General features: G+C 63.2%; 51 protein-coding genes (1 of these 51 running past the window's edge). 12 read left to right on the forward strand and 39 right to left on the reverse strand.

What is annotated here, in order from left to right:
- Positions 1 to 58 precede the first annotated feature (58 nt).
- From ACKLLE_RS05040 to xthA, 3 genes are all read right to left on the reverse strand, one after another.
- The gene (locus tag ACKLLE_RS05040) at positions 59 to 1,054 is read right to left on the reverse strand and encodes a TerC family protein (RefSeq protein WP_064303236.1); all 996 of its coding nucleotides are present in this window, start codon (positions 1,052 to 1,054) and stop codon (positions 59 to 61) included.
- 151 nt (positions 1,055 to 1,205) lie between these two features.
- Positions 1,206 to 2,495 carry a substrate-binding domain-containing protein gene (locus ACKLLE_RS05045; RefSeq protein ID WP_064303237.1) on the reverse strand — a complete coding sequence of 430 codons (1,290 nt, stop codon included), beginning with the start codon at positions 2,493 to 2,495 and terminating at the stop codon, positions 1,206 to 1,208.
- A gap of 244 nt (positions 2,496 to 2,739) precedes the next feature.
- Positions 2,740 to 3,552, reverse strand: coding sequence for an exodeoxyribonuclease III (xthA, locus tag ACKLLE_RS05050; protein ID WP_064303238.1), 813 nt, complete (start codon positions 3,550 to 3,552; stop codon positions 2,740 to 2,742).
- A gap of 213 nt (positions 3,553 to 3,765) precedes the next feature.
- Between xthA and ACKLLE_RS05055 the strand changes: the two genes are divergently transcribed.
- The 3 genes from ACKLLE_RS05055 to ACKLLE_RS05065 are packed head-to-tail and all read left to right on the forward strand — an operon-like array spanning position 3,766 to position 9,888.
- Positions 3,766 to 4,416 carry a GNAT family N-acetyltransferase gene (locus tag ACKLLE_RS05055; RefSeq protein ID WP_279897274.1) on the forward strand — a complete coding sequence of 217 codons (651 nt, stop codon included), beginning with the start codon at positions 3,766 to 3,768 and terminating at the stop codon, positions 4,414 to 4,416.
- A gap of 55 nt (positions 4,417 to 4,471) precedes the next feature.
- On the forward strand, positions 4,472 to 6,211 hold the full coding sequence (locus tag ACKLLE_RS05060; protein WP_064303240.1) for an autotransporter assembly complex protein TamA: 1,740 nt from the start codon (positions 4,472 to 4,474) through the stop codon (positions 6,209 to 6,211).
- Positions 6,208 to 9,888 carry a translocation/assembly module TamB domain-containing protein gene (locus ACKLLE_RS05065; protein ID WP_420057067.1) on the forward strand — a complete coding sequence of 1,227 codons (3,681 nt, stop codon included), beginning with the start codon at positions 6,208 to 6,210 and terminating at the stop codon, positions 9,886 to 9,888. The genes ACKLLE_RS05060 and ACKLLE_RS05065 overlap by 4 nt, the downstream gene beginning before the upstream one ends.
- Position 9,889: 1 nt before the next feature.
- On the opposite strand, the gene ACKLLE_RS05070 is transcribed toward ACKLLE_RS05065, so the two are convergent.
- The 4 genes from ACKLLE_RS05070 to ACKLLE_RS05085 form a co-directional block, all read right to left on the reverse strand.
- Complete coding sequence (locus tag ACKLLE_RS05070) at positions 9,890 to 10,453, reverse strand: DUF2589 domain-containing protein (RefSeq protein WP_420057068.1); 564 nt, start codon at positions 10,451 to 10,453, stop codon at positions 9,890 to 9,892.
- Between the two features lie 76 nt (positions 10,454 to 10,529).
- On the reverse strand, positions 10,530 to 11,174 hold the full coding sequence (locus tag ACKLLE_RS05075; protein WP_420057069.1) for a DUF2589 domain-containing protein: 645 nt from the start codon (positions 11,172 to 11,174) through the stop codon (positions 10,530 to 10,532).
- Positions 11,175 to 11,250: 76 nt separating this feature from the next.
- A complete protein-coding gene (locus tag ACKLLE_RS05080; protein WP_064303244.1) occupies positions 11,251 to 11,631 on the reverse strand; it encodes a Mor transcription activator family protein in 381 nt (126 codons plus the stop codon).
- A 298-nt stretch (positions 11,632 to 11,929) separates the two neighbouring features.
- Entirely contained in the window at positions 11,930 to 12,388 is a 459-nt protein-coding gene (locus ACKLLE_RS05085) for a hypothetical protein (protein ID WP_420057070.1), read from the reverse strand.
- 160 nt (positions 12,389 to 12,548) lie between these two features.
- Here ACKLLE_RS05085 and ACKLLE_RS05090 point away from each other — a divergent pair, with 160 nt between their 5' ends.
- Complete coding sequence (locus tag ACKLLE_RS05090) at positions 12,549 to 12,737, forward strand: hypothetical protein (protein ID WP_009401013.1); 189 nt, start codon at positions 12,549 to 12,551, stop codon at positions 12,735 to 12,737.
- A gap of 41 nt (positions 12,738 to 12,778) precedes the next feature.
- Here the strand turns inward: ACKLLE_RS05090 and ACKLLE_RS05095 are convergent, their stop codons facing one another.
- A complete protein-coding gene (locus tag ACKLLE_RS05095; protein WP_279897279.1) occupies positions 12,779 to 13,171 on the reverse strand; it encodes a fe2+ zn2+ uptake regulation protein in 393 nt (130 codons plus the stop codon).
- Between the two features lie 177 nt (positions 13,172 to 13,348).
- Between ACKLLE_RS05095 and pvdQ the strand changes: the two genes are divergently transcribed.
- Entirely contained in the window at positions 13,349 to 15,694 is a 2,346-nt protein-coding gene (pvdQ, locus tag ACKLLE_RS05100; RefSeq protein ID WP_420057071.1) for a bifunctional acylase PvdQ, read from the forward strand.
- Here pvdQ and trhP read toward each other — a convergent pair.
- Positions 15,684 to 17,000: a prephenate-dependent tRNA uridine(34) hydroxylase TrhP gene (trhP, locus tag ACKLLE_RS05105; RefSeq protein WP_279897280.1), complete on the reverse strand. Its 1,317-nt coding sequence runs from the start codon at positions 16,998 to 17,000 to the stop codon at positions 15,684 to 15,686. The genes pvdQ and trhP overlap by 11 nt on opposite strands.
- A gap of 233 nt (positions 17,001 to 17,233) precedes the next feature.
- On the opposite strand from trhP, the gene ACKLLE_RS05110 reads away from it, so the two are divergent.
- Positions 17,234 to 18,298, forward strand: coding sequence for an AI-2E family transporter (locus ACKLLE_RS05110; protein ID WP_420057072.1), 1,065 nt, complete (start codon positions 17,234 to 17,236; stop codon positions 18,296 to 18,298).
- Positions 18,299 to 18,325: 27 nt separating this feature from the next.
- Here the strand turns inward: ACKLLE_RS05110 and ACKLLE_RS05115 are convergent, their stop codons facing one another.
- Complete coding sequence (locus ACKLLE_RS05115; protein ID WP_420057073.1) at positions 18,326 to 18,688, reverse strand: DUF5064 family protein; 363 nt, start codon at positions 18,686 to 18,688, stop codon at positions 18,326 to 18,328.
- A 115-nt stretch (positions 18,689 to 18,803) separates the two neighbouring features.
- Positions 18,804 to 20,894 carry a TonB-dependent receptor family protein gene (locus tag ACKLLE_RS05120; protein ID WP_420057074.1) on the reverse strand — a complete coding sequence of 697 codons (2,091 nt, stop codon included), beginning with the start codon at positions 20,892 to 20,894 and terminating at the stop codon, positions 18,804 to 18,806.
- 227 nt (positions 20,895 to 21,121) lie between these two features.
- Between ACKLLE_RS05120 and ACKLLE_RS05125 the strand changes: the two genes are divergently transcribed.
- Together ACKLLE_RS05125 and ACKLLE_RS05130 are read left to right on the forward strand one after the other, a co-directional pair.
- Entirely contained in the window at positions 21,122 to 21,382 is a 261-nt protein-coding gene (locus ACKLLE_RS05125; protein ID WP_064303250.1) for a helix-turn-helix domain-containing protein, read from the forward strand.
- 12 nt (positions 21,383 to 21,394) lie between these two features.
- Positions 21,395 to 21,745: a putative holin gene (locus ACKLLE_RS05130; protein ID WP_064303251.1), complete on the forward strand. Its 351-nt coding sequence runs from the start codon at positions 21,395 to 21,397 to the stop codon at positions 21,743 to 21,745.
- On the opposite strand, the gene ACKLLE_RS05135 is transcribed toward ACKLLE_RS05130, so the two are convergent.
- Positions 21,740 to 22,159: a helix-turn-helix domain-containing protein gene (locus tag ACKLLE_RS05135; protein WP_420057312.1), complete on the reverse strand. Its 420-nt coding sequence runs from the start codon at positions 22,157 to 22,159 to the stop codon at positions 21,740 to 21,742. The two genes, ACKLLE_RS05130 and ACKLLE_RS05135, sit on opposite strands and share 6 nt — an antisense overlap.
- Positions 22,160 to 22,410: 251 nt before the next feature.
- Here ACKLLE_RS05135 and ACKLLE_RS05140 point away from each other — a divergent pair, with 251 nt between their 5' ends.
- The gene (locus ACKLLE_RS05140) at positions 22,411 to 22,671 is read left to right on the forward strand and encodes an Ogr/Delta-like zinc finger protein (protein ID WP_081263188.1); all 261 of its coding nucleotides are present in this window, start codon (positions 22,411 to 22,413) and stop codon (positions 22,669 to 22,671) included.
- Between the two features lie 76 nt (positions 22,672 to 22,747).
- Here the strand turns inward: ACKLLE_RS05140 and nuoN are convergent, their stop codons facing one another.
- From nuoN to ACKLLE_RS05255, 23 genes are all read right to left on the reverse strand, one after another.
- Entirely contained in the window at positions 22,748 to 24,217 is a 1,470-nt protein-coding gene (gene nuoN, locus ACKLLE_RS05145; RefSeq protein ID WP_420057075.1) for an NADH-quinone oxidoreductase subunit NuoN, read from the reverse strand.
- 7 nt (positions 24,218 to 24,224) lie between these two features.
- Positions 24,225 to 25,757 carry an NADH-quinone oxidoreductase subunit M gene (gene nuoM, locus ACKLLE_RS05150; RefSeq protein ID WP_009400999.1) on the reverse strand — a complete coding sequence of 511 codons (1,533 nt, stop codon included), beginning with the start codon at positions 25,755 to 25,757 and terminating at the stop codon, positions 24,225 to 24,227.
- A gap of 39 nt (positions 25,758 to 25,796) precedes the next feature.
- Positions 25,797 to 27,650 carry an NADH-quinone oxidoreductase subunit L gene (gene nuoL / locus ACKLLE_RS05155; protein WP_009400997.1) on the reverse strand — a complete coding sequence of 618 codons (1,854 nt, stop codon included), beginning with the start codon at positions 27,648 to 27,650 and terminating at the stop codon, positions 25,797 to 25,799.
- Entirely contained in the window at positions 27,647 to 27,955 is a 309-nt protein-coding gene (gene nuoK, locus ACKLLE_RS05160) for an NADH-quinone oxidoreductase subunit NuoK (RefSeq protein ID WP_009400996.1), read from the reverse strand. The genes nuoL and nuoK overlap by 4 nt, the downstream gene beginning before the upstream one ends.
- 4 nt (positions 27,956 to 27,959) lie before the next feature.
- Positions 27,960 to 28,460, reverse strand: a complete 501-nt coding sequence (gene nuoJ / locus ACKLLE_RS05165; RefSeq protein ID WP_064303255.1) for an NADH-quinone oxidoreductase subunit J — start codon at positions 28,458 to 28,460, stop codon at positions 27,960 to 27,962.
- A 9-nt stretch (positions 28,461 to 28,469) separates the two neighbouring features.
- Positions 28,470 to 29,018, reverse strand: a complete 549-nt coding sequence (gene nuoI, locus ACKLLE_RS05170; RefSeq protein WP_009400993.1) for an NADH-quinone oxidoreductase subunit NuoI — start codon at positions 29,016 to 29,018, stop codon at positions 28,470 to 28,472.
- A gap of 11 nt (positions 29,019 to 29,029) precedes the next feature.
- Positions 29,030 to 30,037: an NADH-quinone oxidoreductase subunit NuoH gene (gene nuoH / locus ACKLLE_RS05175; RefSeq protein ID WP_009400992.1), complete on the reverse strand. Its 1,008-nt coding sequence runs from the start codon at positions 30,035 to 30,037 to the stop codon at positions 29,030 to 29,032.
- Positions 30,034 to 32,748 (reverse strand): NADH-quinone oxidoreductase subunit NuoG, encoded by a 2,715-nt coding sequence (nuoG, locus tag ACKLLE_RS05180; protein ID WP_420057076.1) that lies wholly within the window; start codon positions 32,746 to 32,748, stop codon positions 30,034 to 30,036. The genes nuoH and nuoG overlap by 4 nt, the downstream gene beginning before the upstream one ends.
- A gap of 133 nt (positions 32,749 to 32,881) precedes the next feature.
- Positions 32,882 to 34,246 carry an NADH-quinone oxidoreductase subunit NuoF gene (gene nuoF / locus ACKLLE_RS05185; RefSeq protein ID WP_009400990.1) on the reverse strand — a complete coding sequence of 455 codons (1,365 nt, stop codon included), beginning with the start codon at positions 34,244 to 34,246 and terminating at the stop codon, positions 32,882 to 32,884.
- Positions 34,243 to 34,740 carry an NADH-quinone oxidoreductase subunit NuoE gene (gene nuoE / locus ACKLLE_RS05190; protein ID WP_009400989.1) on the reverse strand — a complete coding sequence of 166 codons (498 nt, stop codon included), beginning with the start codon at positions 34,738 to 34,740 and terminating at the stop codon, positions 34,243 to 34,245. The genes nuoF and nuoE overlap by 4 nt, the downstream gene beginning before the upstream one ends.
- Before the next feature lie 2 nt (positions 34,741 to 34,742).
- Positions 34,743 to 36,524, reverse strand: a complete 1,782-nt coding sequence (gene nuoC / locus ACKLLE_RS05195; protein WP_009400988.1) for an NADH-quinone oxidoreductase subunit C/D — start codon at positions 36,522 to 36,524, stop codon at positions 34,743 to 34,745.
- Positions 36,525 to 36,601: 77 nt separating this feature from the next.
- Positions 36,602 to 37,279 carry an NADH-quinone oxidoreductase subunit B gene (locus ACKLLE_RS05200; RefSeq protein ID WP_064303257.1) on the reverse strand — a complete coding sequence of 226 codons (678 nt, stop codon included), beginning with the start codon at positions 37,277 to 37,279 and terminating at the stop codon, positions 36,602 to 36,604.
- A 10-nt stretch (positions 37,280 to 37,289) separates the two neighbouring features.
- Positions 37,290 to 37,703, reverse strand: coding sequence for an NADH-quinone oxidoreductase subunit A (locus tag ACKLLE_RS05205; protein WP_009400986.1), 414 nt, complete (start codon positions 37,701 to 37,703; stop codon positions 37,290 to 37,292).
- A 355-nt stretch (positions 37,704 to 38,058) separates the two neighbouring features.
- Complete coding sequence (locus ACKLLE_RS05210; protein ID WP_064303258.1) at positions 38,059 to 38,721, reverse strand: lysoplasmalogenase; 663 nt, start codon at positions 38,719 to 38,721, stop codon at positions 38,059 to 38,061.
- Between the two features lie 137 nt (positions 38,722 to 38,858).
- Positions 38,859 to 40,184 carry an isocitrate lyase gene (gene aceA / locus ACKLLE_RS05215; protein WP_064303259.1) on the reverse strand — a complete coding sequence of 442 codons (1,326 nt, stop codon included), beginning with the start codon at positions 40,182 to 40,184 and terminating at the stop codon, positions 38,859 to 38,861.
- Positions 40,185 to 40,709: 525 nt separating this feature from the next.
- Positions 40,710 to 41,474, reverse strand: a complete 765-nt coding sequence (locus ACKLLE_RS05220; protein WP_420057077.1) for a secretin N-terminal domain-containing protein — start codon at positions 41,472 to 41,474, stop codon at positions 40,710 to 40,712.
- A gap of 130 nt (positions 41,475 to 41,604) precedes the next feature.
- Positions 41,605 to 42,036, reverse strand: coding sequence for a GNAT family N-acetyltransferase (locus tag ACKLLE_RS05225; protein WP_279897289.1), 432 nt, complete (start codon positions 42,034 to 42,036; stop codon positions 41,605 to 41,607).
- Entirely contained in the window at positions 42,029 to 43,198 is a 1,170-nt protein-coding gene (locus ACKLLE_RS05230) for a ribosomal protein uL16 3-hydroxylase (protein ID WP_009400978.1), read from the reverse strand. Before ACKLLE_RS05230 ends, ACKLLE_RS05225 begins: the two co-directional genes overlap by 8 nt.
- A gap of 82 nt (positions 43,199 to 43,280) precedes the next feature.
- The gene (purB, locus tag ACKLLE_RS05235) at positions 43,281 to 44,651 is read right to left on the reverse strand and encodes an adenylosuccinate lyase (protein ID WP_009400977.1); all 1,371 of its coding nucleotides are present in this window, start codon (positions 44,649 to 44,651) and stop codon (positions 43,281 to 43,283) included.
- An 89-nt stretch (positions 44,652 to 44,740) separates the two neighbouring features.
- Positions 44,741 to 45,361, reverse strand: a complete 621-nt coding sequence (gene hflD, locus ACKLLE_RS05240) for a high frequency lysogenization protein HflD (RefSeq protein WP_064303262.1) — start codon at positions 45,359 to 45,361, stop codon at positions 44,741 to 44,743.
- Entirely contained in the window at positions 45,358 to 46,482 is a 1,125-nt protein-coding gene (gene mnmA, locus ACKLLE_RS05245; protein WP_420057078.1) for a tRNA 2-thiouridine(34) synthase MnmA, read from the reverse strand. The genes hflD and mnmA overlap by 4 nt, the downstream gene beginning before the upstream one ends.
- A 71-nt stretch (positions 46,483 to 46,553) precedes the next feature.
- Complete coding sequence (locus ACKLLE_RS05250; RefSeq protein WP_064303264.1) at positions 46,554 to 46,994, reverse strand: NUDIX hydrolase; 441 nt, start codon at positions 46,992 to 46,994, stop codon at positions 46,554 to 46,556.
- Between the two features lie 176 nt (positions 46,995 to 47,170).
- Complete coding sequence (locus ACKLLE_RS05255; RefSeq protein ID WP_420057079.1) at positions 47,171 to 49,396, reverse strand: NADP-dependent isocitrate dehydrogenase; 2,226 nt, start codon at positions 49,394 to 49,396, stop codon at positions 47,171 to 47,173.
- A gap of 418 nt (positions 49,397 to 49,814) precedes the next feature.
- Here ACKLLE_RS05255 and icd point away from each other — a divergent pair, with 418 nt between their 5' ends.
- Positions 49,815 to 51,071, forward strand: coding sequence for an NADP-dependent isocitrate dehydrogenase (gene icd / locus ACKLLE_RS05260; RefSeq protein ID WP_009400972.1), 1,257 nt, complete (start codon positions 49,815 to 49,817; stop codon positions 51,069 to 51,071).
- 58 nt (positions 51,072 to 51,129) lie between these two features.
- Here the strand turns inward: icd and cspD are convergent, their stop codons facing one another.
- On the reverse strand, positions 51,130 to 51,381 hold the full coding sequence (gene cspD, locus ACKLLE_RS05265) for a cold shock domain-containing protein CspD (protein WP_420057080.1): 252 nt from the start codon (positions 51,379 to 51,381) through the stop codon (positions 51,130 to 51,132).
- Positions 51,382 to 51,610: 229 nt separating this feature from the next.
- On the opposite strand from cspD, the gene clpS reads away from it, so the two are divergent.
- On the forward strand, positions 51,611 to 51,973 hold the full coding sequence (gene clpS / locus ACKLLE_RS05270) for an ATP-dependent Clp protease adapter ClpS (protein ID WP_009400967.1): 363 nt from the start codon (positions 51,611 to 51,613) through the stop codon (positions 51,971 to 51,973).
- 30 nt (positions 51,974 to 52,003) lie between these two features.
- Positions 52,004 to 54,274: an ATP-dependent Clp protease ATP-binding subunit ClpA gene (gene clpA / locus ACKLLE_RS05275; RefSeq protein WP_009400966.1), complete on the forward strand. Its 2,271-nt coding sequence runs from the start codon at positions 52,004 to 52,006 to the stop codon at positions 54,272 to 54,274.
- A 169-nt stretch (positions 54,275 to 54,443) separates the two neighbouring features.
- Here the strand turns inward: clpA and infA are convergent, their stop codons facing one another.
- The 3 genes from infA to aat form a co-directional block, all read right to left on the reverse strand.
- Entirely contained in the window at positions 54,444 to 54,662 is a 219-nt protein-coding gene (infA, locus tag ACKLLE_RS05280; RefSeq protein WP_002553999.1) for a translation initiation factor IF-1, read from the reverse strand.
- 102 nt (positions 54,663 to 54,764) lie between these two features.
- Positions 54,765 to 55,472: an arginyltransferase gene (locus tag ACKLLE_RS05285; RefSeq protein ID WP_420057081.1), complete on the reverse strand. Its 708-nt coding sequence runs from the start codon at positions 55,470 to 55,472 to the stop codon at positions 54,765 to 54,767.
- Positions 55,473 to 55,525: 53 nt separating this feature from the next.
- Positions 55,526 to 56,171 carry the 3' portion of a leucyl/phenylalanyl-tRNA--protein transferase gene (gene aat / locus ACKLLE_RS05290; RefSeq protein WP_064303267.1) on the reverse strand. 50 nt of this gene lie beyond the right edge of the window, so only the last 646 of its 696 coding nucleotides appear in the window; the start codon falls outside the window, past its right edge; its stop codon occupies positions 55,526 to 55,528.

Genomic DNA, 56,171 nt, shown 5'->3' on the forward strand with positions numbered 1-56,171 from the left:
GGGGGGGGCCCCCCCCCCCCGCGGGGGGGGCCCCCCCCGCTCCCACAGAATACGGTGATCAGCCTTCTTTTTGGGGTGATTTCTCATCCCGGGTCTTGAACAGCGACAACACCACCCCTCCCGCCAGCAAGCCGAAGGTCACCCCCAGCGACACCAGCGCCGGGATCTTGCCGATGAAGCCGTGCAGGAAGATCTTCCCGCCGATGAAGATCAGCACCAGCGCCAGCGCGTACTTCAGGTAGACGAACCGGTGCATCAGCGCCGCCAGGGCAAAGTACAGCGCCCGCAGGCCCAGAATGGCGAAGATGTTCGAGGTGTAGACGATGAACGGGTCCTGGGTGATGGAGAAGATCGCCGGCACGCTGTCCACGGCGAACACCAGGTCGGCCAGTTCGATCAGCACCAGGGCCAGGAACAGCGGCGTGGCGTAGAGAATCGCCTTCGACCCGCCCGGCGGCGTCAGGCGCACGAAGAAGTGCGCGTCATGCAGGCGGTCGGTAACCCGCACATGTTTCTTGATGAACCTGATCATCGGATTATTGGCCAGGTCCGGATGCGAATCCTCGCGGCTGAACAGCATCTTCACCCCGGTGATCAGCAGGAAGGCACCGAACACGTAGAGAATCCAGTCGAACTCCTTCACCAGGGCGCTGCCGACGCCGATCATGATCGCCCGCAACACCACCACCCCGAGAATCCCCCAGAACAGCACGCGGTGCTGGTAGCGTCGGGGAATGCCGAAGTAGCCGAAGATCATCGCCATGACGAAGACGTTGTCCATCGACAGCGACTGTTCCACCAGCAAGCCGGTGTAGAACTCCAAAGCGCTCTGGGCGCCGAGTTCGTACCAGATCCAGCCACCGAACATCAGCCCGACACTGAAGTAACCGGCGTAGAGCAGCAGGCTCTCGCGCATCTCGATTTCGCGCTGGTCGCGGTGCAGCACCCCGAGGTCGAGGACCAGCAGGGCGACGACGATAACGACGAAGGCCAGCCAAAGCAGGCCGCTGGTGCCGAGGAATTCGGCATTGATGAAATCATGCAGAGCTGTCATGAGCCCCTCCCTATGTCGTGGAAGTGACTCCGACATGGCGGTCGAATGACCGTCAGAGGGGCCCGGTGTCACACCTTTCAGACTAGCCGGGGATTGGCACGGGCCAGGGCGAGAGCGTTACAAGGTCTTACAAGAGCTGGCGAAGTTTCCTTCAGTAGACCCAGGCTTCGACACGGCGATTGCGGATCCGGCCCTGGGTGTCGGTATTGGCCGCCACCGGCAGCTCGGCGCCGAGGCCGATGACATCGCGCAGGGTCACGCCGGCCCTGACCAGTTCGCGGCGCACCGCCATTGCGCGCAGACGCGACAGCAGGTCGGCGCGACGGGCGTCATCCTTGGCATCGCCGAAGCCCACCAGCACCACCTTGTTGTCCAGCTTGCGGTTCTGCTTGAGGTACTCGGCCAGCCGCTGGATGTCGCGCAGGGCCTTGTTGTCGAGCGTCGCGCTGCCTTCCTGGAAGCGGAAGTTGACCGACAGCCGCCTGGCTTCGCTGGACAGGCGGCGGTAGCTCGGCGGCATGTCCGCCTGGGGCTGTTCGTCGATAGTGCGCACGCGCTGGTCGATAAAACCGTTGCTGGCGACGATGGCCTGGCCCTGCGGGCTTTGGCTGAACGCCAGCAGGGCACGGGCGAGGGGATTGTGCTGTGCCGGCGGCAGGTAGAAGTACAGGCGACGCGTCAGCGGGTAATCCTCGCTGGCGATCTGTTCCGGGCTCGGCAGCATCGCCCGCGAGGCACCGTCGGCGACCGCCAGGACCCGCGCGCCGTGCACCGTGCTCAGGCTGCTGAAACCGATGGCATGGCGGTCGTTGCGCACGGCTTCGCTGAGTTCTTCGCCGGATTCGAAGCGCCGGGTATTAACGGCCAGGACCTGCTGGTGCGGATCGAGTACCAGGCTCTTGAAGGTTTCCCAGGTGCCGGAGCGGTCGTCACGGGCATACAGGCGGATCGGTCCGCCGCCGACGCCGAGTGCTTCCCAGGTGGTGATCTGCCCGGAAAAGATCTTCGCCAGTTGCTCGATGGTCAGTTGCGGCAGAGGGTTGTCAGGGTGGACCAGCACCGCGACGCCGTCGAGGCCGATGACCTGCTCGGCTTCGGCACTGGTCAGGTTGCCCAGGGCCTGGAGTTCGGCCTGCTCGCTGTCCTTGATCGGGCGCGAGGCAGCCGCCAGGTCGGCGCTGCCGGCCTTGAGTGCGGCGAAACCGGTGCTGGTGCCGTGGGCGGCGATGTCCACTTGGATATCGCCGGCGCTGATGCGCACTTCATTGGCCCGGGCGCCGGGCTCCGTGCGGATATCGCTGATGCCCTGGCTCTCCAGGAGTCCGCGCACCAGTGCCGGGGCCAGGGCTGCGCCGATGGTGTTGGAACCCTGGATGCGCAGGGTATCGGCAACTGCCAGGGGTGCGAGCAGGGCGAGGAGCAGGGCGCAGGCGCGGATCATTGCCGGAAGGCACTCTCGAAGGGACGAAGGTGGCGGCAGATTAAGACAGGAAGATGAAATAAAAATGACGGCTGTGGCGTGGGACCTTGTGGAGTCGGCCCGGCCTTTCAGGCTGCGCTGTCACGCTAGAGAATACTTCTAAAGTAAGACTCGGACTCTGTGGGAGCGGGTTCACCCGCGATAGCGTCGGTGAATTCACTACCGTAATCGCGGGTAAACCCGCTCCCACATTCGAACCGTGTTGTCAGCTCAATTCAAGCCAGATCGGCGCATGGTCGGACGGCTTTTCCATCCCGCGCAGTTCATAGTCCACACCCGCCGCCTTGACCCGCGGCAACAGCGCATCGGAGGTGAGGATCAGATCGATGCGCAGCCCGCGTTTCGGTTCATCCTCGAAGCCCCGGCTGCGATAGTCGAACCAGCTGAACTGATCGACCACTTCCGGATGCAGGTGGCGGAAGCTGTCGGTCAGGCCCCAGCCCTTGAGCCTGGCCATCCACTCGCGCTCTTCCGGCAGGAAGCTGCATTTGCCGGTCTTCAACCAGCGCTTGGCGTTGTCCGGGCCGATGCCGATGTCGCAATCCTCCGGGGAGATATTCACGTCGCCCATCACGATCAGCGGCTGGTCGTTCCTGAACTCGCTTTCCAGCAGGTTCTGCAGGTCGGCATAGAAACGCTGCTTGGCCGGGAACTTGGTGGGGTGGTCGCGGCTTTCGCCCTGGGGGAAGTAACCGTTCATGATGGTCACCGGGTTGCCCTGGTCATCGGCGAAGGTGCCCCAGATGAAGCGGCGCTGGGCATCTTCTTCATCGGTGGAGAAACCCTTGACCAGGCTCAGCGGCGCCTGGCGCGAGAGCAGGGCGACGCCGTAATGGCCTTTCTGGCCGTGGTAATGCACGTGGTAACCGAGGGCCTGCACCTCGGCGAGCGGGAACTGATCGTCGGAGACCTTGGTTTCCTGCAGGCCGATCACATCCGGCTGGTGCTTGTCGATCAACGCCGCCAACTGATGGGGCCGGGCGCGCAGGCCGTTGATGTTGAACGAGACGATCTTCATGGAAGGGCAATCCTGGGGAAAAGGCAGGATGCTAGCTGAGTCGGGCGGCAGGGGCCAGCCTCGAGGGCACTGGAAGAGCATCGTTATCACACCCGACTCCGTCCCTGAGCACCTTGTGATTCCCTCCTATACTCCAACCCCATCAGGAAGGAACGTTGGCGCAGCCCACCCCTCAAAGAGCAATGCCCAACTGCCATCAGGAGATCCGCGACCATGCCCCAATCGACCCCCGCGCCGGCCGAAGTGCGTCTGCTCGACGGCGGTTACAGCCGTGAAGCGCGTTCTCTGCTCTACCACGCCTACCGCCACGAACCCACCTACGCCTACCTGTTCGAAGCCGAGCGCCCGGGTTTCGAGCAACGCGTGCGCGCCCTGGTTCGTGAGCGGGTGCGCCAGCATTTCCTGCAGGACCTGCCTGCCCTCGGCCTGCTGGTGGAAGACCGCCTGATCGGTATCGCCCTGATCTCCCCGCCGGTACGCCGCCTCGGCGTGACCGAGAGCTGGGCCTGGCGTCTGCGCATGATGCTGTCGGCCGGTGTGCGCTGTACCCGCCGCTACCTCGAATACCGCGCGGCCTTGCTGGCCTGCCTGCCCGGCGACGCCGTGCATATCCTGCCGCTGCTGGGTATCCATCCGCAGTTCCAGGGCCGGCACTATGGCGAACAATTGCTGGCTGCGGTGCACGATTGGTGCGCCGCAGACGAGAGTTCCCGCGGCGTGGTGCTCGACACCGGCAACGAGCACTACCTGGATTTCTACCGCCGCCAGGGCTACCTGGAAATCGGTGAAGTGGCCGTCGGGCCGATCCGCGAGCATGTGTTTTTCCATCCCGCTCCGCAGAGGATCGCCCTGGCTCCGGCCTGATCCGGACGGCTTTCGACATGCAAGCCGTCAGCCGGCTCTGGTAGCATCCGTGCCCATGACGTATTCAGGACGCTTTTCCCTGGGTTTGATCCTGTGCCTGGCCAGCAGCCTTGCCGCCGCACAGAGCGAACTGGTCGTTCGCATCAAGCCCGCCAACACCGCACTCAAGGCCAATGTCGAGGGTTATATCGGAAGCCTCGGCGAGCGTGACGAAGAGGCGCTGCTGCGCTTCAGTCGTGGCGCCGAGGAGCAGGCGCGCAAGGCCGCCCAGGCCCTGGGTTACTACCAGGCCCGGATCGACAGCGAGGTGCTGCCGCCTCGCGACGAGGACAAGGGGCCACGCCTGCGCCTGACCATCGAACCCGGCGAACCCATTCACCTGCGTAACGTCAAGGTGCGCATCGACGGCCCGGCCAGCCAGCTCAAGGCCTTTCGCATCCCCGACAGCAAGGCGCTGCGCAGCGGCGCGGTGCTCAATCATGGCAGCTACGAGGACGCCAAGCGCCTGATCCAGAACCAGGCCTCGCGCTATGGCTTCTTCAAGGGCCACTTCACCAGCAATCGCCTGGCGGTGGACCCTGCCGCCGGGGTCGCCGATATCGAACTGGTCTACGATAGCGGCCCGCGCTATAGCCTGGGCAAGGTGACGTTCGACGGCGATTCGCCCTTCGATGAAGACCTTCTGCAACGCATGGTGCCGTTCAAGGAAGGCACGCCCTACGACTCCGAGTTGATCGCCGAACTGAACAACGCCCTGCAATCCAGTGGTTACTTCGAAGGCGTGCGGGTCGATGCCGCACCCACGGCGGCGCAAGGCCAGAGTATCCCGGTGGCCGTCGACGTGCAGGCGCGCAAGCCGCGAACCATGGGCCTCGGCCTTGGCTATTCGACCGACGTCGGGCCGCGGGTGAAGGCCAACTGGACTCGCCACTGGGTCAACCCGCAAGGCCACAGCTACGGGATCGAAAGCGAGGTTTCGGCTCCTCGGCAGAATATCGGCCTGTGGTACGACGTGCCCCTCGACCCGCCGCTGACCGACAAGCTGCGCTATGCCGGCGGCTATCAATATGAAGAGATCGCCGGCACCGATACCTTGAGTAAATTGCTCACCGTCGGCCCGGAATGGCACAGCAAGCTGCCCAGCGGCTGGCAGCGCGTGCTGTCGCTGAAATGGCAGCGCGAGGAATATCGCCTGGGTGACGATTCCGGGCTGAGTACGCTGCTGATGCCCGGCGTCAGCTACAGCTACCTGCGCAGCGACAACCGTATCGATCCGCACAACGGCTACCGCCTGCAATTCGATGCGCGGGTGGCCAAGGAAGGGCTGATGTCCGACACCAACCTGCTCAACGGCACGGTGCTGGTCAAGGGCCTGACCACCCTTGCGGACAAGCACCGTTTCCTCGGTCGTGCCCAGTTCGGTGGCAGCGCCACCAACGGTTACAAATCCGTACCGCCATCCCTGCGCTTCTTCGCCGGTGGCGACCAGAGCGTGCGCGGCTACGATTACCAGACCCTGTCGCCGACCAACAGCGACGGCGATCGCATCGGCGGTCGCTACATGGTCGCGGCCAGTGCCGAATACCAGTACCAGATCGCCGATAAGTGGCGGGTGGCGACCTTCGTCGACCAGGGCAACTCCTTCAACAATCTCGAACTCCCCAGCCTCAAGACCGGCGTCGGCTTCGGCGTGCGCTGGATTTCCCCGGTGGGGCCGCTGCGTCTGGACCTGGCCAAGGCGCTGGACGACGACGGCGGGATTCGACTGCACTTCTCGATGGGACCAGAGCTGTGAAACGGGTAGCGAAATGGAGTGCGATCAGCCTGTTCGCAGTGTTGGTTCTGATAACCCTGGCCTTGGGCCTGGTGCTGGGTACGCAAGCGGGCAGCCGTTGGGCCCTGGGCCTGGTGCCCGGCTTGCAGGTGGACGGTTTCCAGGGGCGTCTGGCCGGTTTGTGGCAGGCGGAAAAGCTGGTCTGGCAGTCCGGTGAGGACCGCGTCGAACTGACCGCGCCGCTGCTTGAATGGACGCCCGGCTGCCTGCTGCGCCGGACTCTGTGCGTGGACAAGCTGCACGCCGCGCAGATCGAGCTGGCCTTCGCGCCCACCGAAACCGATCCGGACAGCGGTCCGCTGAAACTGCCGGACCTCGATCTGCCGCTGGCCATCGAGCTGGGCGAAGTCCAGGTCGGTGTGTTGCGCCTTGACGGCGCCGAGCAACTCAGTGGCCTGACCCTCGCCGCCCACTGGACCCGCGAAGGCCTGAAGATCGACAGCCTCGACCTCAAGCGCGACGACCTGCACCTGACCCTGCAAGGCCTGCTGCAACCCAGCGGCGACTGGCCATTGCAGGCCGAGGGCCAGTTGCAGTTGCCGGCGGTAGATGGCCAGGCCTGGCAACTGGCGTTGCAGGTCAAAGGCGATCTGCAGAAGAGCCTCGACCTGCAGGCCGACAGCAGTGGCTACCTGCAAGGCCGCCTGAGCGGCCAATTGCAACCCTTGGCGGAAAACCTGCCGGCCCAGGTCCATCTCAGCGCCAGGGACTTCAAGGCTGCCGCCAGCCTGCCGGACACCTTGCTGTTCCAGCAACTGGAACTGACTGCCCATGGTGATCTCAAGGCCGGTTACCAGTTGGTTGGCGCTGGCAATCTCGCCGCTCGGGACGGCCCGATCAACCTGGCCCTGCGTGGCCGGGTCGATGCCAAGGGCGCCGAAGTGGCCGGGCTGGACCTGACCGCCAGCGCCGAGCAGCGCCTGGCCCTGACCGCCACGGCCAATTGGGAAAACGCCCTCGCTGCCACGGCCACCCTCGACTGGCAGGATTTCCCCTGGCTGCGTCTTTATCCGCTGGACGAGGCGCCGCAGGTAGTGCTGCATCGCCTGAAGGCCCAAGTGCAGTACCGCGATGGCAGCTATGAAGGCGATTTCAGTGGCGAGCTCGACGGGCCGGCCGGCGCCTTCACCCTGAGCAGTCCGTTCAAGGGTGACCTTGGCCGCATCAGCCTGCCGCAACTGGTGCTGAACGCGGGGCAGGGCAAGGCCGCCGGCAGTGTCAGCGTGGCCTTCGCGGATGGCGTGGCCTGGGACGCGGCCTTGGATCTGTCCAATCTCGACCCGGCCTATTGGCTCAAGGAGATGCCCGGCACGCTTGCCGGCCCGCTGCGCAGCAAGGGCGAGCTGAAGAACGAAAAACTCTCGCTGAACGCTGACCTCGACCTCAAGGGCCGCCTGCGCGGCCAGCCTGCGCTGCTGCAGCTCAAGGCCGAAGGCGCGGGCGAGCAGTGGACCCTGGGCACCCTGCAAGTGCGCCTGGGCGACAACCGGATCAATGGCAGCGGCAGCCTGCAACAGCGCCTCGCCGGGCAGATCGACCTGAACCTGCCGCGCCTCGGCCAGCTCTGGCCGCAACTGCAAGGGCAGGTCAAGGGGCGGCTGGATGTCTCCGGCACCCTCAAGGCGCCGCAAGGTCAGTTGAAACTGCAAGGCACGCAACTGGCGCAGGCAGAAAACCGTCTGCAATCCCTCGATCTCGACGCCCGTCTCGATGGCGCACAAAAAGCCCTGATCAACCTCGATGCCAGCGGCATCCGCGCCGGCGAAACGGCACTGGGTACCCTGACCGCCAAGGGCCAGGGCGATATCCGCCAGCAACAGTTGCAACTTGCCCTCGATGGTCCGCAACTCAAGCTGGACCTCGGCCTGGACGGGCAACTGGACCAGAAAAAAGGCGACTGGCGCGGACGCCTGGCCAGGGGCGAAATCAAGGCCGGCGGTCAGGACTGGCGCCTGCAGGCGCCGGCCACCTTGCAGCGCCTGGCCAACGGGCAGATCGATTTCGGTGCCCACTGCTGGCGCTCCGGGCCGGCCAGCCTGTGTGGCGATCCGCAGCGCCTGGCACCGGAGCCGCGGATTCGCTATCACCTCAAGGAATTCCCGCTGGAAAGCCTGGCGCAATGGCTGCCGAAGGACTTCGCCTGGCAGGGCCGGTTGAATGCCGATATCAATCTCGACCTGCCGGCCAGTGGCCCGAAAGGTTCGGTGCAGGTGGATGCCAGTGGTGGCACCCTGCGCATCCGCGAGAAGGGCCAGTGGGTCGATTTCCCTTACCAGGCCCTGCGCCTGGACAGCACCCTTGGCCCACGTCGGGTCGATACCCGGTTGGACTTCCGTGGCGGTCGCCTGGGTGAGCTGAGCCTGAATGCACGTATCGATCCGCTGGCGCGCAACAAACCGTTGATTGGCGATTTCAGCCTCAGCGGCCTTGACCTCGCGGTGGCGCGGCCCTTCGTGCCGATGGTCGAGCGCCTGGCCGGGCAGTTGAATGGCAGCGGACGGATTTCCGGCACGCTGCTGGCGCCGCTGGTCAATGGCAACCTGGTGCTGTCGGGGGGCGAGGTAGCAGGGGCCGAGCTGCCGCTCAGCCTGCGTGACCTGAGCGTACGGGCGCAGATCGCCGGCGAGCAGGTGCAATTGAATGGCGACTGGAAAAGCGGCGAGCTGGGCCAGGGCCGCCTGGGTGGCGAGATCGGCTGGGGCCAGGCGTTGAGGGTCAACCTGGCCCTGCAAGGCCAGCGCCTGCCGGTCAGCGTCGAGCCCTATGCGGCGCTGGAAGTGGCGCCGGACCTGAAGATCAGCCTGCAGGGCGAGCGTTTGGCGGTCAGCGGCAAGGTGCTGGTACCCAAGGGCACGATTACCGTACGCGAGCTGCCCCCGTCGACGGTCAAGGTGTCGGAGGACACGGTGATCGTTGGCCAGCAGACCGAGGAAGGCAAGGCACCGATGCAGGTGGCGATGGATATCGACGTGCAGGTCGGCCAGGACAAGCTGGCCTTCAGCGGCTTCGGCCTGACCGCCAACCTGCTCGGCCAGGTGCATATCGGCGATAACCTCGATACCCGCGGCGAACTGAGCCTGGCCGACGGTCGCTATCGTGCCTACGGCCAGCGCCTGACCATCCGCCGCGCCCGGCTGCTGTTCGCCGGCCCTATCGACCAGCCCTACCTGGACATCGAAGCGATCCGCAAGACCGACGATATCATCGCCGGCATCCGCCTCACCGGCAGCGCCGAGCAGCCTACCACCACGGTGTTCTCGGAACCGGCGATGAGCCAGGAGCAGGCGCTGTCGTACCTGGTGCTGGGGCGTCCGCTGAGCACTACCGGCGAGGACAACAATATGCTGGCGCAAGCGGCGCTGGGGCTTGGCCTGGCGGGAAGTGCGGGAATCACCGGCAGCCTGGCATCGAGCCTCGGCATCGAGGACTTCCAGCTGGATACCGAAGGCAGCGGGCAGAGCACCGCTGTGGTAGCCAGCGGCAACCTGACCGAGAAATTGAGCTTGCGCTACGGCGTGGGCGTGTTCGAGCCGGCCAATACCATCGCTCTGCGGTATTTGCTGAGCAAGCGCCTGTACCTGGAAGCGGCCAGTGGCGTGGCCAGCTCCCTGGACCTGTTCTACAAGCGGGATTTCTAGCTCAGCGCACGGTGGCGGCGTCTATGAACTCGTTGCTGGAGGTTGGCGGGCCGTCGGCAGGGGCGGACTGGCGGAACGGCGAGATCAGGTTGGTGTACTCCTCGATCAGCCGGTTCAGCGCTTCGGGCGGCTCGCAGGCCTGGAACTGCATGCGGATCTGTACCTCGTCCGGATCGCGCGCCTCGCCCTGGCGGCGGTTCTGCTGGCCGACCTTGACGAAGAAGCGCTGGTGCGCGGAGTCGCTGCATTGGCCAGGGGCAGGGCGGGTATTCTGGATCCTCACCGAGAGGTCCACCTGCATCCGCTCCAGCGCCAGTCCGCGTGGTGCAACCAGGGTGATCAGCGGGATCTTCAGGGTGTGCCGGTCATCCATTGCCACTTCGACCATCTTCGCCTTCATCGGCGCGCCCAGTTGCTGGCTGTCGTAGTCGAAAAACTGGTCGAACAGCCTGATGTACTGCTGGGCGATCAGCCCGGTGGTGGCGGAAGCGGCCTCCTGCAGACCGCGGGTGATATCGCAGAGGTCACTGGTGGCGATGGGTTCCTTCGGGGGCGTCTGGTCCACGGGCGGCATTCCTTGGCTTGGATGAAAGGTTGCCCCGCACTAGGCGGGGCGGTGGTGCGTGTTCGGAGGATGCTGATCAGGCAGGCGGCGCTGCCTGGGTCTTCGGATCAGGCAGCGCGTTGTCGGTCGGCGGTGCGTCCGGGTTGCTGGTCTCGCTGTTGGGCAAGGTGATCGGCTTGGTCGCTGCCTCGGTGAGGAAGTCGATCACCCGCATCAACGCTTCCGGTGGATCCTGGCGGGCGATGCGGGTACTGATGGCATAGCGGGCCCGGGTGTCTGTCTTGCGGGTCTGTGCCGACTTGTGGCTGACCTGGCCCTTGACCTCGAGCTTGAACGGGCCCCAGCCCAGGGACGCGCCGAACTCCGCGGAACCGGCGGTTTCCTTGGTGTCTTCGGCGCTCTGGCTGATGGTCAGCTCGAAGTCGATGGTGCCTTCCTCGATCACGATGTTCGGGTGGGCAACCGCCGCCAGCAGCGGGATCTGCATCTTGCGCGACATGGTGCCTTTGTAGACACCCTGTTCGTCGGTGATGGCCTCGTCATAGTCGAACTGGATCGAGACCGCCTTGCCGTCCTTGACACAGACCCCCAGGAGGAAGTCCGCGTAGCTTTTGCTGGCGGTGACCTGGGCCTGGATCATGGCTTGCAGGGGGCCGGAAATCATCCGGTCCAGGGGCAGTGCGTTGATTACCGAGCCGATAAGGCTGCTATCGATGGACATTCAAGAATTCCTTCTCTTGCTTGCGCGAAAGTGCGCGGTGACTGCGGGGCACGAACGTGTGCCCTGCAGTGGTTTTCTAGCGTGAGTGCGCTTCCTGGCGACGGATGTTGCCGATCTGGCGCAGGCTCAGCCCATATTTATTGGCCAGTACGCTGCGCGACAGGCCGTTGGAGCTTTCCTCCTGGATCTGCTGGTTGCGCAACTGGCGGTTGAAGTGGTCGCACTTGGGAATTTCCAGGGCCATGCCGGCATAGCGCTTGATCAGGGCTTCCAGAGCGTCGGCCGGGAGGATCTCGGCCAGCGAAGTGCGTTCGCGATGCTTGGGTATGTACTTGGGTCGGCCGCCGTAGATATGGGTCAGGCGGTAGGCATGTTCGATGCCGATGCACTCGATCAGCATCTGCAGGGATTGAGGGAGCTGCTCGATATCGATTCGCTTCAGGTCACATGATTGCATGTTGACGTCCTTGTTTTTCTGGCGTGAGCAAAAGGGTCTCTGTCTGGGCCAGGCGAGGCTTGAGCGTTGTGCAGGATGGGTAGCGAGCACTGGGCTGGCCAGGTGGCGTGGGATCGATTCTCGACCAGCCTTGCAGTGGTCGCTAGGTAGCAAGCAGGTCAGGAGCGGTAGCCAAGAAGTCAAAGCACTGTAAGTATCGTGATTACATCAAGTAGGCAGAAACCTGCTGATGAGCCTGTAGCCCCTGCCCCTTCGCGCGCCCCTCGGATAGAGGGGCGCGTGGTTGCTCAAGGCTGACTCAAGGGCAAGGTTGGCTGACCAGCAGGCTGACCTGGCCCATCCATGGCCCGGGGTCACCGCGAGTCCCCTCGGGGAAGGTGCGCCAGTCGACCGTCAGGCACAGGGCGCTAAGGGGTGTGCCGCCTAGCTTGCCGACCACCAGCGGCTGGAAGTCGCGCCGGTATTGCACGCGGGTCAGGTTTTGCGCACTCGCCGAATCGGGACGCGACAGGGTGGCCCGGGTCAGTTCGTCGATGCGTTGCTGGGACACGACGAAATGCGCCGCCTTGCCTGGCGTCAGGTGTCCGGCTTCGCGGCTGCGCTGCCAAAGCAACTGCCACTGGCTGCTGCCGGCAGTCTGCGCCAGGCTGCTGGCCAGGGCGATCAGCTCGGTTTCGCTGCGGTTTTCGGTTTCCAGCGCCTGGGCGCCGAGGCAGGTAGACAGCACCAGGCTGCCGAGAAGGGTGCGCAAGGACATGATATGAAGGCTCGCGGGGAAGGGCCTGGGCCCGGAGCCGAGCATGGTTTCAGCTGGTGCCTGCGGAAAAAACAGGGAAAAGATCCTCCGGAGCGAGGCTGCGATGTATCATTGCGCCCGGTCGCTCATCGGCCTTCACCATCGCTGCAAGGATTTTCCAATGACTCAAGGGCAACGCCTGAAATACTCGATCCTGATGACCCTGGTCTTGCTGGCCGCCATGCTGGGCCTGTCGTGGCTGCAGAAGCAGGGGGTGATCACCGAGCAGATGTTCCAGTACATCGCCATGGGCCTGGCCGTGGTTTTCGTGGTCATCAATGGCATTCTGCGGCGCAAGGTCAAGCCCTGACCGAGCAGAGCAGGGCGGCCGGCGCAACGCCGGCCGGTCGCTCAACGCGAAGGGGCCTGCTCCAGAACGGCGCGGGCCTGGGGGTTGAGGCTGTAGCATTTGTCGCTGCCCATGCTGATCACGCCTTCGACGCAAAGGCGCTTGAGCACCTCGCGAACGCTCAGGAACGACAGCGGGATATCGAGCCTTTCCAATTGACTGTGGATGCCGCGCACACCAATGGCGCGTCCTTCGCGATCGGCCGTGTGCAAGGCATCGATCACCTTGAGGCGGATCAGGCTGGTGCGCAGGCCGAATACCCGCAGCAACTCGCGGATCTGCTCGTTGCCGGCACGTTCCTCGGTTTCCGCTGCCTCGTTCCTGGCCGGCAGCGTGGCGTTGGTCCTGCGTCTGAAGCGAAGTGGCTGGGGTGGTTGCGGTTGCTGGTCGTACATGCAAAAACTCCCTTTTCAGAGCCTGTCTGTCCTGCGTTCAAATGACGCTCCCAACCTATAAGACGAATGAGAGCGACAAATCTGCAATTGGAGCGGAAAAAAATTCCGCCTTTCTACCTGTAACGAAGCAGCCACCCCTTTACCGTAAATTTTTCATCCGGACTTCGTTCTATCAGGATGTCCTTGCTATGCCTGATTCCGGCAGGAGTTCCCGTGATCGCCATTCCCCCTTCCTCCAGGCTCTGCCTGGCCCTGCTGCTGGCCGGTATCGGCCTGTGTGCCCAGGCCCGGGACAATCCCGGGGCGGTTTCCGCCGAAATCCGCCGTACCACCTTCGGTGTGCCGCATATCCTTGCCCGCGACGAGCGCGGCCTCGGCTATGGCATCGGCTATGCCTACGGGCAGGACAACCTGTGCCTGCTGGCCAACGAGGTCGTCACGGTCAACGGCCAGCGCTCGCGCTGGTTCGGGCCGCAGCAGCGGACCCTGGAACAGCGGCGCAATCTCTCCAGCGATCTGTTCTTCACCTGGCTGAACACGCCGCAGTCCGTGTCGGCGTTCTGGCAAGCCCAGCCGGCGCCGATCCAGGCGTTGCTGGAAGGTTATGCCCAAGGCTTCAACCGTGCCCTGGCCGAGCGTCGCGAACAGGGCCTGCCGGCTGAATGCCAGCAAGCCGAGTGGCTGCGCCCCATTACTGCGTTCGATCTGGTCAGGTTGACCCGGCGTCTGCTGGTGGAGGGCGGGGTCGGCCAGTTCGCCGAAGCAGTGGCAGGTGCCACGCCGCCGGGCACGGTCGCCCGGTTCGACCCTAAGGATCTGCAGGTCGCCCTGGAAAACCAGCGCCGCTTCGCCCTTGAGCGCGGCAGCAATGCCGTTGCCCTGGGCAGCGAGCGATCGCGCACGGGGCACGGCATGCTCCTGGCCAATCCGCATTTCCCCTGGAATGGCGGCATGCGCTTCTACCAGATGCACCTGACCATCCCGGGCCAGCTCGACGTCATGGGCGCGGCGCTGCCTGGCCTGCCGCTGGTGAATATCGGCTTCAACCGTCATCTGGCCTGGACCCACACCGTGGACGCCTCGCGACATTTCACCCTGCATCGCCTGCAACTCGATCCGGCGGATCCGACCCGCTACCTGTTCGATGGCCGCTCGTTGCCGATGGACCGGCAGACGCTGAAGGTCACGGTCAAGGGCGAAGACGGGGAGTTGCGCGAGATCAGCCGCGAACTGTTCAGCACCCGTTTCGGCCCTGTGGTGCAGTGGCCGGGACGCCTGGACTGGACGCCCGGCGTGGCCTTCAGCGTGCAGGACGCCAACCTCGGCAACACCCGGGTGCTGCAACAGTGGCATGCGCTCAACCAGGCCGACAGTCTCGCGGCCCTGCAGGCGTCGGTGCAGCGTTTGCAGGGTATTCCGTGGGTCAACACCCTGGCCACCGATGCCGGTGGCCGCACCCTGTACCTCAACCAGTCGGTGGTGCCCTACGTTGACGCCGAACTGCTGGGCCGCTGCAGCGACCCGAAGGCCGGCGCCGAGATGATCGTGCTCGACGGCTCGCGCAGCGCCTGCGACTGGAAGGTCGACGCCCGTGCCGTGCAGCCGGGGATCTTCCCGGCGCAGATGCAGCCGCAGTTAAGCCGCGGGGATTTCGTCCAGCATGCCAACGACAGCGCCTGGCTGGTCAATCCGGCACAGCCGTTGACCGGTTTTTCGCCGCTGGTCAGTCGGGACGGGATTCCCCTTGGTCCGCGCACACGCTTCGCCCTGAGCCGTCTTCAGCAACCGGGCAAGCTCGGAGCCGAAGACCTCAAGCAGATGGTGATGGACGATCAGGTCTACCTGGCCGAGATGTTGCTGCCGGATCTGCTCAAGTGGTGTTCCGGGGTGGGGGACGATCCGAATCTGCGAAACGTCTGTGCCTCGCTGGCCAGATGGGATGGCCGGGCCCGCCTGGACAGCGGCCTTGGGTTGGTGCATTTCCAGATCATCATGCAGGCATTGCAGGAGAAAGGCGGCTTCTGGCGGGTCGCATTCAATCCGGCCGATCCGATGCACACCCCGCGTGGCCTGGCCTGGGAGCGTGCCGCAGTGGCGAAGATGTTGCGCGAAGCAGCGCTGGCCTCGGCAGCGCGGGTGGCCGGTGCCGACGAAGCGACCCGCTGGGGCCAGATCCAGCAGGCCGCCGACGGCACGCCGATCCACGGCGGCCCGGCCAATCTCGGCGTGTACAACGCGATCCAGAGCGTCGACGGTGCGCCGGGCAAGCGCCGGGTGGTCAGCGGCACCAGCTATCTGCAACTGGTGACGTTCGACGACAAGGGGCCGCAGGCCGAGGGTCTGCTGGTGTTCTCGCAGTCCAGCGAGGCCGCTTCGCCTCATGCCAGCGACCAGACCCGCGCGTTCTCGGCTGGTCAGTGGCACGCGACACCCTTCACCGAAGCGCAGATCAAGGCCGATCCGCAGTACCGCACGCAGTCGATCGGCGAACCGCTGCCGAGTGAGGCCGCTGTCAGCCGTTGACATCACGCATCAGCAGGCCGTAGGCCAGGTCGGCCTGCCCGGGTACTGGCAGGTAGACCACATGGCCGTCGCCGGGGGCGACCTGCAGCGGTTTGCCGTGGCGGTCGCGCAGTTCGGCCAGGTCGAAGTGGAAGTTGCCAGCCGGGGTCATCAACTCCAGGTGATCGCCCAGGGCGAAGCGGTTCTTCACCAGGACTTGCGCCAGCCCGTCGACCCGTTCACCGGTCAGTTCGCCTACGAACTGCTGGCGCTCCGACACCGAGTTGCCGCGCTGGTAGTTCTGGTATTCGTCATGCACGTGGCGGCGCAGGAAGCCTTCGGTGTAGCCGCGCTGGGCCAGGGATTCGAGGTCGAGCATCAGCGAGCGGTCGAATTCGCGTCCGGCCACCGCATCGTCGATGGCCTGGCGGTACACCTGGGTGGTGCGCGCGCAGTAGAAATGCGACTTGGTGCGTCCCTCGATCTTCAGCGAATGCACGCCCATGCGCGCCAGGCGCTCGACATGCTGCACGGCGCGCAGGTCCTTGGCATTCATGATGTAGGTGCCGTGCTCGTCCTCGAAGGCCGGCATGTCTTCGTCCGGGCGATTGCTTTCCTGGAGCAGGAAAACCTGCTCGGTGGGGGCACCGAGACCGAGGGTCGGTTCCGGCTCGAAGGCGCGGACGATATCCCCGGTTTCGTTCTCGGTGGCCTCGCTGGCGGTGTATTTCCAGCGACAGGCGTTGGTGCAACTGCCCTGGTTGGCGTCGCGGCGGTTGAGGTAGCCGGACAGCAGGCAGCGCCCGGAATAGGCCATGCACAGTGCGCCATGGACGAAGACTTCCAGCTCCATCTCCGGTACCTGCTGGCGGATTTCCTCGATCTCTTCCAGGGACAGCTCGCGCGACAGGATCACCCGGGTCAGGCCCAGGCCCTTCCAGAACTTCACGCTGGCCCAGTTCACCGTATTGGCCTGCACCGAAAGGTGGATCGGCATCTGCGGGAAATGCTCGCGCACCAGCATGATCAGCCCCGGGTCGGACATGATCAGCGCATCCGGGGCCATGGCGATCACCGGCTCCAGATCCTTGAGGAAGGTCTTGAGCTTGGCGTTGTGCGGCGCGATGTTGACCACCACGTAGAACCGTTTGCCCTGGGCCTGGGCTTCCTTGATGCCGAGGGCGAGGTTGGCGTGGTCGAACTCGTTGTTGCGCACCCGCAGGCTGTAGCGCGGCTGGCCGGCATAGACGGCATCGGCGCCATAGGCGAAGGCGTAGCGCATGTTCTTCAGGGTGCCGGCGGGGGCGAGCAGTTCGGGCTTGGTCATGGTCGGTGCACCGGGGCAAAAGGCGCGGATGCTACGGCAGGGGCGGTTTCGATTTATTGATCTGGAGCAACGGCACTTTCTGCGTGGCGCAGAGCACTAATGATCACGCGGACCTTGTGGGAGCGGGTTCACCCGCGATTACGTCGGTGAATCCACCACTGCAATCGCGGGTAAACCCGCTCCCACAAGGTCCGCGCTCAGTCCATGAGTGTTGTATTGATCAAAGGGCCGACATGAGCGAAACCGCATTGCAAAAAAGAACCCTCATCGGGTTGCTGGTCCTGGTCACGGTGGCCTTTTTCTGGATCCTCCTGCCGTACTACGGGGCCATATTCTGGGCCGTGATTCTTGGCGTGCTCTTTGCACCCATGCAGCGGCGCCTGCTGCTGCGCCTTAACCAGCGACGCAGCCTGGCTGCCGGGTTGACCCTGCTCGTTTGCCTGTTGATCGTGGTTTTGCCGGTGATCGTCGTCAGCGGCCTGCTGGTGCAGGAAGGCGGGATGATCTACAAGCGCATCGAGAGTGGCGAACTGGATATCGCCGGTTATGTCGAGCGCTTCAAGGAAGTGCTGCCGCCCATCGTCCAGCATGGTCTGGAGCGCCTTGGCATCGGAGACCTCGACGGCCTGCGCGACAAGGTCGCCAAGGGCGCCATGGAGGGCAGCCAGTTCTTCGCCAGCCAGGCCTACAGCTTCGGCCAGGGCACCTTCGACCTGGTGGTCAGCCTCGGTGTGATGCTGTACCTGCTGTTCTTCTTCCTGCGCGATGGTGCGGAGCTGGTACGGCGGATCCGTACGGCGATCCCCCTGGCCGAGCAGCAGAAGCGCCGCCTGCAGTTGAAGTTCAACCGGGTGGTACGCGCCACGGTCAAGGGCAATCTGCTGGTGGCTATCGCCCAGGGTGCCCTGGGCGGCCTGATCTTCTGGGTGCTGGATGTACCGAGCCCACTGCTGTGGGGCGTGCTGATGGCCTTCCTGTCCTTGCTGCCAGCGGTGGGCGCGGGAATCGTCTGGGGGCCGGTGGCGGTGTATTTCCTGTTCACTGGTGCGGTGTGGCAGGGCGTGGTACTGACCGCCTTCGGCGTTTGCGTGATCGGGCTGGTGGACAACCTGCTGCGCCCGCTGCTGGTGGGCAAGGACACGCGTCTGCCGGATTACCTGGTCCTGGTCTCGACCCTCGGCGGCCTGGCGGTGTTCGGGCTCAACGGCTTCGTCATCGGGCCGTTGATCGCCGCGCTGTTCGTGTCCAGTTGGGGGATCTTCACCAATACCCGGCCGCAGGTGCAGCTTCCGCCTTGACAGGCCGGGCATGCCTCGCGGTGGGCGTCATTCGAAATGGCGGACATCCACCGCATCGCCGGACTGCATGTTCAGCTTCTGGCGTATGTCTTCGAACATCAGATCGTAGTGCTTGTGCTGCGAGCCGATGCTGCTCAGTTCCTTGGGAATCCCGTAGCGCTCGGCGATCTGCGTGACGTTGCGGGCGAAGTTGTAGGCGTCCTCCTTGGGTAACCAGAAGGTCTCGTCCACGTTCCTGTCCTGGATGCTGCCGTGCATCCTGAACTGGATGCCCTTGCCTTGTTTCGGGTCCTGGGTGACCTCGTAGCTGATCTTCAGGTTGTAGCTGACGTCCTTCGGGGTCAGCGCATGTCGTTCGATATGCAGTTGCCCGGGCGCGAATATGGCCATCGTCGTTTCTCCTGGAATAGGGGCGCTCGGGCATGGCCCGGTCAGCGCGACCCAGCCAGTATGGTGGACAATTCCACGCTTTGCCTGACCCACCTCACAGAGTTTTCAGGCGCTCTCAGTGGAAGGTGTAAGACACGCCGGCATAGACCCCGAAGCCTTCGCCGGGCAACGACCTGGCCACATCCGCGCCGTTGTCGTTGTAGCCCGGAACGACGATCGCCGCGTAGCGCTTGTTGGTCAGGTTGCGCAGGTCGAGCCAGGTCTGCCAGTCCTGCTTCGGTGCGTTGTAGCCGAAGGTTGCGCCGAGAATCGCGTAGGCATCGGCGTCGTAGCTGTTGGCGTAATCGACCTGCACCTTGGAGGCCATGGTGGTGTTGATCCCGGCGTAGAAACCGCTGGGCAGGTCGAAACGCAGCTCGCCCTGGTAGTAGTGCATCGGGATGCCCGGCAGGCGGTTGTCGCCGAAGACCTTGTCGTTGCGGTAGTGGAAGTCGTTGAGGGTGTAGGCCTGGCGCAGGGACAGCCGGCCGACATCGCCACGTTGCCATAGCGTGCTGTCAAGGCTGGCCTCGATACCCTGGTGGATGGTCGGGCTGGCGTTGCTTTCGCTGCGGATGGGGGCCTGGATTTCGACCATCAGCAGTTCATGGCGCACGGCCGAGTAATACCAGGACAGGTCCCAGCGGCCCAGGTCCGAGTCGCCACGGGCGCCCAGCTCGAGCGTGGTAGCGGTCTGGTTTTTCAACTCGATGGGCTGGTACTGCGTAGGTGCGCTCCAGATCAGCGACCACGGGTGTGGCGGTTCCACCGAACGGCTCAGGTTGCCGTACAGCTGCAGGCTCGGGCTGGCGTCATAGCGCAGGCCGATACGCGGCGCGTAGTCCCAGTCGTGCAGGCTGACCTTGCCCCCCGGCCCCGAAGTGACGTTGCTGTAGGTCACATCGCTTTCCCGGCGGGTATAGATCGCTGCCAGGCCGCTGCTCAGCCATAGGTCGGGCACCAGCTCCAGTTCATTGCCGATATGCAGCACGGTATCCGAGCCCTGGTAGGAGAAGTCCCGGGTCCTGGCGCCGACGATGTCGTTTGCCCGTGCATACTGCGAGGCGCCGCTATTGGGCAAATGCTTGGTGGTGCGCCAGCCCACGGTGGTCTTGCTGTCATGGCCGAACAGGGTATGTCGGCGTTGATAGTCCAGGGTGCCGCTGACATCGGCGTAGGCCACCTTCAGACGCATCGGTCCTTCGCGCAGATCCATCGGATAGTCGTGCCAGACCAGGCCCGCGACCAGTTGTGAATCGTCGTCGAGATAGAAGGTGGTCTTGTTCGCCAGCCACGTGGACCCGGGTTGCGGCCGACTGTCGTTGCGGCTCAGGTAGGCCGGGTTGGCGGCCCGCGGGTGATGCTTGATCTGGTCCTTGGTCAGGCGCCCGGCCAGGTCATTGTCGGTTTCCCGGTAACGCAGGTAGAAGCGTGTCTCCAGGTCAGGATTGAAGCGGTAGCCGAAGTTCGCCGCAACGCCCTTGCCGCTGCCGCTGCTGTGATCCTGGTAGCCGTCGTACCCGGTGTCGGTCAGGGCCACGTAGTAATCGAAGTCGCCGAGCACCTGGCCGGAACTGATATGGCGTTTCTGGTAGCCGCGGCTGCCGGCTTCATAGCGCAATTGCAAGGGCGCGGCGTCGTAGCCGGTATGGGTCAGGTAGTTGATGGCACCGCCCAGGGCCAGGGCGCCACGGTCGAAACCATTGGCCCCGCGCAGGATTTCCGCGCGATTGAGCCACAGGGGTTCGAACAGCTCGTAGGGCGTGCCGCCGGGGCCGGTCAGGGGCAGGCCGTCGAACATGACGTAGGTCCCGGAGCCGTGGGCACCTGGCGCCCGGTTGATTCCCGAGCCGCGGATCGACAGGCGAATACCGTCATTGCCGGCGGACTGGGCGAACACCCCGGGCTGGTAGGCGAGGACATCCTGGTTGCTGGCGACGCGCCCTTGCTCGACCCGCTTCATGTCTATCAGGTTGGTAGCGCCGGGCACCTGCTCCAGGCGCTCGCGAGCAACCTGGAGGTCATCCTGGTCCTGCTCCTGGATGAGTACCTGCTCCAGTTCGATACTCTCCAGTTTGATGCTCTCCGGTTGCTGGGCCCCGGCACTGCCGGCCAGGGTCAGGCCCAGCAGGCACAGAGAAGAGCGCAGGGACAGCGGTGACGGCATCTTACAGCTCCAACGAGGTTGTTCTGACAGGAAATGTGAAGTCAGACGAACGATCGTGCTCTGAAATCACCACGTTTTTCTGACGTTTTTGCGTGACCCCTTCCTGTGATTTGTAGCTTCGCTGGCTACAGGTTGTACGACTGGTCCTACAGCAAGGCTGGTCCGTATCGTTTGCCCATCGTCAACCGGCCCGGGCGAGCCCGGGGCCTCTTTACAGGAGACTATGGATGTCAACCGCTTCTGCTGTTACCACCCCTGCTGCCGGCGTGGCACCGCCTACCCTGACCCGTCGGGAGAAGGAGATTCTGTATTGGTGTTCCTGTGGGAAAACATCTTGGGAAATTTCGCAGATCCTTGCCTGCAAGGAGTCTACGGTGAACTTTCATGTCAGCAACGTACTTCGCAAACTATCGGTTCATTCCCGGGTAGCCGCCGTGATCAAGGCCTTGCGCTACGGCATCCTCCGGCACCAATCCGACGAGAGCTGAGGCGTGTTATCCATGAGTGATCCTACAACCTCAAGTCTGTCCAGCCTGTTCATCGGGCTGGGGCTTGCTGCATCCCTGCCGGCGGTGGAGGGCGACATGGTGTTCGGAGCGCTGCTCGGTGCCTGGCTGGTGGCAAGTACGCGGGGCTTCCTGAAAGCCTGGCAACGTATCGGGTCCCTGCTGTTGTCGGCGGGAGTAGGTTATCTGTTCACGCCATTGATGCGTTCGATCGGGCCGTTTCTGTCGGGAGGGGAGGCCGCCTTCATCGGTGCGGTGGTGGTGATACCGATCGTGATCAAGGTGATGATCTGGCTGGACGGCGCGGAATTGCGCGACATCATTCAGCGTTTGCGCGGCTCATGAAGCCGGATTGTGAAGTTGCGAGAGCAGGCTGCTGATCTCTTCGAGCTGCTGCTCCAGTTCCCGCAGGCGCTGTTTTTCCTGAATGGCCAGAACAATGGCACGTTGATCCTGAGGGCTGAGCAGGCGCAATTCGGCGAGCAGTTGGGTTTCCCAGTCAGGGTCGGCGTTATGGCTCATGGCCTGATGACTATGGGCGCGGAATCGGGGCCCCTCGCCAACCAGCAACCAGTCGAGGGAAATGCCATGTTTATTGGCCAGATCAACGCATATTGCATACGGGATACTGTCCCGGCCCTTCCAGCTGCTAACGGTTTGAGGGCTCACGCCAAGCGCTGCCGAGAGCCCTGAGTCGGTAGCCGACTGGGTGACGAGCTTCATGCGAGCCAGTACCGCTGCAAATCCATTAATACTCATAACGAGTAATCCCAAGGCATGCTGATATAATGTTCGGCCAAAAAATACGCGAAACGCATTCTCTCTCTTTGCAATATTGAGCACTACTCGTTTGGGAAATTAAATGTCAGAAATTTCCAGCCGCATCATGGGAAATTTCCTCGGCTTGACTGTTTTGAGCTTACAGGAGATTGGAATAGGAATGAATTATCGAAATCGCCGCAGTGTGCGCTGCTTCCGGCTTGGAACGGTGTCACGGCAAGGAGTCAGCAGTGAGTACTTATAAACTCGTATGTCCCCACTGCCAGAGCCGGATGCGCATACGTACCAGCGAGGGGCGCCATATCTTCCTGCGCGTGGCGTACCTGCAATGCACTACGGAAGCCTGTGGCTGGTCGGTACGTGCAGAATTCGAAATGACCCACGAACTCTCGCCAAGTGGCATGCCGAACCCGGATGTTCATTTGCCACATGCTGACAGCGATCTGAGGCGCGCCGCTTTGCGCCCAAGACAGGAAAATCAAGAGCCCTGAACGGTAAACGGGCTGGCAAGGCCTGTGCTGGAAAAAAAACACCCCGCCGAAGCGGGGTGTGTTCTTGCCAGGTGAATCAGCTGACCAGTTGCAGGCCAGCGTGTTGCACCAGGTCCAGCAATGGCTGCGGATAAACGCCGAGAACGAAGGCCAGGATGGCAATGGCCAGCAGCATGACGCCACCGGTACGTTGCTCCCAGTTGAACGGTGCATCGTGACGACGCAGGTTCGGCTCGATCAGGTAGAGCGTGACCATCACGCGCAGGTAGTAGAAGACGCCAATGGCGCTGCCCAGGACCAGCGCACCGGTCAGCCACCACAGTTGCGATTCGACGCCGGTGGCGATGATGTAGAACTTGCCGATGAAGCCGGCGGTCAGCGGGATGCCGGCCAGCGACAGCATCATCACGGTCAGTACGGCGGTCAGGTATGGACGGCGCCAGAACAGGCCGCGGTACTCGTACAGGGCGTCCGCATCACGGCCGTTGTACGGCGAGGACATCAGGGTGATCACGCCGAAGGCGCCGAGGCTGGTGATCACGTAGGTGACCAGGTATACGCCGATTGCTTCCAGGGCCAGGCCCTTGCTCGCTACCAGGGCGATCAGCAGGTAACCGAAGTGGGCGATCGACGAGTAACCCAGCAGACGCTTGAGGTTGCTCTGGGTCAGGGCCAGCAGGTTGCCGACCAGGATCGAAGCCACGGCGATCACCGACAGCACGGTGGTCAGCACGCCACTGCTGGCAGCAGGGGAGAGCATGAACAGCCGTACCACCACGGCGAATACCGCGACCTTGCTGGCGGTGGCCAGGAAGGCGGCGACCGGCGCCGGAGCACCTTCGTATACATCCGGGGTCCACAGGTGGAACGGTACCAGCGACAGCTTGAAGGCCAGGCCGACCAGCATCATCCCCAGGCCCAGCTGGGCCAGCAGGCTTGGCATGCTTGTAGCGGCCAGGGCCTTGCCGATGGTGTCGAAGGCCAGGCTGCCGGCGTCGGCGTAGAGCAGGGCCATGCCGAACAGCAGGAAGGCCGAACCCGCGGCGGACAACACCATGTACTTGATGCCGGCTTCCAGCGAACGCTTGTTGAAGAAGGCATACGCCACCAGGCCGTAGACCGGTACAGAGAGCAGTTCCAGGCCGATGAACAGGCCGGCCAGGTGTTGCGCGCAGACCAGCACCAGGCCACCGAGGGCCGCCATGAGGATCAGCAGGTACAGCTCTTCGCGGTTGCCCGGGTAGCCGGAGCCGCCGTCACCCAGGTAGGCATGGGCCAGGGTCACGCAGGCCAGGGTGGCGACCAGGATCAGCGCCATGTACAGGCAGGCGAACTTGTCCACGGTCAGCAGCGGGGTCACCGCCAGGGGCACGATTTTCAGGACCGGCAGGATCGACAGCAGGGCCAGGTTCAGGCCCACGGTCGACAGCAGGAAGGTTTGCGAGTGGTTGCGGCGCCAGGCGATCGCCAGCATCACCACGACAACGGTGATGGTGGTGATCAGCAGTGGCGCAAGCGCGATAAAGTGTTGAATCGTCAGGTCCATAGCGCTCTTACCGGGCCGAAGCGAGTTGAGTGAAGGCGGAGCCGAGCCATTGCTGCACACCGCTCATGGTGGCGGCGGAAGTGTCGAGGAACGGCTGCGGGTAGACGCCCAGCACGATCAGCAGGACCGCCAGGCCCAGCACCATGATCATTTCGCGGCTGTCCATGCCGGCCAGGACTTCTTCCGATTTGGCCGGGCCGAAGTACGCGCGATGGATCATGATCAGCGAGTAGACCGAGCCGAACACCAGGCCGGACGTCGCGATGACGGTGACCCACGGGGCACTGACGAAGCTGCCGATCAGGATCAGGAATTCGCCGACGAAGTTGCCGGTGCCCGGCAGGCCCAGCGAAGCCGCCGCGAAGAACAGGCTGATGGCCGGCAGGTAGGCGATGCGGTGCCACAGGCCGCCCATCTGGCGCATGTCACGGGTGTGCAGGCGCTCGTACAGCTGGCCACTGAGGATGAACAGCGCGGCGGCCGACAGGCCGTGGGCCAGCATCTGGATCACCGCGCCCTGCAGTGCCTGCTGGCTGCCGGAGTAGATGCCGATCAGCACGAAGCCCATGTGCGAAACGCTGGAGAACGCGATCAGGCGCTTGATATCGGTCTGGGCGAAGGCCAGGAAGGCGCCGTAGAAGATGCCGATCAGGCCCAGGGTCATGGCGATCGGTGCGAACTCCGCCGAGGCATTCGGGAACAGCGGCAGGGCGAAACGCAGCAGGCCGTAGGCCGCGGTCTTCAGCAGGATACCGGCGAGGTCGACGGAACCGGCGGTCGGGGCCTGGGCGTGAGCATCAGGCAGCCAGGAGTGGAACGGCACCACCGGCAGCTTCACCGCGAAGGCGATGAAGAAGCCCAGCATCAGCAGGTACTCGGTACCGGCCGGCAGCTCGGCCTTGAGCAGCTGGCTGTAGTCGAAGGTGATCACGCCGGTGTTGTTGAAGTTGACCAGCACCAGGCCAAGGATCGCCACCAGCATGATCAGGCCGCTGGCCTGGGTGAAGATGAAGAACTTGGTTGCAGCGTAGATCCGGGTCTTCTTGCCGTCGGAGGAGCTGTGACCCCAGAGCGCGATGAGGAAATACATCGGCACCAGCATCATTTCCCAGAAGAAGAAGAACAGGAACAGATCGAGGGCGAGGAACACGCCGACCACGCCGCCGAGGATCCACATCAGGTTGAGGTGGAAGAAGCCGACGTGGCGCTGGATCTCTTTCCACGAGCAGAGCACGGACAGCACGCCGAGCAGGCCGGTCAGCAGGATCATCAGCAGCGACAGGCCATCGAGGGCCAGGTGCAGGCTGATGCCGAAGCGCTCGATCCAGAGGACCTTGAACTCGACGGTCCACTGTGGATCGGCGCCCGGGGCAGGGGCGAGGGTGTAGTCCCCGTTGGCCCACAGCCAGAGGCCGATACCAAGGAGCAGGGACATGGTCAGCAGCGCGATCCAGCGCGGCAGGGTGGCGCCGAAGCGCTCACCCAGCCAGCACAGCAGGCCGCCGATGAAGGGGATCAGGATCAGCCAAGGCAAAATCATGACGGGCTCAATTCCTTTCGCAAAGTCGCAAGGTTCATATCAGACCGCAGCCATCAGGACAGCGCCGAGTACCAGTACGGCACCTACGGCGATGGACGCGGTGTACCAGCGCAGCTGACCGGTTTCGGTCTTGCTCATGGCGGCGTGGCCGCCACGGGCCATGCGCGGGATCAGGCCGATGGTGCGGTCCACCGGGTCCTTGCGCAGGATGTGGCTGATCAGCAGGTAGGGTTTTACGAACAGCTTGTCGTAGATCCAGTCGAAGCCCCAGGCCGCGAACCACCAGGCCGAGAGCAGGCGACCGATGCCGCTGTTGGCAACGGCGGTCACGAAGCGGCGCTTGCCAAGGAACAGCAGGGCCGACAGCAGGATACCGGCGATGGCGATGGCGCCCGAGGCGATTTCCAGGCTGTGCTTGGCTTCGCCGCCGGCATGGCCCGCGCTTTCCGGCAGTACGCCGGCCAGCGGTGGGTGGATCCAGGCGCCGACGAAGGTCGACAGGACGATCAGCACGCCCAGCGGCAGCCAGTGGGAGATGCCGTGGCCGGCATGGGCCTCGGTCTTGGCTTCGCCGTGGAAGGCGATGAAGATCAGGCGGAAGGTGTACAGCGAGGTCATGAAGGCACCGACCAGGCCGGCATACAGCAGGCCGGTGTTACCACTGGCGAAGGCTTCCCAGAGGATCTCGTCCTTGGAGTAGAAGCCCACGGTGACCAACGGCAGGGCGGCCAGGGCGGCACCACCGACCACGAAGCTGGCATAGGCCAGCGGCAGTTTCTTCCACAGGCCGCCCATCTTGAAGATGTTCTGCTCGTGGTGGCAGGCAACGATCACCGCACCGGAGGCAAGGAACAGCAGGGCCTTGAAGAAGGCGTGGGTCATCAGGTGGAAGATCGCTGCGTCCCATGCGCCAACGCCGAGGGCGAGGAACATGTAGCCGATCTGGCTCATGGTGGAGTAGGCGAGGATCCGCTTGATGTCGGTCTGTACCAGGGCGGCGAAGCCGGCCAGGACCAGGGTGACACCGCCGACCACGCCGACCAGGTGCAGCACGTCCGGCGCCAGCAGGAACAGGCCGTGGGTACGGGCGATCAGGTAGACGCCCGCGGTGACCATGGTTGCGGCGTGGATCAGTGCCGAAACCGGGGTCGGACCGGCCATCGCGTCGGCCAGCCAGGTCTGCAGTGGCAGCTGGGCCGATTTACCGACCGCACCGCCGAGCAGCATCAGGGTCGCCAGGACCATCCAGGTATCGCCCGCCTGGAACTTCTGCGGGGCCAGCACCAGCAGTTCCTGGATGTTCAGGGTGCCGAGCTGCTGGAACAGGATGAACAGGCCGATGGCCATGAACACGTCGCCGATACGGGTAACGATGAAGGCCTTCAGCGCGGCGTTACCGTTGTTGCGGTTGCTGTAGTAGAAACCGATCAACAGGTACGAGCACAGGCCCACGCCTTCCCAACCGAAGTAGATGAACAGCAGGTTGTCGCCCAGGATCAGGAACAACATGCTGGCGATGAACAGGTTGGTGTAGGAGAAGAAGCGCGAGTAGCCCGCTTCGCCACGCATGTACCAGGACGCGAACAGGTGGATCAGGAAGCCGACGCCGACCACCACGCCGAGCATGGTCACCGACAGGCCGTCCAGGTGCAGGGTGAAGGACGGGGCGAAGCCGTCGACCGACATCCACTGCCACAGCAGTTGGGTGTACACGCCGTTTTCCGGCGGCGCCACGTTGAACTGCCAGATCACCCAGGCGGCAACGATTGCCGACAGGCCGACCGAACCGACACCGATCAGCGCCGAGAGGTTCTCCGAGAAACGACCGCGGGAGAACGACAGCAGCAGGAAGCCGATCAGGGGGAATACGAAAGTCAGAAAGAGAAGGTTCATCCGCGCATCTCACTGGCTGCATCGATATCGAGAGTGTGGAAGCGGCGATACAGCTGCAGCAGGATCGCCAGGCCGATACTGGCCTCGGCCGCTGCCAGGCTGATCACCAGGATGAACATCACCTGTCCATCCGGCTGGGCCCAGCGGGCGCCCGCGACGATGAACGCCAGTGCCGAGGCGTTCATCATGATTTCCAGACTCATGAGTACGAAGAGAATGTTGCGGCGGACCATCAGGCCGACCAGACCGAGGCTGAACAGGATGCCGGCGACGGCCAGGCCGTGTTCTAACGGGATTGCAGGCATGTGATTACTCCTTCGCCTCGTTGCGGCCGACGTGGAAGGCCGTGACCGCCGCTGCGAGCAGCAGCATGGAGGCCAGTTCCACCACCAGCAGGTAAGGACCAAACAGGCTGATGCCGACCGCCTTGGCGTCGACGGTGGTGTGGCCGATGGCAGCGCCGCTCTCGGTGCTGAACAGCACATAGAGCAGTTCGGCCAGCAACAGGCCGGCCAGCACGACCGGGCCGAGCCAGATGCCCGGGGTCAGCCAGCCGCGCTCCTGGGCGACCGACGCCGGGCCCAGGTTGAGCATCATCACCACGAAGACGAACAGCACCATGATGGCGCCGGCGTAGGCAATCACTTCCAGGGCACCGGCGAACGGCGCGCCGAGTGCGAAGAAGGTCATCGCCACGGCGATCAGGGAAATGATCAGGTAGAGCAGGGCGTGCACGGGGTTGGTATTGGTGATCACCCGCAGGGTGGACACCACGGCAACGCCGGATGCGAAATAGAAAGCGAATTCCATCTTTCTTCCTTAAGGGAGCAAGCTCTTCACGTTGATCGGCTCGGCTTCGTTCTGCGCGGCGCCCTTCGGCTTGCCGGCAACGGCCATACCTGCAACACGGTAGAAGTTGTAGTCGGGATTCTTGCCGGGGCCGGAGATCAGCAGATCTTCTTTCTCGTACACCAGGTCCTGACGTTTGAACTCGGCCATTTCGAAATCCGGAGTGAGCTGGATCGCGGTGGTCGGGCAGGCTTCCTCGCAGAGGCCGCAGAAAATGCAGCGCGAGAAGTTGATGCGGAAGAACTCCGGATACCAGCGTCCGTCTTCCGTTTCGGCTTTCTGCAGCGAGATGCAACCCACCGGGCAGGCCACGGCACACAGGTTGCACGCTACGCAGCGCTCTTCGCCATCGGGGTCGCGGGTCAGGACGATGCGGCCACGGTAGCGGGGCGGCAGGTAGACCGGCTCTTCCGGGTATTGCAGGGTGTCGCGCTTGCGGAACCCGTGGGAGAACACCATCACCAGGCTGCGCAGCTGGGTGCCGGTGCCCTTCACGATGTCGCCAATATATTTGAACATGGGTCAGATCCTCACTGGGCCGCAACAGCTGGCGTGTTGAGCAACACGATCGCAGCGGTCACCAGCAAATTGAGCAGGGTCAGCGGCAGGCAGAACTTCCAGCTGAAGTCCATCACCTGGTCATAGCGCGGGCGCGGGATCGAGGCGCGCAGCAGGATGAACAGCATGATGAAGAAACCGGTCTTCAGGGCGAACCACAGGAACGGGACCTGCGGCAGCAGATCGAACGGGCCGTGCCAGCCGCCGAAGAACAGGGTCACCAGCAGCGCCGACACCAGGATGATGCCGATGTACTCGCCGACGAAGAACATGCCCCACTTCATGCCGGCATACTCGATGTGGTAGCCGTCGGCCAGTTCCTGTTCCGCTTCCGGCTGGTCGAAGGGGTGACGGTGGGTCACGGCCACGCCGGCGATGAAGAAGGTACAGAAGCCGAAGAACTGCGGAATGATGAACCACAGGTTCTGCGCCTGGTACTCGACGATGTCGCGCATGTTGAAGGAGCCGACCTGGACCACCACGCCCATCAGCGCCAGGCCCATGAACACTTCATAGGACACGGTCTGGGCCGAGGCGCGCAGGCTGCCGAGCAGGGCGTACTTGTTGTTCGACGACCAGCCGGCGAAGAGCACGGCGTAGACCGACAGGCCGGCCATGGCGAAGAAGAACAGCAGGCCGATGTTCAGGTCCGCGACACCCCAGGTCGGGGTGATCGGGATGATCACGAAGGCGATCAGCAGGGCGCTCATCGCCACCACCGGTGCCAGGGTGAAGATCATGCGGTCGACGAAGGGCGGGTTCCAGTCTTCCTTGAAGAACATCTTCAGCATGTCGGCAGCGATCTGGAACATGCCGAATGGGCCGACGCGGTTCGGACCGTAACGGTCCTGCCACCAGCCCAGCAGGCGCCGCTCGATGAAGCTGAGCAGCGCGCCGCAGACCACCACCGCCAGCAGGACCACGACGGCCTTGACGACGGCGATGATCACATCGATCACTTCGGGGGTGAACCAGGTCATTGTGCTGCCTCCTGCAGGCCTTCGACGGATGCACCGAAGATGGCTGGCGGAATACCGGCCAGGCCTTTCGGCAAGGCGACCAGGCCAGCGCCCAGTTCTTCATTGATGCGCAGCGGCAGGCGCAGGGTCTGGCCGGCTACGTTCAGGCTGAGCAGGGCGCCGTCGTTGACGCCCAGGCGGTCGGCTTCCGACTTGGCCAGCGCAACGTAAGGCTGCGGAATGCGCTCTTGCACCGGCGCCGCGCGGGAAGAAGTCTCCTCGCTGCCGAACAGGTGGTAGAACGGCACCACCTGCCAGGTGCCGCGGGCCGGGGCGAAGGCGCCCGGTACGCTGGCGAACCACTGCAGGCGATCGCCCTGGGACTCGATCAGGCGGGTGCCCGGGTCGCCTGCGCGCAGGTGACCACCGACCTCGTCCTGGAACTTGTTCCAGGCTTGCGGCGAGTTCCAGCCTGGCGACCAGGCGAACGGCACTTGCGAGCGCGGTTCGGCGGAGCCCGAGTAGCCTTCCATGGAGAAGGCGAAGGCGGTGTCCTGGTCCTGCGGGGTACGTGGCTCGTGCACGCTGATATTGGCGCGCATGGCGGTACGACCGGAATAGCGCAGCGGTTCGCGGGCCAGCTTCAGGCCCTTGATGCGGAACGCAGCGGACGGTGCGGCGTTGACGATGCCGGCCAGTTGCGGGGCAACGCTGGCGCAGGCGCTGGTGACGTGGTCCAGTTGGGTCCAGTCCACCGGCTTGTTCAACAGCGTTGCGCGCAGGGCGTGCATCCAGCGCCAGCCTTCATGAACCAGGATGCTGCTGTCCAGGTAGGTTGGATCGAACACCTGGAAGAAGCGCTGGGCGCGGCCTTCCTGGCTGACCAGGGTACCGTCGCCTTCGGCGAAGGTGGCGGCCGGCAGCACCAGGTGGGCACGGTCGCTGGTCGCGGTCTTGGAGTGGTCGGCGACGATGACCACCTTGGCGGCGGCGAAGGCGGCATCGACCTTGGCGGCCGGGACGCGGCTGTACAGGTCGTTTTCCAGCACGACGATGGCATCGGCCTTGCCGGCGATCACCGCGTCCAGCGCGGCATCCACCGAGTCGCCACCGAACATGGCCATGCCGATGCTGTTGGCTTCTGGAACCACCAGGCTCAGCGAGCCGGCCTTGTCACGCAGCTTGAGGGCCTTGGCGATGTTGGCGGCGGCTTCGATCAGCGCCTTGGAACCGAGCGATCCACCGGAGACGACCAGCGGACGCTTGGCGGCCACCAGAGCATCGGCGATGCGCTTGGCCAGTTCGGCTGCTTCGCTGTCCAGGCCTTCGACCGCCGGGGCGCTCGGGTCGATGGCGTGGGCCACGGCGAAACCGAGGCGGGCCAGGTCGTCCGGCGCGGCATGCACGCATTCTTCGGCAACGTCATCGAGCTTGGTTTCGGCCAGGCTGGCGATGAACAGCGGGTACAGGGCGTGCTGGCCGATGTTCTTCACCGCGGCATCGAGCCATGGCTGGACTTTCATCGCTTCGGCCATGGCCTCGGCCTTGCCCTTGGTGGCCTGGCGCACGGCCAAGGCGACGCGGGCAGCGGTCTGGGTCAGGTCTTCGCCGAGGACGAACACGGCGTCGTGGTCCTCGATGTCGCGCAGGGTCGGGACTGGCAGCGGGCTGTCGTTCAGCACCTGCAGGACCAGGCGCACGCGCTCCAGTTCGGACGCTTCCATGCCGCAGTAGAAATGCTCGGCACCGACCAGCTCGCGCAGGCCATAGTTGCTTTCCAGGCTGGCGCGGGGCGAGCCGATACCGACGATGTTGCGGCCGCGCAGCAGTTCGGCGGCCTTGTCCAGGGCAGCGTCCACGCTGAGCTTGGTGCCGTCGGCCAGCAGCGGCTGGCGTGGGCGGTCGGTACGGTTGACGTAACCGTAGCCGAAGCGGCCGCGGTCGCAGAGGAAGTACTGGTTCACCGAGCCGTTGAAGCGGTTTTCGATCCGGCGCAATTCACCGTAGCGTTCACCGGGGCTGATGTTGCAGCCGCTGGAGCAGCCATGGCAGATGCTCGGGGCGAACTGCATGTCCCACTTGCGGTTGTAGCGCTCGGAGTGGGTCTTGTCGGTGAATACACCGGTCGGGCAGACCTCGGTCAGGTTGCCGGAGAACTCGCTCTCCAGCACACCGTCCTCGACGCGTCCGAAATAGACGTTGTCATGGGCACCATAGACGCCCAGGTCGGTACCGCCGGCGTAGTCCTTGTAGTAGCGCACGCAGCGATAGCAGGCGATGCAGCGGTTCATCTCGTGGGCGATGAACGGGCCGAGGTCCTGGTTCTGGTGGGTACGCTTGGTGAAACGGTAGCGGCGCTCGTTGTGGCCGGTCATTACCGTCATGTCCTGCAGGTGGCAATGACCGCCTTCCTCGCAGACCGGGCAGTCGTGCGGGTGGTTGGTCATCAGCCATTCGACGACGCTGGCGCGGAACGCCTTGGATTCTTCGTCGTCGATGGAAATCCAGGTGCCGTCGGAGGCGGGGGTCATGCAGGACATGACGATGCGACCACGGGTGTCGTTCTCGTCGGTGTACTGCTTGACCGCGCACTGGCGACAGGCGCCGACGCTACCGAGCGCCGGGTGCCAGCAGAAATAGGGGATGTCGAGGCCGAGCGACAGACAAGCCTGTAACAGGTTGTCCGCACCATTGACTTCGAGCGCTTTGCCGTCTACGTGGATAGTGGCCATGGTTCAAAGTTCTTCGTTGGCCCGCGTGAGCGGGTGTGGCTAATGGAAATCGGTGTACCCGCGGCCCGCGCGAATCGATCGGGCGAGCCTGCGTGGCTGGCGGATGGCACGGACCACCCGCTTTTTCATCTTGTTATGCGCCGACCACAATCGGCTGCGCCAGGTTCGGGCGCAGGGTTTCGCCACCAGGATTGGCGGCGACACCGGCCTCGAACTCGGAGCGGAAATATTTGATGGCACTGCCCAGCGGCTCGACGGCACCTGGTGCGTGAGCACAGAAGGTCCGGCCAGGGCCGAGGAAGTTCACCAGTTGCAGCAGGGTGTCGATGTCCTCGCGCTTGCCTTGGCCTTTTTCCAGGGCACGCAGCATCTTCACGCTCCATGGCAGGCCGTCGCGGCACGGGGTGCACCAGCCGCAGGACTCGCGGGCGAAGAACTCTTCCATGTTGCGCAGCAGGGAGACCATGCTGATGCTGTCGTCCACCGCCATGGCCAGGCCGGTACCCATCCGGGTGCCCACCTTGGCGATTCCGCCGGCGTACATTTGTGCATCCAGGTGTTCGGGAAGCAGGAAGCCGGTACCGGCTCCGCCTGGCTGCCAGCACTTGAGCGTGTAACCGTCGCGCATGCCACCGGCGTAGTCTTCGAACAGCTCGCGGGCGGTGACGCCGAATGGCAGTTCCCACAGGCCCGGGTTCTTCACCTTGCCGGAGAAGCCCATCAGCTTGGTGCCGTGGTCTTCGCTGCCTTCGCGGGCCAGCGATTTGTACCAGTCGACGCCGTTGCCGACGATGGCCGGGACGTTGCACAGGGTCTCGACGTTGTTGACGCAGGTCGGCTTGCCCCACACGCCCACGGCGGCAGGGAAGGGCGGTTTGGAGCGCGGGTTGGCGCGGCGGCCTTCCAGCGAGTTGATCAGGGCGGTTTCTTCACCGCAGATGTAGCGGCCGGCACCGGTGTGCACGAACAGCTCGAAATCGAAGCCGCTGCCGAGGATGTTCTTGCCCAGCAGGCCGGCGGCCTTGGCTTCGTCGATGGCGCGGTTCAGGTTGCGCGCGGCCGTGGTGTATTCGCCACGCAGGAAGATGTAGCCGCGGTAGGCCTTGAGGGCGCGGGCGCTGATCAGCATGCCCTCGACCAGCAGATGGGGCTGTTGCTCCATCAGCATGCGGTCCTTCCAGGTGTTGGGCTCCATTTCGTCCGCGTTGCACAGCAGGTAGCGGATGTTCATGGATTCGTCTTTCGGCATCAGGCCCCACTTCACACCGGTGGGGAAGCCTGCGCCGCCGCGGCCCTTGAGGCCGGAGTCCTTGACCGTCTGGACGATATCGTCCTGGGACATCTGCGCCAGTGCGGTACGGGCGGCGGCGTAGCCGTTCTTGGCCTGGTACTCGTCGAGCCACACCGGCTCGCCGTCGTCGCGCAGGCGCCAGGTCAGCGGATGGGTCTCGGCACTGCGCGCGATGCGGTTGGCCGGGCCGAAGGAAGTGATGGTCATACGTAACCCTCCAGCAATTTGGCGACACCGGCTGGCTGCACGTCGCCGAAGGTGTCGTCGTCGATCATCAGCGCCGGGGCCTTGTCGCAGTTGCCCAGGCAGCACACCGGAAGCAAGGTGAAGCGGCCGTCGGCGGTGGTCTGGCCCAGGCCGATGCCCAGCTCGCTCTGGATCTGGCCGACCACGGACTCGTGGCCGCCGATGTAGCAGACCATGCTGTCGCACACGCGGATGATGTGGCGGCCGACAGGCTGGCGGAAGATCTGGCTGTAGAAGGTGGCCACGCCCTCGACGTCGCTGGCGGGAATGCCGAGGATCTCGCCGATCGCATGGATGGCGCCGTCCGGCACCCAGCCGCGTTGCTTCTGGACGATCTTCAGGGCTTCGATGGACGCCGCGCGCGGGTCCTCGTAGTGATGCATCTCGTGCTCGATGGCCGAGCGTTCGGTTTCGCTCAGGACGAAACGGTCAGTCTGGATAAGCGTGCTGTTCATGCTTAGCGGTCCACGTCAGCCATAACGAAGTCGATACTGCCCAGGTACGCGATGAGGTCCGCGACCATGCTGCCGCGGATCACCGACGGGATCTGCTGCAGGTGCGGGTAGCTCGGCGTGCGAATCCGGGTGCGGTAGCTCATGGTGCCGCCGTCGCTCGTCAGGTAGTAACTGTTGATGCCCTTGGTCGCCTCGATCATCTGGAAGGATTCGTTGGCCGGCATGACCGGGCCCCACGAAACCTGCAGGAAGTGGGTGATCAGGGTTTCGATGTGCTGCAGGGTGCGCTCTTTCGGTGGCGGCGTGGTCAGCGGATGGTCCGCCTTGTACGGGCCTTCCGGCATGTTGCGCAGGCACTGGTCGATGATGCGGATACTCTGGCGCATCTCCTCGACACGGACCATGCAGCGATCATAGGCATCGCCGTTGTGGGCCAGCGGCACTTCGAACTCGAAGTTCTCGTAGCCGGAGTAAGGACGCGCCTTGCGCAGGTCGAAGTCCAGGCCGGTGGCCCGCAGGCCGGCACCGGTAACGCCCCAGGCCAGTGCTTCCTTGGTGTTGTACTGGGCAACGCCGATGGTGCGGCCCTTCAGGATGCTGTTCTTCAGCGCGGCCTTTTCGTACTCGTCCAGGCGCTTGGGCAGCCATTCGACGAAGTCCTTGACCAGTTTGTCCCAGCCGCGCGGCAGGTCGTGGGCGACGCCACCGATGCGGTACCAGGCCGGGTGCAGACGGAAGCCGGTGATGGCTTCGATCACGGTGTAGGCGCGCTGACGGTCGGTGAAGGTGAAGAACACCGGGGTCATGGCACCGACGTCCTGGATGTAGGTCCCCAGGAACAGCAGGTGGCTGGTGATGCGGAAGAACTCGGCAAGCATGACGCGGATGGTATCGACCTTCTGCGGCACCTTGATCCCGGCCAGCTTCTCGACGGCAAGGACGTACGGCAGGTTGTTCATCACCCCGCCGAGGTAGTCGATACGGTCGGTGTACGGGATGAAGCTATGCCAGGACTGGCGCTCGGCCATCTTCTCGGCGCCACGGTGGTGGTAGCCGATGTCCGGGACGCAGTCGACGATCTCTTCGCCGTCCAGTTGCAGGACGATACGGAAGGCACCGTGGGCCGAGGGGTGGTTCGGGCCAAGGTTGAGGAACATGTAGTCCTCGTTCGCGCCCTGGCGCTTCATGCCCCAGGCTTCCGGATTGAAGCGCGCGGCTTCTTCTTCCAGTTGCTGCTTGGCGAGGTTCAGGGTGAACGGATCGAATTCGGTGGCGCGGGCAGGGAAGTCCTTGCGCAGCGGGTGACCTTCCCAGGTCGGCGGCATCATGATCCGGGTCAGGTGCGGGTGGCCCGGGAAGTCGATGCCGAACATGTCCCAGACTTCGCGTTCGTACCAATTTGCGTTGGGCCAGATGCCGGTGACGGTCGGTACGCTCAGGTCGGTTTCGCTCAAGGAAACCTTGATCATCACGTCGCTGTTACGTTCCACCGAGAGCAGGTGGTAGAACACGGTGAAGTCGGCGCCCGGCAGGCCGCGGCGCTGGGTGCGCAGGCGCTCGTCGACGCCATGCAGGTCGTACAGCATGCTGTACGGCTTGGCGACGTTGCGCAGGAACGTCAGGATTTCGATCAGGCGGGCGCGGTCGACCCACAGTACCGGCATGCCGGTGCGGGTGTCCTGGGCGGTGAACGCCTCGGCGCCAAAACGGTTGTGCAGTTCGACGACCACATCCTGGTCGTCAGCCTTGTAAGGCGGAATGTAAATAGCGGTGTCCGCTGTCATGGTCTCGGTCGCTTTCGGTCAACGTAGAGAATGAAGCCAGGCCGCCGGTTCCGGGGAACGGGCGGCAGGTCGCTGGATCAGACTTCGTCGGGGCTGCGCAGGTTGGTCACCTGCATGCGCTGTTCACGACGCAGATCTTTCTGGGCCGGCATCTCGGCGCGGTACACGCCTTGATCGCCGACGACCCAGGAAAGAGGGCGTCGCTCCTGGCCAATCGACTCCTGCAGAAGCATCAGGCCTTGCAGGAATGCTTCAGGGCGAGGCGGGCAGCCAGGTACGTAGACATCCACGGGGAGGAACTTGTCGACCCCCTGGACGACCGAGTAGATGTCGTACATGCCACCGGAGTTGGCACACGAACCCATGGAAATGACCCACTTCGGTTCCAGCATCTGCTCGTACAGGCGCTGGATGATCGGCGCCATCTTGATGAAGCAGGTGCCGGCGATGACCATGAAGTCGGCCTGACGCGGAGATGCCCGGATCACTTCGGCGCCGAAACGGGCGATGTCGTGCGGCGCGGTGAACGCCGTGGTCATCTCCACGTAGCAGCAGGAAAGGCCGAAGTTGTAGGGCCAGAGGGAGTTCTTGCGACCCCAGTTGACCGCACCGTTGAGCACATCCTCGAGCTTGCCCATGAAGATGTTCTTGTGGACCTGGTCCTCTAGCAGCGAATCGGAGACGGTTTCCCGATCTCCGATTGGGTACTGCTCGTTGGGCGCGTCCGGATCGATTCTGGTGAGATTGTATTGCATTGCCAAAGCCTCATTGTTTCAGCTTCGCTTGCCGCTTGCGGCGACCCACGGGAGCCCAATCGAGCGCCCCGACCCGCCAAAGGTAGACAAGACCTGCCAACAGAATTGCTATGAAAACGAGAGCTTCGACGAATCCGGTCCAGCCGCTTTCGCGGACGGACACAGACCATGCAAAGAGAAAGAGGGCTTCGATATCGAAGATCACGAACAGCATCGCGACCAGATAGAATTTGGCCGACAGGCGCAGGCGGGCGCCGCCGGTAGGCAGCATGCCGGATTCGAACGGCTCGTTCTTGCTGCGACCCCAGGCCTTGCTACCGAGCAGGCTGGACAGGCCGAGCATGAAGGCGCAGAGGCCGACGACACCCAACAGGAAAATGGCGAAACCCCAGTTGTGGGCGATCAGTCCGGTCGAATCGGGCATGCTGAGAATCCTTAACAGAGCACGGTGGTCTCTGAGCGTAAAAGAGTTGGAGCAGTGACGATATGTCGCAGCTGGATCTATCGCGCTGATTTTATGGGTAAAGCCGGTGCAAGTAAAATTTCTACGGCAAATTTATTCGTAGGATTAAGAACAAAAAAACCTCGTAACTCCCTGTAGCCCTTGTATTTCGGGGATTCGCCGCGCTTTCGTTAATTATGTTTCTTGCAGGCTGTAAAGAATCGCAAGTTTCGAAATGATAATTGATATCATTTGTTGATCTGCTGTTATTCCTACTGTTCAAGTCAACCAAGAAGTTCATCGGCGTTCTTCCTGAAAGTTATCGGCAATCTGCGTTCTAGACGCTTTTGGTCGCTGGCGTCCGGTCATGGGTCAAGGGTGTGGTGGATTGCTGGCGCTGCGCCGAAGCGCTGATCGCCCATTGCCCGAGCCAGTAGAACAGGATGATCAGCGTGGGAGCTGCGCCGAACTGGCTGACGAAACGGTCGATGCCGATCAGGCTGTCCGACAGTACGAAGCTGATGGCGCCAATGGCGGCGAAGCCTGCGCAGGCAAGGGCGCGCCAGAGCATTGCGCTGATGACCAGGGCATAGGCCGCCACCGGAACCAGCAGGTCGCCCAGGTCGTGCCAGGCCAGCAGGGTGAATAGCCCGACGCCGCAGGTGCCAGCAATCAATAGTGCCCATGGGGCGGTTTTTCGCTGGTCATCCAGGTAGGCACGCAGGTATGCCAGGTGCGCGCAAAAGAAGGCGGCGAGACCGATGATGAACAGGTCGGCTGGCCAGGCCAGGGCCAGGTCGCCCAGGATCGAAAAGCCCAGGCCGATCAGGATCCAGCGCCGGTAGGTTCCGGCGGGTGCGTCGAAAAGCCAGAGGATCATGGCCAGCACGGGCACCGGCTTGCTCGCGAAGGCCAGCCAGGCGGCGCCGCTGTTCGCTGCATATATATAGAGAGCGCAGCCGGCTACGGCAAAGGTGCAAAGCGCTGCGGGGCGGGTCATGGCCTATCCTTGTCCGGTGCTGTGCGGGCAAGCATAGCCGTGAATTTTGCATAGGAGTGAGGCAAAAAGCCGCGGCCCGGAACCCCATCACAGGTCCCGGGCCGCAGGTGTTACCCGAAAGTCACCGATCGGTCAGATCAGTGGAACTGCTCTTCTTCGGTGGAGCCGGTGAGGGCGGTTACCGAAGATTTGCCACCCTGGATCACGGTGGTCATGTCGTCGAAGTAGCCGGTGCCGACTTCCTGCTGGTGGGCGACGAAGGTGTAGCCCTTCGACGCGTCAGCGAACTCTTGCTCCTGCAGCTTGACGTAGGCAGTCATGTCGTTGCGGGCGTAGTCGTGCGCCAGGTTGAACATGCCGTGCCACATGTTGTGGATACCGGCCAGGGTAATGAACTGGTGCTTGTAGCCCATGGCCGACAGTTCGCGCTGGAACTTGGCGATGGTCGCGTCGTCCAGGTTCTTCTTCCAGTTGAAGGAAGGCGAGCAGTTGTAGGACAGGATCTGGTCCGGGTATTCCTTCTTGATCGCTTCGGCGAAGCGACGGGCCTCGTCCAGGTCCGGCTTGGCGGTTTCGCACCAGATCAGGTCGGCGTATGGAGCGTAGGCCAGGCCACGGGCGATCGCCTGGTCCAGGCCGGCGCGGACTTTGTAGAAGCCTTCCGGAGTGCGGTCGCCGACCACGAACGGCTGGTCGTACGGGTCGCAGTCGCTGGTCAGCAGGTCAGCGGCGTTGGCGTCGGTACGGGCCAGGATGATGGTCGGTACGCCGGCAACGTCGGCTGCCAGGCGGGCAGCGGTCAGCTTCTGTACGGCTTCCTGGGTCGGAACCAGTACCTTGCCGCCCATGTGGCCGCACTTCTTCACCGATGCCAGCTGGTCTTCGAAGTGAACGCCGGCGGCGCCTGCCTCGATCATGTTCTTCATCAGTTCGTAGGCGTTCAGTACGCCGCCGAAACCGGCTTCGGCGTCAGCCACGATTGGCGCGAAGTAGTCGATGTAGCCTTCGTCGCCCGGGTTCTTGCCGGCTTTCCACTGGATCTGGTCGGCGCGACGGAACGAGTTGTTGATGCGCTTGACCACGGTCGGAACCGAATCCACCGGGTACAGCGACTGGTCGGGGTACATGGATTCGGCCGAGTTGTTGTCGGCAGCCACTTGCCAGCCGGACAGGTAGATGGCCTGGATGCCGGCCTTGACCTGCTGTACTGCCTGGCCGCCGGTCAGGGCGCCCATGCAGTTGACGAAATCTTTCTCAGGGCGGAAGGACGGGTGTGCGCCCTTGGTCACCAGGTTCCACAGTTTTTCCGCACCCAGGCGAGCCAGGGTGTGCTCTGGCTGGATCGAACCACGCAGACGGACGACATCGGCAGCGGTGTAGGTACGGGTCACGCCTTTCCAGCGCGGGTTCTCGGCCCAGTCTTTTTCGAGGGCTGCAATTTGCTGTTCGCGTGTCAGTGCCATGGAAATAAACCTCGTCGCATAGGTCTTGGTGAAAAGTGTTCGCTCTGTCGGCTGCGCTGTGTCGTACAGGGGCAGCACCGAATGCTCGCAGCTCAGGGACGCTGGCGTTGAATCAGTCCGGTCGGGCGAAATCGCGACGGTGAACGATGGGGCTCGGAGGGGAAGTGAGCAGGTGCGGGCGTCCGTCGGGCAGGTTGGCTCGTGGTTGCCGTGCTGCTTCGATCAGGGTGTGCCATGTACCGTTTGATGCGCTTCCGTCCCTCGGGACAACCTCGTTCCAGTCGTGATCACGTCCAACGCGCCTTGTGGGCTGTACAGACACGAATCGGCCTCGGGGGTAGATCGAAGCGCGACCCGAAGGCCCTTGCCAGGGCCCCTGATTAGCGGGAGCGGGGCCATCATGCCTCTGCGATCCGAGGGCGTCAAATGTTTTGTAGTGGTTTTTTCACTCCACTACATCTTTGGTCTAATGCGACTCCTCAGTCAGTTTCAAGGCCTTTGGTCGAGGCCTTGATTTCCCTGGGTTCAGTCCAGAACGTCGACTTTTACCCGCAAAGTCATGTTTTCACCGCGTTGGGTGGAGTAGGAGATGTCCGAAGCAGAGCGGTTGGCCTGACTCTGCTGATTGAATCCTGCCAGGGTAAGCCACTCACCCAGCCTGCCGGTGACTTTCGTGTCGGTGCTTTGTACTTTCACTACATCGGGACGTTCCTGGCTCATCCGGTCATTGTTGGTGCTGATGGCCAGGTGAACGGTTTCACCCGAGACGCTGGCGGTGACGTAGAAGCCCTGGGTGACGTTGCGGTATTCGGTCTGGCTTTGCAGGCGGCCGTAGCTGTCGGTCTGGGTGCTGGTGATGGGGATGCTCTGGCCTATCTGGATCAGTGCGGGAGTGCCTTCGCTGGCCTGGACCTGTTGCAGGCCACCGTCGCGATTGGCGGTGCCGTAGTGGATTATCCGGGCATCGCCACGGCTGTCCTGAACATTGCTGTCGTCGTTGTCGACGCTGATCAGCAAGCGTTTCGGAGCAGTGTCCAGATCGCGCAGAAGGGTGCGAAGTTCGTCGATCTTGCCGGGTTCGGCCTTGACGATGAGTTTGTTCTCGAAGGCGCTGACCGTGCCGTCCCTGCCGATGAAGGCCTGGGCCGTGGGCAGGATTTCCGCGCTGGTGCGGTGGTTCAGGGGCAGGACTTCGGTGGCAGCGACAGCGTTGAGGCTGAAGGCCAGAAGCAGGGAGGCGAGCAGGGGGCGTAGCGGCATGTCCATGATCTCCGCGGGTGGAGTGGACATGATGGCAAAGATTGTTTGCGGTCGGGAGGATTTGCTGTGGATTTGCGGGCCTCATCGCTGCGGTGCGGCGGTCCGACGAGCCAGCTCCCACACACGATCCCTGTGGGAGCTGGCTTGCCAGCGATTGGGGTCACAACGGTTTCGAGTCGCGCACCATGTCGACATGAGGAATGCCCGCTTCCAGGAATTCCTCGCTGACCACCCGGAACCCCAGGCGCTCGTAGAACGCCGTGGCATGCACCTGTGCCGTCAGCATTTGCTGGCGCAGGTCGCGGTTCTGCGCTTCGACGATCGCAGCCTGCATCAACGCGTCGCCAACTTTCAGGCCGCGCCAGTCCTTGAGTACCGATACCCGGCCGATCTGGCCGTCTGGCAGCAGGCGGGCGGTGCCGATGGCGTAGTCGTCTTCCATGGCCAGGAAGTGGATGGCCTGGTTGTCGTCCGAGTCCCATTCCAGTTCCGGCGGTACGCTCTGCTCGGCGATGAATACTGCCTCGCGGATGCGGCGGATGTCCGCATTGTCCTTGTGCCAGTCGGCCAGACGGACCTTGATCTTATTCATTGGCGAACCCCAGGCTTCCCTGCTTGACCAACTGGCAAACCAGTTCCAGGCCGACTTCGTCGCCCAGCCAGTCGGCCAGGTTGTCGATATGCAAGGCGTCGGCCGAGCAGATCAGCTTCAGCAGTTCACGCAGATTGCCCGGCAGCAGGCGGCTCTGCCCGCTGGCGAAGAGCAGCAGGTTATCGTCCACCTCGGACCAGGCCAGGCGTGCGCTCGGGTTGCGGATGATGATCGCGCCCTGTTCCAGGCTGTCCACCAGCTCTTCTTCGCTCAGTTCTTCACCGCTGACCAGTTCCGGATAGCGCGGCTCGGTCATGAACTGGCCGAACCAGGTCAGCAGCAGGCGCTCGTCGCCCATGTGTTCGTTGAGCAGGGACTTCAGGCGACCGAGGGCGTCATGCTGGATCTGGTGCGGATCGTCGCTGACCGGCTGGGCGTCGGCGTCGCTGTAGCGTTCTTCGTCGGTCAGGAACTGGCCGAGGAAATCGGTGAAGTGGGTCAGCACCTCGGCGGCGCTTGGCGCGCGGAAGCCGACCGAGTAGGTCAGGCAGTTGTCTTCGGCAACGCCGTAGTGGGCCAGGCGCGGTGGCAGGTAGAGCATGTCGCCCGGCTCCAGTACCCATTCGTCGCTCTGCTCGAAGTCGGCGAGGATGCGCAGGTCGGCGTGTTCCAGCAGCGGGCTGTCGCTATTGCACATTTGCCCGACTTTCCAGTTGCGCTTGCCATGGCCCTGTAGCAGGAACACGTCGTAATTGTCGAAGTGGGGGCCGACACTGCCGCCTGGTGCGGCGAAGCTGATCATCACGTCGTCGATGCGCCAGCTCGGCAGGAAGCGGAAGTGCTCCAGCAGCTCGGCGACTTCCGGGACGAACTGGTCGACCGACTGCACCAGCAGGGTCCAGTCGCGTTCCGGCAGGGTGCCGAAGGTGTCTTCGGTGAACGGGCCACGGCGCAGCTCCCACGGGGTTTCGCCGTGTTCAAGCACCAGTCGCGACTCGACCTCTTCTTCCAGGGCGAGGCCGGCCAGTTCGTCGGCATCGATGGGGCTTTCGAAATCGGTAAAGGCCTGACGGACCAGCAACGGTTTTTTCTGCCAGTAGTCGCGCATGAACTGGCGCGCAGTCAAACCGCCGAGAAGTTGCAGTGGGATATCAGGATTCATGGTTAACCTATTGAAAAAACACAATTTTCTTTCAGGAATAAAAACGCCCGGCTCGGCCGGGCGTTAAAACGCGGGGTGTGGATCAGACGCGCTTGGCTTGCTCGGCAGCGTTGCCGATGTAGCTGGCAGGGGTGAGCTTTTTCAGCTCTTCGCGAGCCTCGGCAGGCATGTCCAGGCCTTCGATGAAAGTCTGCAAGGCTTCCGGGCTGATGCCCTTGCCACGGGTCAACTCCTTGAGCTTCTCGTAGGGGTTTTCGATGTTGTAGCGACGCATCACGGTCTGGATCGGCTCGGCCAGGACTTCCCAGCAGGCGTCCAGGTCGTCGGCGATGCGCGCGGTGTTGATTTCCAGCTTGCCGATGCCTTTCAGGCTGGCTTCGTAGGCGATCACGCTGTGGGCGAAGCCGACACCGAGGTTGCGCAGCACGGTGGAGTCGGTCAGGTCGCGCTGCCAGCGGGAAACTGGCAGTTTGCTGGCCAGGTGCTGGAACAGGGCGTTGGCGATGCCCAGGTTGCCTTCGGAGTTCTCGAAGTCGATCGGGTTGACCTTGTGCGGCATGGTCGAGGAGCCGATTTCGCCGGCAACGGTCTTCTGCTTGAAGTAGCCCAGCGAGATGTAGCCCCAGACGTCACGGTCGAAGTCGATGAGGATGGTGTTGAAGCGGGCGATGGCGTCGAACAGCTCGGCAATGTAGTCGTGCGGCTCGATCTGGGTGGTGTAGGGGTTGAACACCAGGCCCAGCTCGTCCTCGATGAAGGCGCGGGCGTTGGCTTCCCAGTCGATCTGCGGGTAGGCCGACAGGTGGGCGTTGTAGTTGCCCACGGCGCCGTTGATCTTGCCCAGCAGCGGTACGGCTGCAACCTGGGCGATCTGACGCTCCAGGCGGTAGACCACGTTGGCCAGTTCCTTGCCCAGGGTGGTCGGCGAAGCCGGCTGGCCGTGGGTGCGCGACAGCATCGGCACTTCGGCGAAACGGTGGGCCAGCTCACGGATCGACTGGGCGATCTGGCGCATCAGCGGCAGCAGCACGGTATCGCGGCCTTCGCGCAGCATCAGGGCGTGGGACAGGTTGTTGATGTCCTCGCTGGTGCAGGCGAAGTGGATGAACTCGCTGACCTTGGCCAGTTCCGGCAGCTTCGCCGCCTGCTCCTTGAGCAGGTATTCGATGGCCTTGACGTCGTGGTTGGTGGTGCGTTCGATTTCCTTGACGCGCTCGGCGTGTTCAAGGGCGAATTCATTGGCCAGGCCATCGAGCAGTGCGTTGGCTTCGGCGGAGAAGGCCGGGACTTCGGCGATCTGCGGGTGGGAAGCCAGACGCTGCAGCCAGCGGACTTCGACCAGGGCGCGGAAACGGATCAGGCCGTATTCGCTGAAAATGGGGCGCAGGGCCTGGGTTTTGCCGGCGTAGCGGCCGTCTACAGGGGAAACCGCAGTGAGCGAGGAGAGCTGCATGGGGTGTTCTCGGACAGTCAGGCTTTTAAGAGGGCGCATATCATACATGAAAATCGCGCCCGGGTCGGGTGGCTGACAAAAGGTATTTATCAGCCGCGAAGCATCGGGTAGAGCTCGCGCAACAGCTTGCGGCGGCTGAACACCAGTTGCCAGCGATGCCCGCCGAGCTGGCGCCAAAGGCGCGCGGCACGGATGCCGGCCAGGAGCAGGGCGCGGATCTTCGAGGCATTGTTGGTCTGCTGCAGATGGCGCATGTCGCCATGGACCTGGATGCGCTGGCGCAGGGTGCTCAAGGTATCCTGGTACAGCGCGCCGCTGGAGGCGATGACGTTTTCGTGAACCAGGCCGAAGTGGTCGGCCTGGGCCTGGATCTGCGGCAGGCGGTTGCCGATGGTTTCCAGCATGTCGCCGCGCTTGGCCAGCTGACGCTCCAGGCCGAGCATCGACAGGGCGTAGCGCAGGGGTTCGCGCTGCAGGCTGCCGGGGTCGCGCTCCAGGGCGCTGGCCAGGGCGCGGTAGCCGTCGCGCAGGTTCAGATCGTCTCCACCGAACACTTCCAGGGTGTCCTTGGGGTCACGTACCAGCAGGCTGCCAAGCATGCAGCCGACATCGGCCTCGCTGGCGGTGCCGGTGCGGGCGATGCGATCCACCAGTACGGCGGCCTGGAACACGCCGCCGAGGGCGATCAGTTGCTCCTGGGTCTGGTTCATTCGCGGACGCTCCACGGTTCGGCGATTTCGATCACACCGCCGCCGAGGCAGATATCGCCGTCGTAGAACACCACCGACTGGCCTGGAGTGACGGCCCGCTGCGGTTCGTCGAATACCGCCCGATAACCGGTTCCGGTGCGCTCCAGGGTGCAGTCCTGGTCGCTCTGGCGGTAGCGCACCTTGGCGGTGAGGCGGCGCGGCGCCGACAGGTCGATCGGGTTGACCCAGAAGATTTCCGAGGCGAGCAGAGCGCGGGAGAACAACCATGGATGTTCATTGCCCTGGCCGACCACCAGCACATTGCGCGCCAGGTCCTTTTCCAGCACGTACCACGGTTCGTCGCCGGCATCCTTCAAGCCGCCGATCCCCAAACCCTGGCGCTGGCCGATGGTGTGGTACATCAGGCCGTGATGGCGGCCGATGACTTCGCCGGTGGTGGTCTGGATCTCGCCGGGCTGGGCCGGCAGGTATTGCTTGAGGAAGTCGCTGAAACGGCGCTCGCCGATGAAGCAGATGCCGGTGGAGTCCTTCTTCTTCGCCGTGGCCAGGCCGTGTTTCTCGGCGATGGCGCGGACTTCCGGCTTCTCCAGTTCGCCCACCGGGAACAGGGTGCGGGCGATCTGCTCGCCGCCGACGGCATGGAGGAAGTAGCTTTGGTCCTTGTTCGGATCCAGGCCCTTGAGCAGCTCGGTGCGGCCGTCGATATCGCGGCGGCGCACGTAGTGGCCGGTAGCTATCAGGTCGGCACCAAGGGACAGCGCGTAGTCGAGGAACGCCTTGAACTTGATTTCCCGGTTGCAGAGGATATCCGGGTTCGGCGTGCGTCCGGCCTTGTACTCTTCGAGGAAGTGTTCGAAGACGTTGTCCCAGTACTCGGCGGCGAAGTTGGCGGTATGCAGCTTGATGCCGATGCGGTCGCACACGGCCTGGGCGTCGGCCAGGTCTTCGCGGGCGGTGCAGTATTCGGTCCCGTCGTCCTCTTCCCAGTTCTTCATGAACAGGCCTTCCACCTGGTAGCCCTGCTCCATCAGCAGGAGGGCGGAAACGGAAGAGTCCACGCCGCCGGACATGCCGACGATGACGCGCGTCTTTTCGGGAGCTGGAAGAGCTGTTTCGGACATAGGTATGGGATGCGTATCTGGAAAAAGACGACGATTCTATCAGGCTGCGCCCTGCAAGGCGAAAGGCGCGCTCAGTTACGGATCAGCGAGAGGCTGTGCAACGGCCCGGCGAGGTAGTCGTCGAGGCATTGTGGCACCAGTTCGCTGCGCCAGCGTTGCGGGTCGGCCAGGAGTTCTTCGCGGGTCAGCCACACGGCGCGCACGATATCGCTGTCCAGGGCGCGTTCGGCGTGGTGCTTGACGGGCCTGGCGGCGAAGCAGATGCGCTGGTAGGTCACGCCGTTGCTGGGGGCGGTGTAGAGATAGATGCCGACCACGCCGGTCAGCTCGACGTCCCAGGCGGTTTCTTCGAGGGTTTCCCTCAAGGCCGCTTCGAGCAGGGTTTCATTGGCCTCCAGGTGCCCGGCGGGCTGGTTGAAGACGTGCTTGCCGGCCTTGAACTCCTCGACGAAGAGGAAGCGGCCCTGGTCTTCGACGACGGTGGCGACGGTGATGTGGGGTTGCCAGGTCATGTTCGGTCCTTTGGTGGCGCCGAACCCTGTGGGAGCTGGCTTGCCAGCGATGACTGCAGTGAATTCACCATAGTCATCGCTGGCAAGCCAGCTCCCACAGGGTTCAGCGTGTAGCTGATATAGAAAAACCCCGGTGCGTGGCCGGGGTTTTCCGTTATTGCTTTAAGCTGGCGTTCTTACAGCGCGGCAATCGCGTTGTTGAAGGTCTGGCTTGGACGCATCACCTTGCTGGTCAGCTCGACGTCGGTGAAGTAGTAGCCACCGATTTCGGCTGGCTTGCCCTGGACTGCGTTGAGCTCGGCGACGATGGTCGCTTCGTTCTCGGTCAGGGTCTTGGCCAGCGGGGCGAAGCGTGCCTGCAGGGCGGCGTCTTCGGTCTGGGCAGCCAGTGCCTGGGCCCAGTACAGGGTCAGGTAGAAGTGGCTGCCGCGGTTGTCGATACCGCCGACCTTGCGCGCAGGGGACTTGTTGCTGTCCAGGAACTGGCCGGTGGCCTGGTCGAGGGTGGCAGCCAGTACCTTGGCTTTCGGGTTGGCGTAGGCGTTGCCCAGGTGCTCCAGGGAAGCGGCCAGGGCGAGGAATTCACCCAGCGAGTCCCAGCGCAGGAAGTTTTCCTCGACCAGTTGCTGGACGTGCTTCGGTGCCGAACCGCCAGCGCCGGTTTCGAACAGGCCGCCGTTGTTCATCAGCGGAACGATCGACAGCATCTTGGCGCTGGTGCCCAGCTCCATGATCGGGAACAGGTCGGTCAGATAGTCGCGCAGCACGTTGCCGGTGACCGAGATGGTGTCCTTGCCGGCGCGAATGCGCTCCAGGGAAACCTTCATCGCCTCCACCGGTGCCAGGACGCGGATGTCCAGGCCGGTGGTGTCGTGGTCCTGCAGGTACTTCTGCACTTTCTCGATCAGCACGCCGTCGTGGGCGCGTTGCGGGTCGAGCCAGAAGATCGCCGGGGTGGCGCTGGCGCGGGCGCGGTTGACGGCCAGCTTGACCCAGTCGCGGATCGGCGCGTCCTTGGTCTGGCACATGCGGAAGATGTCGCCCGCTTCCACTTCCTGTTGCAGCAGCAGGTTGCCCTTGCTGTCCAGGACGCGGATGGTGCCGTCGGCCTTGGCCTGGAAGGTCTTGTCGTGGGAACCGTACTCTTCGGCTTTCTGTGCCATCAGGCCGACGTTGGGCACGCTGCCCATGGTGGTCGGATCGAAGGCGCCGTGTTTCTTGCAGTCTTCGATGACGGCCTGGTAGATGGTCGCGTAGCAACGATCCGGGATCAGCGCCTTGGTGTCCTGCAGCTCGCCCTGGGCGTTCCACATCTTGCCCGAGTCGCGGATCATCGCCGGCATCGAGGCGTCGACGATCACGTCGCTCGGCACATGCAGGTTGGTGATGCCCTTGTCGGAGTTGACCATGGCCAGGGCCGGACGGACGGCGTAGACGGCCTGGATGTCGGCTTCGATCTGCGCCTGCTGCTCGGCCGGCAGGGTTTTGATGCGGGCGTACAGGTCGCCGATGCCGTTGTTCAGGTTGAAGCCGATCTCTTCGAGGACGGCAGCGTGCTTGTTCAGCGCGTCGGCGTAGTACTCGGCGACGATCTGGCCGAACATGATCGGGTCGGAAACCTTCATCATGGTGGCTTTCAGGTGTGCCGACAGCAGCACGCCCTGGGCCTTGGCATCTTCGATCTCGGCGGCGACGAAGGCGCGCAGGGCCTTGGTGCTCATCACGGCGCAGTCGATGATTTCGCCAGCCTTGACGGCAGTCTTTTCCTTGAGAACGGTGGTGGAGCCGTCCTTGCCCAGCAGTTCGATGCGCAGGCTGTCATCGGCTTCGATCAGGGCGGCTTTTTCGCTGCCGTAGAAGTCGCCGCTGCTCATGTGAGCGACGTGGGACTTCGAATCGGCGGCCCAGGCGCCCATCTTGTGCGGATGCTTGCGCGCGTAGTTCTTGACCGACAGCGGGGCGCGGCGGTCGGAGTTGCCTTCACGCAGGACCGGGTTCACGGCGCTGCCCTTGATGCGGTCGTAGCGAGCGCGGGCTTCCTTCTCGGCGTCGGTGGTCACGGTGTCCGGGTAGTCGGGGACGTTGAAGCCCTTGCCTTGCAGTTCCTTGATCGCGGCTTTCAGTTGGGGAACCGAGGCGCTGATGTTCGGCAGCTTGATGATGTTGGCTTCGGGCGTGGTCGCCAGTTGGCCCAGTTCCGCCAGGTGGTCGGCCACTTGCTTGTCGGCGCCGAGCTGTTCTGGGAAGGCGGAGAGGATGCGGCCGGCGAGAGAGATGTCCCGGGTTTCTACCGAGATTTCGGCGGTAGCGGTGAAGGCTTCGACGATGGGCAGCAGGGAGAAGGTGGCGAGGGCGGGCGCTTCGTCGGTGAAGGTGTAGATGATCTTCGAACGGGTGGACATATTCGGGTTAACTCTCTGTTTTGCTGAGCGTGCTCGGAATCTCGGTAGGGCGCGCAGGGTAAGCGCTTCGCTCAGACACATCCATAAGCGGAAAGTCGAGGATTCCAGGCTGTGATGGTGGGTTGCATCAGTCGAGTGTCAAACGGCTGCACTGCTGTAACAGTTCAGTCTTGTCGGGGGCCGTGGGTCCTGTGGCGGACGTCTCGCCCCGAGTGACCCTTGGGTCACCGGCGCGCAGTATACCAATTCCTTGGTCCTAATCAGCAAGGCGAACATGGCGGATGAGCATTTATAGACGAAAGATGTAGAGCTTTTTTCGGCTTTGTGACGGTTTTTTCGCCAAGGTTTCCGTTCTTCGCCAACTGGGTTAGGCTCAATGGATTGCATGACTTCAAACCAAGAAAAAGCGGAGTGCAGCATGGGATACCAGAAAATCGAGGTTCCGGCAGTCGGCGACAAAATCACCGTCAACGCAGACCATTCTCTCAATGTTCCAGACAATCCGATCATCCCGTTCATCGAAGGCGACGGCATCGGCGTCGATGTCACCCCGGTCATGATCAAGGTGGTCGACGCTGCGGTCGAGAAGGCTTACGGCGGCAAGCGCAAGATCTCCTGGATGGAGGTCTATGCCGGCGAAAAGGCCACCCAGGTGTATGACCAGGACACCTGGCTGCCCCAGGAAACCCTCGATGCGGTGAAGGATTACGTGGTTTCCATCAAGGGCCCGCTGACCACGCCGGTCGGTGGCGGCATCCGCTCCCTCAACGTCGCCTTGCGCCAGCAGCTCGACCTGTATGTGTGCCTGCGCCCGGTGGTGTGGTTCGATGGCGTGCCCAGCCCGGTGAAAAAGCCAGGCGACGTCGATATGGTGATCTTCCGCGAGAACTCCGAGGACATCTACGCCGGTATCGAATGGAAGGCCGGTTCGCCCGAGGCCAACAAGGTCATCAAGTTCCTCAAGGAGGAAATGGGCGTTACCAAGATCCGTTTCGACCAGGATTGCGGGATCGGCGTGAAGCCGGTGTCGAAGGAAGGCACCCAGCGCCTGGTGCGCAAGGCCTTGCAGTATGTGGTGGACAACGACCGCAAGTCGCTGACCATCGTGCACAAGGGCAATATCATGAAATTCACCGAAGGCGCCTTCAAGGACTGGGGGTACGAGGTCGCCAAGAATGAATTCGGCGCCGAACTGCTCGATGGCGGCCCGTGGATGAAATTCAAGAATCCGAAGACCGGTCGTGAAGTCATCGTCAAGGACGCCATCGCCGACGCCATGCTCCAGCAGATCCTGCTGCGCCCGGCGGAGTACGACGTCATCGCCACCCTCAACCTCAACGGAGACTACCTGTCCGACGCCCTGGCGGCGGAAGTGGGCGGGATCGGTATCGCCCCGGGCGCCAACCTGTCCGACACCGTGGCCATGTTCGAGGCGACCCACGGCACCGCGCCGAAGTACGCCGGCAAGGACCAGGTCAACCCGGGTTCGGTGATTCTTTCCGCGGAAATGATGCTGCGCCACCTGGGCTGGACCGAGGCGGCCGACCTGATCATCAAGGGCACCAATGGTGCGATCCGCGCCAAGACCGTGACCTATGACTTCGAGCGGCTGATGGACGGGGCAACCCTGGTCTCGTCGTCGGGCTTCGGCGAGGCGCTGATCAAGCACATGTAAGAAAAAAGGCCCGCCTCATATAAATGAGGCGGGCCTTCGTTCGTAATACCGAAATGGATCAAGCGTTCATGGTCAAGTTGGTCGGGACCCTGGCCTCCACAGTGACGGGCGCGGCATGGATGTTGACCGCATGATTGCCCTTGGGGCCCTGGATGACCTCGAAGATGACCGACTGACCCGCTTTCAGGGTCTTGTAACCATCCATCTGGATCGCCGAGTAATGTGCGAAGAGGTCTTCGGTGCTGTCGTCTTCATTGATGAAGCCGTAACCCTTCGCATTGTTGAACCACTTGACTTTACCGCTTGCCATCCTCATATCCCTCTGCAAAGGACTCCATCACTGGAGTATCATCCACTCCATCCGCATACGAACCTGCGAAATTCCTGGTTGACTGCGCGGATCTAATTGACCACGGTGGGTTCTTATTGGTTGTAACACCGTTTTACCGATAGTCAAGGTCAGGCGACGGGCCGTAATCCGCGCCGGTTCCAGCGGCCAACCCACAACCTTAACCTGTCGAAATGATGAAATTCTTTCCATGCATGCACATAGCCAGATTCGACTAACATTCAATCAGGATCGCCCGCAATCGCATGAGGACGATGGCTCCGGGTTGGCAGTACAGGAAGCCAAGCCGGCGCTGCAGGCGCCACCGATGTACAAGGTGGTTTTGTTCAACGATGACTACACGCCGATGGATTTCGTCGTCGAAGTGCTCGAAGTGTTCTTTAACCTGAACCGCGAGCTGGCGACCAAGGTCATGCTGGCCGTCCATACCGAAGGACGGGCAGTCTGCGGATTGTTTACCCGCGACATCGCCGAAACCAAGGCCATGCAGGTCAACCAATACGCCAGGGAAAGCCAGCATCCGCTACTCTGTGAAATCGAGAAGGACGGTTAATCGCCGACCACTTGGGTATGAGGTGAAGCTATGTTAAACCGCGAGCTCGAAGTCACCCTCAATCTGGCCTTCAAGGAGGCGCGCTCCAAGCGTCATGAGTTCATGACGGTCGAGCACCTTCTCCTGGCATTGCTGGACAACGAGGCCGCCGCCACCGTTTTGCGTGCGTGCGGGGCAAATCTCGACAAGCTCAAACACGATCTGCAGGAGTTCATCGACTCCACCACGCCATTGATCCCCGTTCATGACGAGGACCGTGAAACCCAGCCAACCCTGGGCTTCCAGCGGGTACTGCAGCGTGCCGTCTTCCATGTGCAGAGCTCCGGCAAGCGAGAAGTGACCGGCGCCAATGTATTGGTGGCCATTTTCAGCGAGCAGGAAAGCCAGGCGGTGTTCCTGCTCAAGCAGCAAAGCGTGGCTCGCATCGATGTGGTCAACTACATCGCCCACGGCATTTCCAAGGTTCCAGGTCATGGTGAACACCAGGATGGCGAGCAGGAGATGCAGGACGAGGAAGGAGGCGAAACCTCTTCCTCGAGCAATCCGCTCGACGCCTATGCCAGCAATCTCAACGAGCTTGCCCGCCAGGGCCGCATCGATCCGCTGGTCGGTCGGGAAACCGAGGTCGAGCGCGTCGCGCAGATCCTTGCTCGTCGCCGCAAGAACAACCCGCTGCTGGTCGGTGAGGCCGGTGTCGGCAAGACGGCCATCGCCGAGGGCCTGGCCAAGCGCATCGTCGATGGCCAGGTGCCGGACCTGCTGGCCCAGAGCGTCGTCTATTCGCTGGACCTGGGCGCACTGCTGGCGGGTACCAAGTACCGCGGCGATTTCGAGAAGCGCTTCAAGGCGCTGCTCGGCGAACTGCGCAAGCGTCCCCAGGCGATCCTGTTCATCGACGAAATCCACACCATCATCGGTGCCGGTGCGGCATCCGGCGGGGTGATGGATGCGTCCAACCTGCTCAAGCCGCTGCTGTCCTCCGGCGACATCCGCTGCATCGGCTCGACCACCTTCCAGGAGTTCCGTGGCATCTTCGAGAAGGACCGTGCCCTGGCGCGGCGCTTCCAGAAAGTCGATGTCAGCGAGCCCTCGGTGGAAGACACCGTGGGTATCCTGCGCGGGCTCAAGGGTCGCTTCGAGTCGCACCACAGCATCGAATACAGCGATGAGGCCTTGCGTGCCGCCGCCGAGCTGGCAGCCCGCTACATCAACGACCGGCATATGCCGGACAAGGCCATCGACGTCATCGACGAGGCGGGCGCCTTCCAGCGTCTGCAGCCGGTGGAGGCGCGGGTCAAACGCATCGAAGTGCCGCAGGTCGAGGACATCGTCGCCAAGATCGCGCGCATTCCGCCGAAACATGTCACCAGTTCCGACAAGGAGTTGCTGCGCAACCTCGAGCGCGACCTGAAGCTGACGGTGTTCGGCCAGGATGCAGCCATCGACTCGCTGGCCACGGCAATCAAGCTGTCCCGGGCCGGCTTGAAGGCGCCGGACAAGCCGGTCGGTTCCTTCCTGTTCTCCGGGCCGACCGGGGTCGGCAAGACTGAGGTGGCGCGGCAGCTTGCCAAGGCCCTGGGGGTCGAACTGGTGCGCTTCGACATGTCCGAGTACATGGAGCGGCATACCGTCTCCCGCCTGATCGGTGCGCCGCCGGGCTACGTCGGTTTCGACCAGGGTGGCCTGCTCACCGAGGCGATCACCAAGCAGCCGCATTGCGTGTTGCTGCTCGACGAGATCGAGAAAGCGCATCCGGAAGTCTTCAACCTGCTGTTGCAGGTGATGGACCACGGCACCCTGACTGACAACAACGGGCGCAAGGCGGACTTCCGCAACGTGATCCTGATCATGACCACCAACGCCGGTGCGGAAACCGCGGCGCGGGCCTCGATCGGCTTTACCCACCAGGATCATTCTTCCGATGCCATGGAAGTGATCAAGAAGAGCTTTACGCCGGAGTTCCGTAACCGCCTGGATACCATCATCCAGTTCGGTCGCCTTACTCACGAAACCATCAAGAGCGTGGTGGACAAGTTCCTCACCGAACTGCAGGCGCAACTGGAAGACAAGCGTGTTCTTCTGGAAGTGTCCGACGCGGCGCGCAGCTGGCTGGCGACCGGTGGCTACGACGCCCAGATGGGGGCCCGGCCGATGGCCCGGCTTATCCAGGACAAGATCAAGCGGCCACTGGCCGAGGAGATCCTGTTCGGCGAGCTGGCCGAGCATGGCGGTGTGGTTCATGTCGATATCCGCGATGGCGAACTGGTCTTCGACTTCGAGACCACGGCGGAGATGGCCTGACCGGAGATTTTGTGGAGGTAGACGGGCCTCATCGCTGGCAAGCCAGCTCCCACAGGGTCCTGTACCTGTCGGAGCTGGCTTGCCAGCGATAGGTTCCTCGGCCTCACCACAAAAACAGCAAAAACAAAAAAGCCCGGCATCTGCCGGGCTTTTTCGTTCGTATAGACTTTTAGCGGGCGCGGTAGGTGATGCGCCCTTTGCTCAGGTCGTACGGCGTCAGTTCGACGCGGACCTTGTCGCCAGTCAGGATACGGATGTAGTTCTTGCGCATCTTTCCGGAGATGTGCGCGGTTACGACGTGCCCGTTTTCCAACTCCACGCGGAACATGGTGTTGGGCAGGGTGTCGACGACAGTGCCTTCCATTTCGAAGCTGTCTTCTTTCGACATGCAGTAAAGCCCTCGGTGTTCAGTTATGGCCGGCCACAGAAGCACCCGGCTACAAAAAGTGGCGTGCATTGTGCCCGAAAAAGGGAGGTCAAGCCAAGGATTTCAGTTCAGGGTGACCCAGCGCTGGTTGATCAGCAATTCAATAGGGCGGTATTGGGTCTTGTAGTTCATTTTTTTGCAGTTCTTGATCCAATAACCAAGGTACACGGCGTCCAGGCCCAGGCGCAGGGTTTCGCCGATCTGCCAGAGGATGGCGTAGCGGCCGAGGCTGCGCCGCTCTTCGGTCGGTTCGTAGAATGTATAGACCGCAGACAGGCCGTTTGGCAGCAGGTCGGTGACCGCTACGGCAACCAGTCGCCCCAGCAGACGGAATTCGTAAAAGCGCGAAAACGGCAGGTCCCTGACCAGGAAGGTGGAAAACTGGTCCCGGCTTGGCGGGTACATGTCGCCATCGGCGTGGCGCTGTTCGATATAGCGCCGGTACAGGTCGAAGTATTCTTCGTTGAAGGCGGGGCGGGCAGCGCTCACCACCAGGTCGGCATTGCGCTTGATGATGCGCTTCTGCTGCCGGTTCGGCGTGAAGCGCGCAGCCGGAATGCGTGCCGGCACGCAGGCATTGCAGTTCTGGCAGTGAGGACGGTACAGGTGGTCGCCACTGCGACGAAAGCCCATTTCCGACAGGTCCGCGTAGACGGTGGCGTCCATTGGCTGGCTCGGGTCGAGAAACAGCGTAGTAGCCTGCTCGTCAGGCAGGTAACTGCAGGCATGGGGTTGAGTGGCATAAAACTTCAACCGCGCCAGCTCAGTCATGATCAACCCCTCGGCAGATTTTTACTAATTGTAAGCCAGCTGTGGAAACTCGCCTAGCAAACGGCCTGGGTGCAGGTCCAGGTGGCGTCATTGGGCTGGTCCAGATATTGACGCAGATAGTCGGCGAAGGTTGCCCTGGAGATGGCGCGGGCACCCAAGCTGTGCAGATGCTCTGTAGGCATCTGGCAGTCGATCAGGACGAAACCGGCCTGGCGCAGGTGCTCGACCAGCGCGACGAAACCGACCTTGGAAGCGTTGTCTGCCCGGCTGAACATCGATTCACCGAAGAACAGCCGGCCCATGGCCAGGCCGTAAAGCCCGCCGACCAGTTCGCCGTCCCGGTACACCTCCACGGAGTGGGCAAGGCCCCGGCGATGCAGTTCCACGTACGCCGCCTGCATGCTGTCGGTGATCCAGGTGCCGTCGGCGTAGGCCCTGGGCGCGGCACAGGCGGCAATCACGGCGGCAAAGTCCTGGTCGAAGCTGACCTGGTAATGCCCTTGGCGGATGAACTTGCGCAGCGAGCGCGAGACATGCAGCTCGTCGGGGAACATCACCGTGCGCGGATCCGGAGACCACCAGAGGATCGGCTGGCCGTCCTGGTACCAGGGGAAACAACCATGGCGATAGGCCTGGACCAGGCGCTCGGGGCGCAGGTCGCCGCCGGCGGCGAGCAGGCCGTTGGGTTCCTGCAGGGCC

It is taken from the genome of Pseudomonas bharatica, assembly GCF_048586865.1.
In the GTDB taxonomy this organism is placed as follows: Bacteria; Pseudomonadota; Gammaproteobacteria; order Pseudomonadales; family Pseudomonadaceae; genus Aquipseudomonas; species Aquipseudomonas bharatica.

Bases quoted from the DNA above. Each gene is read 5' to 3' on its own strand.
- ACKLLE_RS05040 (WP_064303236.1), bottom strand. From the start codon at position 1,054: ATGACAGCTCTGCATGATTTCATCAATGCCGAATTCCTCGGCACCAGC.
- ACKLLE_RS05045 (WP_064303237.1), bottom strand. From the start codon at position 2,495: ATGATCCGCGCCTGCGCCCTGCTCCTCGCCCTGCTCGCACCCCTGGCA.
- xthA (WP_064303238.1), bottom strand. From the start codon at position 3,552: ATGAAGATCGTCTCGTTCAACATCAACGGCCTGCGCGCCCGGCCCCAT.
- ACKLLE_RS05055 (WP_279897274.1), top strand. From the start codon at position 3,766: ATGCCCCAATCGACCCCCGCGCCGGCCGAAGTGCGTCTGCTCGACGGC.
- ACKLLE_RS05060 (WP_064303240.1), top strand. From the start codon at position 4,472: ATGACGTATTCAGGACGCTTTTCCCTGGGTTTGATCCTGTGCCTGGCC.
- ACKLLE_RS05075 (WP_420057069.1), bottom strand. From the start codon at position 11,174: ATGTCCATCGATAGCAGCCTTATCGGCTCGGTAATCAACGCACTGCCC.
- ACKLLE_RS05080 (WP_064303244.1), bottom strand. From the start codon at position 11,631: ATGCAATCATGTGACCTGAAGCGAATCGATATCGAGCAGCTCCCTCAA.
- ACKLLE_RS05085 (WP_420057070.1), bottom strand. From the start codon at position 12,388: ATGTCCTTGCGCACCCTTCTCGGCAGCCTGGTGCTGTCTACCTGCCTC.
- ACKLLE_RS05090 (WP_009401013.1), top strand. From the start codon at position 12,549: ATGACTCAAGGGCAACGCCTGAAATACTCGATCCTGATGACCCTGGTC.
- ACKLLE_RS05095 (WP_279897279.1), bottom strand. From the start codon at position 13,171: ATGTACGACCAGCAACCGCAACCACCCCAGCCACTTCGCTTCAGACGC.
- pvdQ (WP_420057071.1), top strand. From the start codon at position 13,349: ATGTCCTTGCTATGCCTGATTCCGGCAGGAGTTCCCGTGATCGCCATT.
- trhP (WP_279897280.1), bottom strand. From the start codon at position 17,000: ATGACCAAGCCCGAACTGCTCGCCCCCGCCGGCACCCTGAAGAACATG.
- ACKLLE_RS05110 (WP_420057072.1), top strand. From the start codon at position 17,234: ATGAGCGAAACCGCATTGCAAAAAAGAACCCTCATCGGGTTGCTGGTC.
- ACKLLE_RS05115 (WP_420057073.1), bottom strand. From the start codon at position 18,688: ATGGCCATATTCGCGCCCGGGCAACTGCATATCGAACGACATGCGCTG.
- ACKLLE_RS05120 (WP_420057074.1), bottom strand. From the start codon at position 20,894: ATGCCGTCACCGCTGTCCCTGCGCTCTTCTCTGTGCCTGCTGGGCCTG.
- ACKLLE_RS05125 (WP_064303250.1), top strand. From the start codon at position 21,122: ATGTCAACCGCTTCTGCTGTTACCACCCCTGCTGCCGGCGTGGCACCG.
- ACKLLE_RS05130 (WP_064303251.1), top strand. From the start codon at position 21,395: ATGAGTGATCCTACAACCTCAAGTCTGTCCAGCCTGTTCATCGGGCTG.
- ACKLLE_RS05135 (WP_420057312.1), bottom strand. From the start codon at position 22,159: ATGAGTATTAATGGATTTGCAGCGGTACTGGCTCGCATGAAGCTCGTC.
- nuoN (WP_420057075.1), bottom strand. From the start codon at position 24,217: ATGGACCTGACGATTCAACACTTTATCGCGCTTGCGCCACTGCTGATC.
- nuoM (WP_009400999.1), bottom strand. From the start codon at position 25,757: ATGATTTTGCCTTGGCTGATCCTGATCCCCTTCATCGGCGGCCTGCTG.
- nuoL (WP_009400997.1), bottom strand. From the start codon at position 27,650: ATGAACCTTCTCTTTCTGACTTTCGTATTCCCCCTGATCGGCTTCCTG.
- nuoK (WP_009400996.1), bottom strand. From the start codon at position 27,955: ATGCCTGCAATCCCGTTAGAACACGGCCTGGCCGTCGCCGGCATCCTG.
- nuoJ (WP_064303255.1), bottom strand. From the start codon at position 28,460: ATGGAATTCGCTTTCTATTTCGCATCCGGCGTTGCCGTGGTGTCCACC.
- nuoI (WP_009400993.1), bottom strand. From the start codon at position 29,018: ATGTTCAAATATATTGGCGACATCGTGAAGGGCACCGGCACCCAGCTG.
- nuoH (WP_009400992.1), bottom strand. From the start codon at position 30,037: ATGACCTGGTTCACCCCCGAAGTGATCGATGTGATCATCGCCGTCGTC.
- nuoG (WP_420057076.1), bottom strand. From the start codon at position 32,748: ATGGCCACTATCCACGTAGACGGCAAAGCGCTCGAAGTCAATGGTGCG.
- nuoF (WP_009400990.1), bottom strand. From the start codon at position 34,246: ATGACCATCACTTCCTTCGGCCCGGCCAACCGCATCGCGCGCAGTGCC.
- nuoE (WP_009400989.1), bottom strand. From the start codon at position 34,740: ATGAACAGCACGCTTATCCAGACTGACCGTTTCGTCCTGAGCGAAACC.
- nuoC (WP_009400988.1), bottom strand. From the start codon at position 36,524: ATGACAGCGGACACCGCTATTTACATTCCGCCTTACAAGGCTGACGAC.
- ACKLLE_RS05200 (WP_064303257.1), bottom strand. From the start codon at position 37,279: ATGCAATACAATCTCACCAGAATCGATCCGGACGCGCCCAACGAGCAG.
- ACKLLE_RS05205 (WP_009400986.1), bottom strand. From the start codon at position 37,703: ATGCCCGATTCGACCGGACTGATCGCCCACAACTGGGGTTTCGCCATT.
- ACKLLE_RS05210 (WP_064303258.1), bottom strand. From the start codon at position 38,721: ATGACCCGCCCCGCAGCGCTTTGCACCTTTGCCGTAGCCGGCTGCGCT.
- aceA (WP_064303259.1), bottom strand. From the start codon at position 40,184: ATGGCACTGACACGCGAACAGCAAATTGCAGCCCTCGAAAAAGACTGG.
- ACKLLE_RS05220 (WP_420057077.1), bottom strand. From the start codon at position 41,474: ATGTCCACTCCACCCGCGGAGATCATGGACATGCCGCTACGCCCCCTG.
- ACKLLE_RS05225 (WP_279897289.1), bottom strand. From the start codon at position 42,036: ATGAATAAGATCAAGGTCCGTCTGGCCGACTGGCACAAGGACAATGCG.
- ACKLLE_RS05230 (WP_009400978.1), bottom strand. From the start codon at position 43,198: ATGAATCCTGATATCCCACTGCAACTTCTCGGCGGTTTGACTGCGCGC.
- purB (WP_009400977.1), bottom strand. From the start codon at position 44,651: ATGCAGCTCTCCTCGCTCACTGCGGTTTCCCCTGTAGACGGCCGCTAC.
- hflD (WP_064303262.1), bottom strand. From the start codon at position 45,361: ATGAACCAGACCCAGGAGCAACTGATCGCCCTCGGCGGCGTGTTCCAG.
- mnmA (WP_420057078.1), bottom strand. From the start codon at position 46,482: ATGTCCGAAACAGCTCTTCCAGCTCCCGAAAAGACGCGCGTCATCGTC.
- ACKLLE_RS05250 (WP_064303264.1), bottom strand. From the start codon at position 46,994: ATGACCTGGCAACCCCACATCACCGTCGCCACCGTCGTCGAAGACCAG.
- ACKLLE_RS05255 (WP_420057079.1), bottom strand. From the start codon at position 49,396: ATGTCCACCCGTTCGAAGATCATCTACACCTTCACCGACGAAGCGCCC.
- icd (WP_009400972.1), top strand. From the start codon at position 49,815: ATGGGATACCAGAAAATCGAGGTTCCGGCAGTCGGCGACAAAATCACC.
- cspD (WP_420057080.1), bottom strand. From the start codon at position 51,381: ATGGCAAGCGGTAAAGTCAAGTGGTTCAACAATGCGAAGGGTTACGGC.
- clpS (WP_009400967.1), top strand. From the start codon at position 51,611: ATGCATGCACATAGCCAGATTCGACTAACATTCAATCAGGATCGCCCG.
- clpA (WP_009400966.1), top strand. From the start codon at position 52,004: ATGTTAAACCGCGAGCTCGAAGTCACCCTCAATCTGGCCTTCAAGGAG.
- infA (WP_002553999.1), bottom strand. From the start codon at position 54,662: ATGTCGAAAGAAGACAGCTTCGAAATGGAAGGCACTGTCGTCGACACC.
- ACKLLE_RS05285 (WP_420057081.1), bottom strand. From the start codon at position 55,472: ATGACTGAGCTGGCGCGGTTGAAGTTTTATGCCACTCAACCCCATGCC.